This is a genomic window from Citrobacter sp. CK180 (assembly GCF_030333655.1).
Classification (GTDB): Bacteria; Pseudomonadota; Gammaproteobacteria; order Enterobacterales; family Enterobacteriaceae; genus Citrobacter_B; species Citrobacter_B koseri.
Genome location: NZ_JAOWFM010000043.1, coordinates 223,422 through 264,805, shown reverse-complemented (window position 1 = coordinate 264,805; position 41,384 = coordinate 223,422). Strand labels below are relative to the sequence as shown.

The window sequence follows — 41,384 nt, the reverse complement described above, 5'->3', positions numbered from 1 at the left end:
GGCTCATGATGTCCCTCTGGGATGCGCTCCGGATGAATATGATGATCTCATATCAGGAACTTGTTCGCACCTTCCCTAGACTCCCTCCGGGAGAGTAACAGCGATGGTTGAAAAAATGATAGACTAAAAATATATGGAACACAAAATATGTGCACCTATCAATAAAGTTCTCCAGTTCGCTGATCTACACGTTTATAGAAATCAGAAAAATTGCATGGGTCAGATATAACTGAATTTTTATCACTTCTAAAATCAAATTCAATTCTTTTTATAAGGTTAATGGCTGGTATTGTAGAATTTAAAGGAATCTTTTTATAGTTTCTAATTCTATGATATTCAAGAGAGTCTAAGTCTACTTCAATCGCTTTATTACCGAAATAATAAAAATGATCAGAAATCAACACGTTATTAGAACTAGTATCTCGTTCAAGATTTGTCATGTTAAATGAACCATCAGGATTGCTATGATGAGAATCTTCTTGTATCCATTCATTTTTTTCATTTTGATGGTAGATGTTATCGCCCAGAATTTGTACATGACTACCATTTCTAGCAGGCTTTTTGATAGAAAACCTGGTATCCTCCCAATAAGCATTGAAACTAATTTTTTCTGAAACTTTCATTAATAGGATACATTTTTTTTTAGCTGATTTTAAATTAGCTCCACCAACTCCGAGTATCCAATCACCCACTTTAGCAGACTTTCTAATTCCAGGTTTGCATGTTGCCAAGGTACAACTTCCATGAAATGGATTGGGTGCAAAACCAAAGTCTCTCGTTATTGCATAGACATAAAGGTAAGAGTTAGGCTCAATTAGCATACGACATTCCCACCTTGAACTTTATCACGATCCGTACCATCAGGTTTTTCAAATGAAGTTTTACCTTCTAGTGCGTTGATAATGGCGTCACTTCTCCAGGCCACTATAGAGGTTGCATACTTTTCGAGATTCTCTGGTAGTTTTACATCGCCTTTTAAACCATTTTCATATACACCTATGATTGGTTTTCCAAGTTGATGAGCTACTTGAATTTCCCAGTTTACCCAAGGTCTGGTATGCGTTTCTTTCCCGATAACAACTATAACTTGACTAGCCCACCTCATTTTCATTCTAAGTAAACGTGCAATCGTTCTATCACTAAGTTTTTTTTCCTCAACTCGTTGCTGGTTTTCAGGTTTCATTCTGATAGAACTATTACGTAAATGATAACCTTTTGCTGCAGCTAAACGAGAAATCCCATCAACACTAGCGTCATCTTTATGATGATGGCTAACAAAAACATTTTTCTTAATTTCTTTAACCATTTTAAAATCCTTTGTAATTTTCTAATTATAAAATAATTCTATATTATTACTTTGATAATGATACTTTTGTTTCGGTCTTTTATTGTTAAATTTAGTTCGGCATCTTTTATCTATCTCGCATGCACCACTATTTTCCATATCCATTAATGTGTAAACTCTTTCTTCTTTAGGCAGGAAATGGAATATTTCATCCATGTTCCAGTGTTCATTATATTTTTCTGCGATGTTTTTTTGGTTAATAGTGAACCAGAACAAACACTCTTCGCTATTCATTCCATCTCTATTAGAAAAAATCCAATTAATTCCTCTTTCACAACCAGGACCTGAAATAACAAAATTCAACTCTGTAAACGGAAAACTGGCTAAGTATGTCAGATCTATGAAAATTTGATATGCTAGAAAATTCCCAATCCCTGAAAATGATTTTAAATGTTCAAAAACTTCAAGCTGATTTCTTGATGATTTTACACCATTAACGATTTTATCTTGGTTATAATAAACAAATTTGATCATTCTAATTACCATGTCATTTTCCGTTGTGCCCTCTATATTTTCTAAGTATTTCCCGAAATTAAACTTCGGACCTCCTAAAATATAGGCTGCACTAAAAAATACATAGCCTGGTTTTTTTATGGATATATTGAGAGTCTTCTCCCTGATTTTTTCATTAATATCACGAATCGTCATATTTGTGAAATCAAAGGGCGCATCAATTTCATTGAATGTATCGCTTTTATTTACCACTCTAAATAGAAATGAATTGAGTATTTTATTATCATAACTCAATTTATCATTGTTTGTTATATTTGTTAATAACCACTTGGTTTCTTTGTCCCATGTTCTTTTAGTATTTACAAATTTATAGTTTCTCAATATCTTGTCTTCTGTCCAATATGGCGGAAGGTTAAGTATCTCTTTCTTGTAATATATAGAGGTTCTCTCTCGTTGATGATAAAACCATTCCCTGATAACAGCTTCATTTAAGATGGGTTTAGCGGTTTTAATTTTCATTTCTCTGACATTACAAAAAAGTTGATCGTTTTTACTGTTCACTAAATAATACCCTTTCGAAAAAGTTTTTAAAACTATCAATTCCGTTCACACTATTGTTAAAATGATAGTCTGATTTTGTTTTGTTCTCATTTACATACTTGTCAATTTCGTATCTTTTATAATTATTATTTTCCCGTTCTATATGAACTATTGTGAATTGATTGTTCTTACACCATGCGAATTCTTCATTTGATCTTATGTCAGTAATTATTATGTTTTTATTCGTCCCTTCATTTTCCTCTAAAACTTTCAACTCTTCTGATAGCATTCTAATAAATATTTTTTCTTCAATTTCCCTTAGTTTGTCTAAGCTCAGCCATATATCTCTTGGTGAATGGTTGATAAAGTCGCCTGTAGGTAAGGTTATATTGAGTGATAACGTTTTCTTTTCAGGGCTATAATCCTTTTCCATCCAAGGGTAAATATGATTGGCCAATTTTTTGAGTTGATCGCTAAATGATAATCTAACAAATTCATAGTTGGATATTAGATAATTAGCAAGGAAATCTTTTCCACTACCCGATATTCCCATGAATGCAATTTTCATAGGCGCTCCTTATTAGAATTATTGAAGTGATTGGAAGTTACGCTTAGATTGAAATCATCGCTTAACTTAGCTGTTAACACTATTGGTTGTTTAAACCTTTCCTGAAAAATATATGATAAAGCTGCTTCTGCATATCCCCAGAGTAAATTTCTTTCAGTTTCTACAAAATGTTCAATAAATATTTTTTTTAGTTTTTCAGTTTCCTTCTCTATTGTGTCTATTTTATATGCATTTTCTGTTATTATTCTTTCAAGGAATAAGACTATATCACAGAATAATGATTTTATAATTGGTAGTGATGGAGGAAATGATATTTCATCATCGTTTATCAAATCTGTCATTTGTTCTTCTTTTCTTTTGTGTATTTCATTGGCTTGTTCTATTCTATCATCATATATATGAAGATTAGTTACTGAATGATGTAAGTATCCTAGTTTAATCTCGCTATCAACTTCCCTCTGTAACATTGAAAGTACTATCTCTTGAAGTAAACTAAACTCGAAAATGTTTATATTGCTTACTCCAAATATTAGATCGCCACTTCTTTGGACTATTTTAATATTTAAATTTTTTTCAGGAGTGATAAAAAAATGAATTAAGTTATTACAAGGTATATCGACACTATGTTCTATGTTGTATAATTTTATGAGGCTTTCACTTGTATCTCTGTCAGGCATGTATAGGCTAATGACCGCTCTTCTTGTAAATATTCCTTCGTTTTTGAATTGTTGCACGACATTTTCAAGTTGCCCGTGAGCGTATAGTCTTTCTCCATAAGCTGCTCGCCAAGTGACACCATCATCTGAGTATTTAGGCGCTCTTGGTAAAAAAAAAGTTAGATATGGTTTAATTCGGTTATCGCCTGCAAATACCCATATAGCTTCAGCAAATGTGGAGAATATGTTGTTTTTTCGACCCGCTAAACTTAAATGTCTTGATCTAGGGTTTCGCAAGATCATACTAACATCATAAATAGTTATAGCATCCCCATTCCTTGTCGAAACACGAACTCCTTCATTAAGCACTTTTTCCAAGAGTTTCATTATTACATCGTTAATAGTTTCTCCGTAAATGACGTGCATAAACAAAACCTCATGCTATTAAAAATATTTTTCTAGTTGATATAGTTTATTGGACCTAATCCAGAATTTGGTCCAGCCATAGTCTGGACTAACCGGATAGCACGTATCAATCTCTTGCTGCTAAGAACAGGCTCGAACGTGATAGCCAATTGGCTTCCAATGTAGAAAGTGAGACCTCGACCCACGCTACCGCCCTCAGTTGCCTAGGCACTGCACTTGTATGAATATTTACAAATGTTACTCATGTTATGGGTTTGGTCAATCTGGCAATCAGATAATTACGAAACTTTAGACTTATTACTTAAGTGGGGGGGGCGAGTAGCTAGCTAGTAAGATCGCCTCTTATATGTACTAGAAGCACAACTGACAATGTTGGTTACTACCAAAACCATAGTCACACCTGCGTAGCAAGCTGGGGCCGCTCGTTACGCCCGGCTGCCCCGGTTAAGGCGCTGTGGCCTGTTTCAAGAAATCTCTAACCCCGGGTCCGGGAGGTGTTAGATAGACTCTATGCCGCGTTCAATACGTAGACAGCCCAGAACAGGTAGTGATTGATGCCGGAACGAGACAATTTAACAACAAACCGCCCCCAGTTAGCAGAACCGTCTCGTCCGGCAGGAAAGCATGCTAACACCTACATGAAGTTCCTGTCAGTGCCAGTCTCCGGCTCAACATCACCAAATCTGCTTTTCACCACTGCGGAGTAAGGGGTGCTACGCCCGGCTATGCAGGGGCAATTTTTTTCTCCTGTGTGCTTTCCGTTCCCCGTATTCGCTTCCGGTTAATCGTTTCCCAACACAACCCGTCCCGCAAGGGTAAATGGCACGCATTCTGCGCCCTTGCAGGACAGAACGATGCCGGGAAAGCGAACCGTCAGGCGATACGAAGACGAAAATCACACACTGGCGGAGAAAAAACCATGACGAATTCCCTGCATACCTCCCTGACAAGAGCCCCTAACGCCGCAGCGGCGACCAGCGTATCCCCGCTGGACCCGTCAGGCTCCTCAAAAACGAAATTTTCTAAAACCAGAACCGACATTTATCAGACCGTCACCGACAACATCATTGCAGCGCTGGAAGCCGGTGTTAAACCCTGGTCCTGCCCGTGGCAGCGTGTATCCGGCATGTCTGGATTGCCATCTAATTACGCCACCGGCGTAGCCTACAGTGGCATGAATATCATGTTGCTGTGGAGCAGTGCATCAAAACAGGGGTTCAGTGATTCACGCTGGTTGACCTATAAACAGGCGCAGATGGCAGGTGGACAGGTTCGCACGCGTGAACGTGGCACCACAGCCATTTTCTACACCACGCTGGAGAAGGAAAACGACGCCGGAGAAATTGACCATATCCCGATGCTGAAAACTTTCACCGTGTTTAACGTTCAGCAAATCGACGGCCTGCCCCTGACGACTGAAACTGTCAGTCCGGAAGCAACCTTTGACCCGTTGCCGCAGGCTGAGAATCTGTTACGGAAGAGTGGCGCAAACATCATTGAGAAAGGACAAAACGCCTTTTTCAACCCCTCAACTGATGAAGTCTGGCTACCGGAGCGCCATCTGTTTTCGAATGCGGCTAACTTCTACGCTACCGCCCTGCATGAGCTGGTTCACTGGAGTGGTGGCAAAAAACGCCTGAACCGTGAAATGAAAGGGAAGTTTGGCAGTGCCGATTATGCAGAGGAAGAACTGGTGGCGGAGCTGGGAAGTGCTTTTCTGATGGCGGACCTGGGGATTGATGGAGAGGTACAGCATGAAAGCTATATTGCTTCCTGGCTGAAAGCGCTGAAAAACGACAGGCGCTATATTTTCAAAGCGGCCAGCGCCGCCTCTAAAGCACATCGTTACCTGATGGATAAACTCTGAGACCGGAATCAGACAACCGCAAGGGAATGCGGTTACATGGTTTTTACCGGCAACGCTGCAAGGCGCAGACTGAGGCGGAACGCAGCACAGCGAGTACCGAACAGTCTGCGCCTCGCAGTGGAATAAAAAAATTCCGGCCTGGCGGTATCGCCGCCAGGCCGATGAGGCCATCACGATGGCCTGAGTAAAAGCTTATGTATAGCTGCCTAATGACAGGTGTTTCAGTTCATCAAAGGTATAAATGCGAAACACCCGACGGTGGCGTTCTTCCAGCGGGACGTGCTGATGGTTGATGATGACATGCCTGATGCTGTCAAACAGCAGTTCAAGCGCACGCTTCTTCTGTGGATCGGGCACAACATAAAAAACGTAAATCCACTGCTTGCGGGTACGTGCCAGCAGGTGGCTTGCCATGATCGACTGATAACGGGCCCGGGTTTTCAGGCGGCGCTCGGTTTCAATGGCAATAATGTTACCGTCAGGCAGTGTCAGTAACCCGTCCGGGCGATGTTTCACCTGATACTGGCTGATAAAAGTGGTCCGGTCGCCGTTAATCCATCCCGAAGCACCTTTTTTCTCCAGAATAAGCCTGGCGGCCTGATTATCAAGATGGTGCTCCAGCGTCCAGCCGGTGATTTTTGATGGTTCAAACCGCGCAGGAAAGATTTTATCATTCGGGGTTAATACCACCGCCAGCCCGTCGCTGGTGATCCCCCATAATGAAATCCTGATTGTCCGTGATTCAAGCATATGCTTCTGGATTAACCCCATTCGCTCCGTTTTTGCCAGCAGCGAATAAAGCGACTTATGATCCCGGAAACCAAATAACTGCATCAGCGTTTTAAAATCACTGTAGGTTTCTTCTTTCAGGAAGTTCAGCAGTTGTTTTATTTTTTCGTTGTTACGTGTCTGGCGCTCATGAAAGGACGAAATCAGCATAACCGCTCCTTAAAAATCCAGCGGGGACAGGTGTTCTTCATCATCAGGTTTCGGCTTTACCGGTTTTACTTCGATTTCGTCGAAGAAAAGAGCCGGGTGCGTTGTCATCACATCCGGCATGGCTGGTTTATCATCCTCGCTAAAATCCAGCATGATCTTCACCGGGGCTGCCGTTGCGGCAATATCAGGGGAAACTGAAAAGATTTTTAGCTGACGCTTTCTGACCTTTATCGGTGAAATCAGTGAGGCAGAAGGAAGCGTTTTTGTCGTAAAGATAAAGCTGACAAAATCGGGCAGGTTCAGGATCATATTACTGTCAATAAAGAAACGTTCGGCCTGGCGGATTGTACGCTCACTGTCGATGGTTTCCGTCAGCATATTATCCGTCTTGGCCTTGCGGAGTTCGTCATCCACCAGAATCGTGCCTGACATTCTCGCCACCCATTCCGCTGTATCCGGGTCCATAACCCGGTAAACCAGTTTGAATTTGGCATTTTCAACGACCGCACCGACAACGGCGTCACCTTTCAAATCTGCCGGGCAGTCTTTTAAATCGGCAATGGACTGGTGGTCCATAATAATATGCACGCCTTTATCACGCGCCGCACCTAAACCTTCCAGCGCTGGCCGGGATAAATGGTATTTCAGTTCGGAAAGATAAATAGCTATGGGGCGGGGGACGTTTGTTACACGGTTGCGCCTTTCTGCTAACTGGTAAAGGCGAACCAGCAGCATCCGCTGGGCGGTAATAATTTTACTGTTTCGCATGGAGCCGACAACATAACAGCAGCCGCCTTCATCAAATATGTGCTTAAGCGAAAAGCCTTCTGGTGAGTTAATGGCATTGAGTAATGCCTGCTCTTCAACCTTCCCAAAGAACGCTTTGATTTTTTCGGCAACTCCCTGAACGTAATCACCATTATAAACATCACGGATTGTTGCCGATGGATTATCACTGACAAATTGTGCGGCGATACGCGCGGCTTTTCGGTCGTCGATCCGATAAAAGTCAGATTCCTGACCTTTTTCCGCCAGACTGAAACCGGCAACAAACAATTCTTCCAGTTCATCGGGCGTGATATCTTCAATCAGATTTAACTGGTATTGCTGTTTTCGCAGGTCAATTAAGGCAAAGGGTTTGCCTGCATCCTCGCAGGCTTTGCGGTAAAGATGCGGTGCCCATTCATCATCCTTTGGGTCCATAACAAACACACCTTCACCAGCAATAATACTTTGATAAAGCAATATCCCGGTGGCAACCCCTTTACCGGCTCCGGTGGTGCCGATAATATCCGCGTGCTGTTTCTGCCAGTCTTTTAACGGGAGATACATTGGTTCGTTCTCCCTGTCCATGCCGATAAATAGCCCTTTACTCAGGTCGATATAATGCAGCGGGTCATAATGCAGTGTTTCCGGTAGCAGGGATTTTACGGTGCGGACATCAGTACGTAATTCCCGTTCAAGGGTGGTCTTTTTAACAAGGCGTTTCTTTATTTTGTCCAGTTCCGGCGTGAATACCCGGCGAAGCATAATATGAAAAATAATCCCGGTTACAGTGAAAGCAATCCGTACTGACCACGCCAGTGCTGAGTTATCACTGGTGAGTCTGATTTTATACAGCCACTGAAAGGATCCGATAACTATCGGAGCCAGTGTGCCGGAGAGAAAACACAGCAGGGAAAAAGCAATAATCAGCTTTTTCCAGAGTGGAGCTTTCTGCCGTTCATCGCTTTTCATTGATGCAAAAAACGGCATCGTCAGCCCCGCTAATAACGCCAGCATCAGTTGTTGCTGTTGCACAAAAGCGAGCAGCACCAGCATCTCGTTCACTATCGGGGACAGTGAAGCGGCAAGCTTATTTAAAATCATCGAGCCTCCTTCGTCAGCGATTCGCCCCATGACATCGCCCCGTCAGTTCGCCCCACGGTGTCGGGCGAAAAGTCGGGGCGAGCGTATGGGGTAAAGAAGGTGGCCGCTGTGCGGCCATGTGCCGGAAAGCATGCTTCCCGGTACGAAACGGTGTGCGCCAGTACATGCGGGCTGGACGCCCTTATTGTCTGTCGCATGGGGGTAATGTCGTGGCTGGACGCCGCGCCAAAACCCCCAGGGTCAACGGCGGCACACCGTCGCACGCTACGCGCGACCACCCCCTTTAAGACGGTCGCTTTCGCCTTTTTCTTCCCTTTGCTCGTTCCTCGCTGCGGGAATAAAACGGAAGCTGACCTTTAAAGAGGGTGGTCGCGCCACGCTACCGGCTTTTGGCCGGAGACTTGGCTGCGACGGTGTGCGGGGCTGTGCCCCCCGGTAAACCGCTGTCGTGGGCGACAGCTTTTCGCTCGCTGGGGCGGCGAAATTTATCCGGCTCCCCCCGGCCTGCAAAATCCGCGTGGGCGCGGCTGTTTGCAGGTGAGGCGCGGTGCCTGAAATATTTTCGCTCCTTAATCCGCGAAAATATTTCTGTCCGCTGCCTCATTTTTACGGCCCCTGTTTCTTCGCTCCTTAATCCGCGAAAAACAGAAGCCGTAAAAACCTGAAAACCGTCATGCTCTGTGCCGTCTCGCCAGTATTAACCACGAACGCGGCCATATTTACTGATAATTTGACCGATGGCCGCCGGGTCTGCCAAATCACATTCACTTAAAAATAATTGTCTGGCATCGGCCGTATGGTCAGGAAGAAAGCCGTGTTTATTCTTTTTCACGATATTAAAGAATGCACGTTCAGCGGAATGACATTCACTGCCGCCGCCATTTCCGGTTGCTTTACCGTACATACATAACACCACTTCGCAGGCATCAGCAGCCAGTACAGTTGTTGAACATGACGCAATAACGCAGAACAATAATACGGAGGATATTGCTTTTTTCATTTCAGTTACCGTTATGATTAATGAAAGGTTACGTATTTTGATAATGTTATTTACCGGAGTTATTTTCTGAATGTCTCTTTCATGCTGTTTAAATGAACTGGCTTAAAGTAAATATCATGCATCCGGCGAACATCGCCGTGTATATCAATACTGACGATGACATCAATGCTTTTAAGTACCTTGCGTAACAACACATCAAAAGGAATGTTCCGGCAGTCAGGGTTTTCATAGCAGCGGTCAATGATCCCTTCAATGCATTCTTCCGGGCTGCCCGCATGCAGGGAGGTGATTAACCCCTCATGCCCGGAGCCGACAATTTTCAGCGCGTCCCACGCTTCCTGCCCACGAATTTCCGCCAGTAATATCCGGTCAGGGTTCATACGATAATTAGCCCGGATCAGTCTGCCAGGGGTGATAATGGCGTTATCCCCGGCATCCGCCGGGTAAAAAAGATGCACATAATTGGCATGGTGATAAAAACGGATTTCGGGATTATCCTCAATCGTTACCAGCCGGAGATGCAGCGGAATATAATGCAGCAGCGTTTTCATATAGGTGGTTTTGCCGGAGCCGGTTTCACCCACAATAAAAATCGTTTTGCCGTATTCCACCGCCTTTTCCATAAAGCGGGGAATATTCCCGCTGTGATATAACCGGACCAGTGCATTATCCTGGCTTTTCGTTTTTTCCTGACCGGCCACGCGCTGATAAAATCCCGCATCAATCCATGACTGATGTGTTTTCTGCTCAAACGAGGGTTTGCGCAGCGTAATGGACACCGTATTACGTTCGCAGGCCGGGGGAATAATCGCCTGAACACGTTCGCCGGATCCTAATGTTGCAGAAAGGATGGGTGATGTATCGTCAATATTATCGTCATGCCAGGACGCCAGCGCTCTGGCAAAAGCATGACACTGACGCAACGTGATGGGGGATGCCTGTTTTTGCCATTTTCCCCGAATTTTTGTATGCAGCTCACCCGGTCGGTTAACCGCAATTTCTGTCAGGCCATCCTGAGCAAGAAAATCACCAAACAGACGGTTTTTCATAAAATCCAGTGACAGGTTTTCAGCGCTCATACCATTTCTTTTTCAGCCGTAGTTGATAAACAGAGGAAAAATCAATATCCGTGCCGGTCATGATGCCGATCACATCGCCCTGGTTCAGGTACATCGTGGGCGGGATACTGATGCTGTTTTCCAGTGTCGTTTTCGCCATTTCCGCCGTGGCGGCGCGGGTGTTTTCGGTATAGTCAGTATTGCGGTCTTTACCCGGCGCGGCATCTGATGCCGCTGCCGCCACGTCCTGCACGGTACTGAGCATCAGGGCGTTGCCGAAACGCTCCCAGAAATGGCTGTCGATCCAGCCCGCGATCCCCGCCTCACCGAGGGGGCCGGTGGCCTGCGTATCGGTGAGCGGGATTTGCAGGCTGCCGGGCTCCGGCGTGCGCAGCTCCGTCCACAGCACAAACATCCGGCTGCGCCCATGTTGCAGTGCGCCGGTGCGGTAGACGCCACGGGCGACCGTTCCTGCCGGGATCAGCTTCACATGGTTACTGGCGCTCCAGACATTCTCACCGATCAGGCAGGAGATATGACCGCCAACATCGGATACGAAGCGCCGCATCATCGAACACGGAATATAACGATCCACGGGGATATAGAGATCAGGATCGAGGCCCAGCCGCCTGACACCAGTGACACGGGCAACGCCTGGATTGCCATTGTTATTGCTGTCTCCCGGTGCTGTCGTATCCGGGCAGCGCAGACGTCCATTTTCGCCACTGACCAGTACAGACTGACAGGATGTGTACGCCGTGGAGGCAGACGGGCTGCCCGACGTTCCCGCGTTGCTGCGCGATCCGCTTCGGAACGTGCGTGTATCGTCGCCTGACCCTGTGCTGCCGCTGTTCAGCCCGTTTGCCAGTGCTGCCGCCTTGTTCAGGGCGGGCGGCCCGGGCGGCAGAGCTGGTGTGGCCGGGGCGCTCTGACTGGCAGGGCCTGCGCTTTCCTGCCTCCCTGGCCCGAACAGGCCAAACGGGTTACTGTCCATGCCCAGATTCTTACGCTCCTGCTGCACCGCCCCGGAGGAGGGCGGCGGTGCGGTGTCAGATTCTTTCTCATCCCCCCTTTTCAGGGCGCTGAGAAGACGATCGCCACCGGATGCCAGGGCGATGACCAGGACCAGACTCAGCAGGCTGACTATCAGTGTACGGTGACCGGACGTCTTACGGAAACGGGTCACTTCCGGCTGGCCGGGCGGCGTTTTCTGCTCCGGCTCCTGATATGCCATTGCCGCGCGGGCGCGTTCGCGGGCTTCTGCTTCCCGTTCTGCGGTGGTTTTTTTCGGTTCGTCCGGGAAAGATTTGTCGGTCATTTTGCCTCCAGCGTAACGGAGGGTGAAACAGTGTCACTGTTGGTCAGCGGGATACGCCCGGATCCGTCGTTTTCGACCCCCACCACCGAGGTGCCGTAACGCAGAACCAGCTGCGTCGATGCCGGAACCACCACCACGGTGTAACTGCCCCGTTTAACCGTTCCGGGCGTGACCGCCTGCTCCTGGCCGTTAACCACCCGGAAAACGGAAGGCAGGGTCTTCGTGGGGGAAAAACCGATATACGCGAAACGACCGTCATCCCAGGTAAAGTCCGGGGCGATGAAGGCTGAGCCTGCTGCCACCCGTTTTGTATAGCGCCAGTTGCGCGGCGTGGTGGCCTGCCCGAATGCCGCCGCTATCCGCTGCCGGTCCAGTGCTTCCTGCTGATGTTGCTGACGGGCGGCGCTGGCGGCGGCAGTCTTTTTTCGCAGTTCGTCGGGATAGCGGTAGCGGATAACAAAGGCCTGAGCGGGCGAGTCGCGGTCCAGCACGTTCAGCTCCAGGCTGTAATCGCGCTTCGAGGTCACCACGAACAGATTGGTTTTCCAGTCTTTTGCCGTCGGCAGAAACACCTGGTTGACGTTGTTGCCGCTGGCATCCGTGACCGGCTGGGTAATCGGGTTCGGGCTGACGCCCACCCGGTTATCGCTTTTCGTCACGGTCCAGCCTCTGGGAAAACCCGCCTGCGCATCAATAACGGTTTCATCGTCGTCAAACATCAGCATGGTGACGTAACCGGGGCGGGTACTGACGACCGTGGCGTTCTGGCTGTTGTATGTGATGTTCTGCATCCGGCTGTCATACGCGCTGCCGCGCGGTGTCGCTGCGCTCCATGCCACGCATGACGCCAGTAAGCCAGAGAGGAGCAGGGTATGTTTCAGCATCATTCCCCCCTCAGCTCTTTATCGCGCTGGTAGCTGGTGACGATAAAGCCCAGCGGGTTGACTTCGCGCTGGCTGTCGGTCAGTTGCCGGTGCGGGACGTAGCGGTAAGTGAGACGGATATTCCACACATCCGTTTTCATAGAATTATCAGCAATACGACGAATTGTGCGCTTGATACGCAGTGTTGCCAGATTATCCGGCCCGGTGGCAGGCGCATGCACATTGGAAATAATGTCGATATAAACGACATATTCCGCCTTGTTAAAAATCACGTCCGGTGCCTGGTCGCCGTTAAACCCGTCCAGATAGTCCCGGTTCATGCTGTCGCTGTTAAATAACTGCACGTCGTCATAATCACGCTGGAGGGAGAAATAATTATATCCCTCGCGGAGTCTGACATAGTGTGCTGCCAGTGAATGCGCCAGTGCCTTTTCAGACGAAATATCCCGTTCCTTCACGCGGGTCATATATTCATAGCGCCCGGTCTGTTTATCCACTGACCATAATTCAGTGTCGGTGGTTTTCAGTGGCAGCAGAATAATAATGGCCGCAATCGCCATTGCGGCCAGAATCAGTCCGGTAGCGGCCACCCGCCAGGCGGTTTTTCGGGAACGCTCTTCCTTTTCCAACTGGATGGATTCAAAAGAGCGGGAAGCATTAAGAATGTTCTGAATATCAGGCATGGTGAGTCAGCTCCTGAATGATGGTGGGGGAATTCACCGGCTCGGGTTCGCCGGATACCGGCGGAAGGTCGCCCTGATGCCGTGCGCAGCCCGTCAGCGCGCACAGCATCAGAAGGATGATGCTGAATTTCATGGAAGCCCCTTATCGTATGGATGCAGAAATGCCGCACCGGTGGCGCTGGCCACGGCGTGACGGGGAAAAGGAAATTAACGGTCGGAAGGATTAACGGTAACGCTGCCGGTTCAGGCGTTTCATGCTTTCGATGGCGGCGGCGCGTTTCTGCCAGGCGCTCACGGTTTTACCCGCGCCTGCGCCGGCGAGCCTGCCGGCCGCCGCGGCGGCGGCCATGCCGCCTTTCGCAGCCAGGCGGGCTCCGCCCTTTACCCCCGGCCCGGCGAGGTCGGCGGATTTGTTCGCCAGTCCGCTCAGGCCACTCATGGCGGCACCCTGCAGCACTGCCTGTACGGCGGCCCCGCTGAGTGCGCTCGCGAGCTTCGCGGAGAACCAGACCACCACACCCGCTGCAATCCCGGCCAGCAGGCACTGCGCCGCCAGTGTTACCATATTGGTTTCAGCGGATGTTTTTGTTGCAGCATCCAGTATCTTATGCAGGTAATTAATGGCGATACGGATGGATAAAGCAGAAAACATGATCGTTAATATTGCCGCGAAAATTGTTCTCAGCCAGTTATCAAACATCGGCTTAAGAAAACCGTACAGCAGGCAGAAAATAAAGAGCGGCGCGGTGGTCGTCATTAACAGGATGGTGATTTCGGCGAGCAGATTGACAAAGGTGGCTGCCATCAGCAGGACAATAGAGCCGCCCCATACCAGGACTTCGGCAAGGCCACCATTCAGTTTGACGTAAGTTGAGGTGTCCATATTAAATAACTTTTGCCCCAGCGCCTGTGCCTTTTCCCAGACGGTATCGAGCAGCGCCCAGACGTTATCATCGCCGCTGATACCGTCTTTGAGTCCCTGGATAGCCGCTACCGCCATATCCAGCCAGCCATCAAGGTTTAACGCAAAGGTGGTGATCAGCAACATGCGGCCCACATCCCAGGCGACATCTTCAACCGGGGTCCGGAGTTTGCCAGCCAGCGTCTGATAACCGCGAAACAGTATAAACAGGGTAAAAGAGCTGACGATGATGACGCTGATCATCGTGCCGTAAGTGGAAGACTGACCTTCCAGTACGGCATTCAGTCCATCCATGATGTTTTTGTCCATACCAACAAAAATACCACCGGACATGGTGCCTCACCTGATATATAAAGAAAGGATATAGAAAACAGGGAGGATTCCCTGTTTTGCTGGAGGAGAAATTACTGTGTCACTGCATTTCGTTTTTCAGCTTCCTGCTGAAATATCGCCTCGAATTTCTCCTTAACCCCGGGCTGGCCTTCCTGTGCAAACATAAGTGCTGCCCGGTGGGCAAATTCGCAGTTATCGCTTGCCTCACCATCCTTCAGGCATTGCGTATAAACCACATAAGTTTCGTCAGGATGCTGCTTATACCAGGCTTCGGATTTGGTTTCCTTGCAGCCGGACAGTAATATCACGCCTGAGAGTGTGCATAAGGTGAATAAGGATCTGAGCATGGATAACCTCCTTATAAATTATTAAGGTCAGCAACAGGTGCCGTTAGTTGCTGCTGTTCAAAGGCTTTCTGTCTTTGCTGTTCCAGCAATGTCGTTCGCTGTTCAGCCTGTCTGACAGACATCTCCCACTGATTCGTCAGCGCATTTAACTGTACGCTTTTCGCCGCGATGGCGTTAGCCAGATCCTGAGACTCTTTCGAGTCCTGCGCATTTGATATACGGTCAGATAAGTCTGATATGTCGCTGAGTGTGCTGTTAATCCTGTTTTCAACGTCAGTGGTATTCTCAATCGCCATTGCCTGATTGAGGATCATCTGTTTACAACTGTCGGCCAGGGCCTGAGACTTTATTCCTTCCTGTTCCTCGCTGCATACGCTGAACGATTTGTATTTATTGTAAAGGTTTTGCAGTTCAGCAGAATATGAACTGTTCTGCGTGGTCAGCAGATCATGCAGTGAAATACCGTTCTTACGGAGATTATCAATATCGGTTTTCAGGCTTCTGGCATCACTGAGAAAACCCTGAATATCCCGCACGCCGGTTGCGGTAGCCAGTTGCTTCTTATATGCATCAAGTTCACTTTTATAATGGGTAACTGTATCCTCCCATTGCTGTAGTTTCTGCATCCACTGGTTAATGGATTCGGTATTCTGCACGGCGTCAAAAACCGGTATTCCGGCGCTGAACGCCTGTGCTGAGAAAAATAACGATAATGCCAGAAGGTGATTCCTGGAACGCATTGATATTACCTCCGGTTGGCTTTCAGATTGCCCGGTCAAGAAACGTATCTTTCCATTCATCAGGTCGCATACCGTCCTGATAAATGGCATCGAATATTTTCAGGTTGTCTTCACTGGCGCTGAGAAGTCGGGTGAGTTTACCCAGTCCGGACAGATCCATTTTCGCCATTGCCACAAACGGGCGGGTTTCTCCGGCCCGCAGCGGTGTTTTCAGGATGACCATATAATGCTCGCCCGGATCCAGGTTCCTGACCGTCTCATAAACGCTGTCCGGCACTTTCATTTTCTCCACGTAATCTGTATAGCTGGCTTTCGGATTGGCGAGGAAAATCTGGGTACCGCACTGCTCAATAATCGCCGGGGCGATGGGATGTCTGACGATTTCATCCGGTGACTGTGTTGCCGGGACGAAGATCCCGTTCAGCTTACGGATAACTTTCAGCATATTGAGCGAGAAACGGGAAAATTCGACATCGGCCAGCCAGCGCCAGAACTCATCCATAAACATCACCAGGCGGCGACCGTCCAGAAGACTGGTCACACGGTACAGCAGGTAAAAGGTCACGGGACCGCGAATATCGTCATCATCCAGAAATTCGGTGCCGTCGATACCAACGTTATCGACATCGCTGATGGTGAAAGTATCAGCCTCGTTATCAAACACCCAGCCGAACTCGCCCCCCTGCGCCCACTGTTTCAGGCGAATACGCAGCCCGTTGGTGCGGGCGTCTGTGGTCGGCGGCTCCGGCAGCACTTCCAGCAGCCGGGTGATCCCGTACCGACGGTACTCCGGCGGGTAGTCCAGCATGATGGTGTCCACGGCGGCACTGATCCGCTCCTCATCGCGCGGATCGAGCGGCTTACCGTTGCGGCGGCACAGCATGCGCACCAGCCGTTTGATGAAACTGATGTTCCGGCGGGTTGGCTCCAGCGCAAACGGGTTGAAGCCGGTGGACTCGCCGGTACGGATGCGGAAATAACGCCCGCCCGCCAGGCGGATCGCCATTTCCGCCGCCCGATCCTTATCGAAATACACCGTGGTCAGCCGTTTGTTGGTGGCAGAAGGCGCAAATGTCGCCGGGTTGCGGTACTTCTGCATCAGTTGTTGCATGACAGTCATCAGCAGGGTTTTGCCTGAACCGGTTTTCCCGATAATCGCCGTATTCCCCGGCGTTTTCTCACCGGTGTCATCTCGCCTGGCCTGGCTGTCGTGCAGGTTCAGGTAATACCCGCCACCACCGGGAGATGTGAGGATGGCGATGGCTTCCCCCCATGGATTGCCGCTGCGTTTGTGGGGATGGAAGTTATGCAGGCAGGCCATATCGGCAAAATTCTGGCTGCTGACGGCCACCAGTCGGGGGCGCAGCGTATAGACACCCGGCAGTTGTGCCAGATATGCAGCGGGCAGTGACATGGAGGAAAGCGTCGTCATAATGCCGAGATCGGCGAAAGGCTGCGCCAGCATGTTGGTATCTTTCACCACCTGAGTGGCGTTGTCCGACGACACCAGCAGGGAAAAGTGGAATTTCCCGCAGGACACATGCCCGGACTGGAGCAGGTCGCGCAGTACTGTCAGCTCTTCACGTTGCGACAGCGCGTCATCGTCTGCCGAATTCAGTCGTTTTTCCGCCAGCCGGATATGATTCTGCGCCTCATCCCGTGCCATACAGGTAAAGGACTGCGTCAGAACATACTCGCTTTCGGCGTACAGCAGCGCATCCAGCATACCGGTATGGGTTTCCGGGGAATAATCCTTAATCTCCAGGCTACGGAAGAAGCGGGAGCCGCCGACCGTCCGGCATTCACCGGTGTCGGTGGTGAAAAACACGTCCGGCGTACTGAGCGTTTCATAAAATGGTGAGCGCGTTACGGCCACCTTCTGCCACCGACCGGTAAGCAGACGATGGAAGAACGCCAGTTGTGAGGAATACACGCGACCATTTTCTTCATATATCCCCAGCGGCGTTGCCATATAGCGGGATAATGAAGATTCCAGTGCTTCACGGTATTCCTGCATGATTTTGAGCGCGTCATCCAGTGCTGGCTGGCGTTTACCGTGCGACTGCGCTTTCATGGTTTTCTTCTCAATCTGAGAGAACGGTGCGTAGCAGACGGAGAAAAACAGCCGGTGCCGCCAGAACGGTTTTTCTTTTACCGGCTGGTAATACCGACGTGTTATCTCATCGGAAAAGGGAATGCCCGAACAGGCTTCAAAAGCATCATGATATTTTTCACGGAGCCGGTGAATATATAATGTTACCGGCAGACCCTCATACGAACGAATAACGTTATTCAGATGCGTGGCCATCAGGGTCAGGTGATGTTCATCTTCACATTCAAAGACCGTGCCGCCCAGCTCCCAGGTGGCAACAAAATCACGGTGACGATTTCTGATGACGTAAGGGTGAATATGGGAGGAATACGGAATATACTTATCCAGCGTGATACGCTCGTTTAATTTCATTTTCTGAATAAACTCCGATACATCAACGTTATCGTACTGGTTTGCCAGAAGGGCATTTGCACCAAAATAGTTATTGGTGAAAAGCCGCCCACGGGTTTTAAATGCCAGCCAGAGCAGCCCAAAATAATGGATATCCTTACGGGCTTTATTTTTCATTTCCGCCCAGGCCGGGATCAGCAACAGTACCAGGTAATAGCTGACATAGACCGCCAGCAGGACGATGGCCCCGCTGACAAGAACGAACGGCACCAGAGGAATGCCCATAATGGCGGCTGGCCGCGTAAGTGCTTTATTCAGCGTAGCCATCGTTGCCTCCCTTATGATGCCCAGTAGGCACCGAAGCCGGACGCGCCAACAATCAGGATCGCGCCGATGATGACGTTACGCATGTCATGCAGGCTCTTGCCATCGAACAGCACCTTGTAGCCCACCCACATGGTTGCCAGCGTGATGGTGACGGCGGCCAGTCCCAGCAGACCGGTTGAGGTGTTGCTCAGTGTTTCATTCGCCTTGTTAAATCCGCCATCTACCGCCAGCGCCGGAGTGGACAGCAGGAGTGAAGCAGCAACTATATTGCATTGACGCATGATCATTTCTCCTCGTGAATGACAACAGGAACGGTGCCGCGAATGACGGCGTTGGGATAATGGAGGGAAGTCAGGACCGGCGCAGTGGCACCGACAGGCTCGCCGCTCAGTACAACGGCGGGATAACGGACAGAGGGCTGTACGTTCCGGTCAGGGGTACGCTGCCGGTCTTCCCGCGTGGACGGGACGACATAGCCAATGCGCTGTACGTAGCTGGTCTGGTTAAAGGCGGATTCTGGTCGCAGGCCGGTTTCAAAGTTGCCGGAGTAGTAACAACTGAGCGCCCGTTTCAGGGTGCCGCCGCGCCGGTAACAGTCATCGAGAATGCGCTCAAATACCGACAGATTGACGCAAGGGTTAAGCAGGTCGCTGGCCGTGACGCCGTAATGGCGGAAATTGGTGCTGGTGATTTGCATCAGGCCGACCGAATAGCGTCTGCCCCGTGCTGCCAGCCGTCCGGTGAGGCGGATCGCCTCCGACAGGCTCGTGGGGAAATGTGAAATCACGCCCCGGCTGTCTGGCAGAATTTCAGCAATGGCGTAAGGGTGGAAACCGGATTCGACCCGCGCCACGTCAAGCGACGTGGACGGGTGAATACTGGCGGCGCACTGCACCGCCAGTGCCAGAAAGGCAGTGGTGGAAAGCATGCTGGCCTCGTAACAGAGAGACTGGCGGCTTACAGAAAAGTACGCCGCCGGAGGAGAGGAAGAGAAAATGGATTAAGCGGCAGAGGCATCCTGCGAAATGTCGCTGTCTTCTCTGGGTTCGAGCAGCACCAGCCTGCCGGAAACAGCAATACCGGGTATCAGCACGATATTCAGGCCGGGCTTGCCGTTATGCGCGAAGCCCACGCCAACTTTTGTCCAGTACGTGTTTTTTTCACCCTGTGCATTGGGCTGGCTTTCCTGAGTGACAAAGACGTGATAAACGGGTTTCCTCATGGAATTTCCTTTAATCAAAACAACAGTGAATGAAATAAACCGATCACATCCCGATTCTGCATTCCGGTTTTAACGGGTCAGCGAGAACATTCAGCGGCACCCTGAATTGTGGTTACGTGACAGCCTGATCCCGGTTGTTAAAGAGCGATACCTGGCCCGGACGAATTAACGTCCATCAAGGCAACCATGCAGTAATGGCATTTTCAGATTCATATATTTTGCCAGGGATATAAATGATAAAGTCAAAATGAAAATAAGAGAGATATCCTGACAAGGATTATCATATGCGGAAGGAAAGCGAAATATACGTAGCAGACAATAAATAGGTATTTATATTTTCATAGAACCAGAAAGACATGCAGGGAAATAATATCCCCGCACGTCTTTATCGCTATTATCAGCGTCTGCAACGCTCAAGTTGTTCCTGACATTCGGTACAAGTTGCTATGCCAGGCAGTGTCTGCCGTCGTTTTTCAGGAATGGGTTTACCACATACACGACAGCAGAATAATGATGGCGTTGGTCCCGGTTTAAAGCGATTCTGCTCAATCATCTCCTCCAGTCGCTGTTCATTAAATTCCTGATCGCGATCGATCTCATCCGGCATATGACGTCCTCCTGTCAGCGGCAACTTCCTGTTCGCAAAGTGCAATACGCTTCCAGACCGTAGTGAGTAAAAGTCCTTCGGTCTTCGGCAGTAGGGCTTCCGTCACCTGCATCATAGCCATCAGAGCATCAGGCGATTCAAGGTTTTCCACCCGGCACTGTTGCCATTGCAGCCAGATAGCCGCATCCGTCTTTTCATCCGGTTCAGGTGTCCGGCCATACGGCACGCTGACACCCAGCAACCTACGGCGAAGGCAGACTTCATTTGATGTCAGGCCAAAATAGTGGTTGAGCAACGCGATAGAGCCACCCAGGCGGATAGCCCGGTTAATCTCCTGTTGATGCCGGTATTCTTGGCGGGCCTGCGCCAGTAAATGATGCAGAACATCATGGCGGACAATGATCGAAACAAAGGGTGCCGCCGCCCGGCTGACAGTAAACAGTTCATCAAGGGATAACTGATCAAGAGCATTTATTTCGTCGATAGTAAATCCCAGAGATTCACAGTGGCGAATATTGCCTTCTTTCAGTGCATGCAATGCATTGGCTATGATGGAGTAATTAATTGATGGGATCATCCGGTTATCGCCTCATGCTATTTCTGGAGAAGTTCAGAAAATAAAAAATAGATGGACATTTTCAACTGCCCTCGCGTCCGGATAATTTCAGGTTGATCCACTCATCAATTTCGGATTCAAGCCATGCCACACTGGATGGGCCTATCTTGATTGAACGAGGAAAGGTTCCGTTTTTCATATACAGGTAAATCTGAGAGCGTTTAAGACCGGTTTTTTCTTCAACCTGTTTCAGACGTAATAACTGATGTGCTGTCATCGTTTTCTCCTGTGGTGGAAATAAACGGGGTAAGCCCGGAGACAACAAAAAAACACGGTGAAAGGTGAAGGAAAAGCTAATGAACCCGTATTAAGCGCGGGTAACCTCTTAATACGGGTTATGTATCGAGACGGATAAATATCTGATCAGTTAGATAAGGATGTAGAAGAAGGAGAACCCCGTTCCAGCGCATTTTTCAGCGTATCGCCACTCAGATGGTCTGTAATACCATCATGAAAGGCCCACTGTTCAAAAATGGACAGAAGTTTATAGGGCTGCCGGATTAGTGGGCTGATCGTCTCATTATGTTTGCAGGCCAGCCAGAAAAAACGAGATAATGGTGTTGATATTCGTGTTGAAGATAATGGTTTCATTTTGTTCTTAATCTCTATGTTAATGAATTTATCAAGTTCAGCGTGTCGAATGACAAACCAGGCATCCCGAGGTAGAACATGAGCCGGGAAATACTCTTTTTCCAGGTAATCGTGTATCCTCTGAGAGAATATTTCTTCATGTACATCTTGTGAAATATTTTTAGGGAGTTGCATGATTTTTTGTTTTATTCTTTTTTTCCACGTTACCCTGTCGAATAGTTGATATATTTCCCCCTGTAAGCTGACTGTTATGCCATGATTAAAATCAATGGCTCCTGTTACAGGTAAGGGGATTTTAAGGGAATGGGCAAGTAATCTCTGTATTAGAACATATTCATATCCAATCAATGGAGTATCAATAACTCTCTGTGTGGGCATGATATATTTGCCAGCAGTGCTAATAATAAAGTTATGCCCGTTAAGAAAGGTTTTTTTGTCAAGAAGGCATAAACGATTTATTAATGACATTTCAGATGTTCTAAGCCTTACTTTGTAGCCTGACCTTTGAATTTTCCGTAATGTAAATGGCGACTGAAAGTAAATGGAGAGACGAATGCTACCATGTAGTGCATGCCTGTAAATGTCACTTTTTTTTTAATTTCCAACCTTTTTTATTTATTATCTCGACTGCTTCACTTATAGTCAGCCAGTCAGGCGAACTATGTTTTGTATTTGATAATGGTTGTTTTTTTGACATGATAATTCTCCTCTGTTTTTATTGGTTTTTTCAAAAAAAATTCATAAAATTTCTCAGTGGAATTTATTTCAGGGTGCGGTATCTATTATGTTGTGAGGTCTGGATTATTTTGAAACGGAGGCTGCTTAGCGCTTCAGGCCCCCGTGTTCGGCCCAATGTTTAGCAGTAGACAAAAAGAAGAACGAATACCAGATTAAGAGCCTATCTCAATAGGATCTTATTCCAGACAATAAGACCACAGGCAAAATGCAGCATGGCCTTGTAACTTTCGGTCTCCTTTTCCCATCGGGTCAGGGCCCGGCGAAAGTGATTCATCCAGCTATGAGTCCCCTCAACGACCCAACAATGGGCCTTGCAGTCATATTTTTACTGGCATCAGACTCCTCTTTACGGGACTGGATATGCGGCTCGTAACGACCGCTCAGCAGATACGTTTTTCAATCACTCCGCTTCGTAACCATCGCTCCTGTCCTGCTAAAATGCGTCGTGGATGCTGCAGAAATAAAATTTAATGATGCGCTTAATCATCCGGCCCCGTAGTCACGGGGGCCACGCTTTTTACGGCGTACAGGGTTCAATAAAGTATCCGGCCCGCTGCCGAACTTTACGCGGAATCGGGCCAGATTCTGTACTTAATTATCGGCATCGATCCCGATATTAACCATCTCGCGCGTCTCCATTACTCTTTGCTTATTGGCAGCATGCAGAATACGGCTAAGCAGCAGCCCAATCGCCAGCAGGGAAATCACGGAGAGCGCCAGCCCGTTCCATCCCGCTTTGGCAAAAACGAAACCGTTGAGGTAGCCCAGCACCGCCCCGCCCGCGTAATAGCAGAAGAGATAAAATGCCGTTGCCTGTCCTTTAGCATGAGAGGCGTGCCTGCTCACCCAGGAGAGAATGGTTGAGTGTGAGGTAAAGAAGGCCACCGAGAGGACAACCACCCCGAAAATAAATACCGCCGCGGTGGTGGCAAAAATGCTGATGGCGGCGCCGACAATCATCACCATCAGCAGCATGCTAAGCATATTCATGGCGCCAAACCGCACGGCCAGCCTGGCGGTCGTCGGCGCGGAGAAGAAGGTTAGCGCAAAGCTCACGGGGATCAGCCCGATATGGGTAAATGAGAGATTGAACGGTTCGCGGTGAAGATAGAAGGCGACGAAGTTAAAAATAGAGGTAAAGGAGCCGAAGAGAATAAAGCCGATAACGTAGGCCAGAGAGATATTTCTGTTTTTAAAATGTTCAATACCGCCTTTTAACATCTGCGTCAGGTTTAGCGCGGTGCTCGGGGTAAAGTTTTTCGACGCCGGAAGGAAATAGAGAACGTAAAACGCCATAAAGATCAGCAGACCGCCAAACAGCATGAAAATAACGTTCAGCGAAACGTGTTCCATCATCAGCGTGGCGAAAACCCTGCCCGACATGCTACCCAGCGAGTTACCAAAAATAAAATAGCCGGTGACTACGCCCGCCAGAACGGGAGATACCTCTTCGCAGATATAAACGGTGACCGCCGCCGTGATGCCGCTGACGGCAAGGCCAAGCAGAGCGCGATAAAGCACCAGCTCCGGCCAGGCGCTGACGGTCGTGCACATCAGCGTCAAAATGCCGCCTAGCAGCAGTGAAACGACGATAGTTTGCTTGCGTCCAAAGCGGTCGGAAAGGCTGCCGGTAAACAGCATGGCCAGGGCCAAACAGCCGACTTCGGCAGACAGGATCAGGCCAACCTGATTAAGCGGAATATGGTAAACCTCCGCCAGCTTTGGCAGCAGCGCCTGAATAGAGTATAGAGAGGCAAGCTCCGCCAGTCCGGCCAGCGGCAGCGTGAGCAGTATGGGTAAATAATTTCTGAGTCCGATGTTATTCGCTGCTGGCTTCATTTTTATTCCTCACAATTTCTTTAGATAATTTTGGTGGTACGCGCGATATGCCCAAAAAGCGTTAGCGCATCATCAGGTTGTCTGTTCAAATAACCATAGGATTTATACATTAATTATTGCCACGCGATACTCACCAGGCGTAATAGATTGAATTATGAATCGTGCATCTTATTTATTTCCAATGATCTTACGCTCAGCCAGCGTGCAGCGAGCTGAGAATTAACTCTTGCATTATTATTTTTTTTCACTTTTCAAGCTATTGCGATCACACTTTTATTAGTAGATCGCCAGATCATCGCTCATGGATAAAAAAATTAATAATATCATTGTGTTACATAAAACACGATCCGTGTTCTTTGGCCTCATGGCTGTATGTCATGCTTTTACTTAAGCTTTTTCGCTGCGGTTGCTAATATTCTGGTGACGTGAGCAATGCCTTTTGTTATTGCAGTATATAAGCAAGGTGATCCAACCATGAAACCTAAAACGTTGTACGATAAAATAATCGATGCACATATTATTCGACAATTAGACCAACAGGGTAATGTGCTGCTGTATATCGATCGCTCTATTTTGAATGAGTATACCAGCCCGCAGGCGTTCAGCGGATTACGCGAAGCGAAACGTCAGGTCTGGCAGCCAAAAAGTATTTTACTCAACGTCGATCACGTTAACCCAACGCGCCCCGAGCGCACTAAAGAGATGACCGATCCGGGCGGTGAACTCCAGGTTCGCTATTTTGAATCGAACAGCCGGGATTTTGGCCTCGAGCTTTTTGGCGTGATGGATGAGCGTCAGGGTATCGAACACGTTGTCGCCCACGAACAGGGGATGGTGCTGCCGGGCATGGTGATTGCTGCCGGTGACAGCCACACCACCACCTACGGCGCTTTTGGCGCATTCGGCTTCGGCATTGGCACCTCTGAAATTGAGCATATGCTGGCGACGCAGACGCTGGCCTATAAAAAACTGAAAACGCTGCGCGTCCGGGTGGATGGCGAGCTGCCGTTTGCCGCGACGGCAAAAGATATTGTCATGCTGCTTATCGCCCAAATCGGCGCGGATGGCGCGACGGGCTACGCAATTGAGTTTTGCGGCGAAGCGATCGCTGCGCTGAGCGTCGAAGGGCGCATGACCGTCTGCAATATGGCGGTTGAAGCAGGGGCGCGCGGCGCGTTCATGGCGCCCGACGACAAGGTATTTGCCTATATCAAATCCGCGCCGCGCGTCCCTAAGGGCGGAATGTGGCAGCAGGCTCTCGCCCACTGGCGCACTCTGCACAGCGATGAGGGCGCGGTCTTTGATAAAGAAGTGGTGCTTGACTGCGCAAACCTGACGCCGCGCGTCACCTGGGGAACCAGCCCCGATCAAGGCGGCAGCATCACCGATATCGTTCCCAACCCTGCCGATGAGCAGGACCCATCCAGGCGGCGCGACATGCAACACGCGCTGGCCTACATGGGGCTTGAACCCGGCATGCCGCTCAGCGGCATCCCTATCTCCCACGCCTTTATCGGCTCCTGCACCAACGGGCGTATTGAAGATCTACGCGCCGTCGCACAGGTGCTGCGCGATAGAAAAATCGCGCCGGGGGTCAGGGGAATCATCGTACCAGGCTCAACCCAGGTACGCGCCCGCGCCGAACGAGAAGGGCTGGCGAAAATCTTTATTGCCGCGGGATTTGAATGGCGCCAGTCCGGATGCTCGATGTGCCTTGCGATGAACGAGGACGTACTGATGCCGGGCGATCGCTGTGCGTCGAGCACCAACCGCAACTTTGCCGGTCGCCAGGGCGCGGGAGCAAGAACCCATCTGATGAGCCCGGCAATGGTGGCCGCCGCCGCGGTAGCCGGTCACCTGGTCGATGTACGCCAGTTTTTGCAGCAGGAACAATAGACAAAATGGAACCTTTCAACAGCGTTACCGGCATTGCCGCACCGATGATGGCGGCCAACATTGATACCGACGTCATCATGCCCAAACAGTTCCTTAAGGGCATCGATCGCAGCGGACTGGATAAGGGTGCTTTTTACGACCAGCGTTGGTTAGCCAGCGGCGAGCCCAACCCCGATTTTATTCTCAACCGCCCCGAGTGGCGCGGCGCGACGTTTCTGATCGTTGGCCCTAACTTTGGCTGCGGCTCCAGCCGCGAACACGCGGTTTGGGGGCTACGCCAGCTCGGTATTCGGGCGCTTATCGGCACCAGCTTCGCCGGTATTTTTAACGACAACTGCCAGCGCAACGGCGTGCTAACCCTGACGCTTTCAGCAGTGGATATCGACCTGCTGTCCCAGGTGGCAGGTAATCCGACGAGTAATCACATCACCGTTGATTTACAGCAACAACGCATTCAGGCAGGGGAAACAGCCTTCTCCTTTGCCGTGGATGAACTGAAAAAGCAGATGCTGCTGCAAGGGCACGATGCGATTAGCTACACATTGCAATATCAGCAGGAAATACGTGATTTTGAGGAGCGCCACTTTACCACGCACCCGTGGCTTGTGGCGTAGAACGTAAGAACGACTCTGAGGAGTGAGCAGAACATTATGAAACTGGTCAGTTTTATGCATCAGGGCGGCAAAAATAGCCGCGATAAAAGTTACGGCATATGGACCGAAAACGGCGTTATCGATCTGGGGACGCGGATAGGCGCACGTTATCCGACTATCAAATCACTGCTGGCTGGTGACGCTTTGGTCGAAGCTGCCGCTTACGGACAGCAGCAGCCGGACTACGCACTGGAGGATATTAGCTATCTTCCGGTTATCGAAGATCCGAACAAAATCATCTGCGTGGGCATGAACTACGCCGACAAGCGCCTTGAGTTTGACGAAAAGAATAACGAACCCACGCTGTTTATTCGCTTTGCCGATTCGCAGACCGGTCACAACGGCACACTGCTCAAACCGGAAGCCAGCGCTGAATTTGATTATGAGGGCGAGCTTGCCGTCATTATTGGTAAAAGCTGCTTTCACGCTAGCGCCGAACGGGCCCTGGAGTACGTGGGAGGCTACAGCTGCTACATGGATGGCTCCGTGCGCGACTGGCAGCATACCTGGTATACCGCCGGTAAAAACTGGCCGCAGACCGGCTCGTTTGGACCCTACTTAACCACTCAGGATGAGATTGTCGATCCACAGGCGCTGGCTATCCACACCTGGCTGAACGGGCGGATGGTACAGGACGATAACACCAGCAATATGGTACATAAGATCGCCGAGCTTATTAGCTATATCAGCACTTTTACTCGCCTGATGCCTGGAGATGTGATCACTACCGGATCGCCGGGTGGTGTGGGTAAAAAGCGCGTTCCCCCGTTATTCTTACGCCAGGGTGACCGCATTGAGGTGGAGATTGAGGGGCTTGGCCGCCTGAGCAACACGGTCAGCGAGGCGCGTCAGGTGGTTGAGATACCAGCCTGAGCGGAGAAAACATAAGGAGTTTGATGATGATAGTTACCACTGAAGGCATTAAAGATAAAGGTGAGTCTGCCTTTATTCCTGGCTTCCGGCTACTGGACGTTGAACTGGGCAATGGCATCCGCCTGCGCGCTGCGGTTGGCGGTCAGGGTGAGCCGCTGCTGATGCTGCACGGGCACCCGCAAAACCATGTAACCTGGCGCAAGATTGCCCCCACGCTTGCTCAACGCTTTACCGTCATCATGCCCGATATTCGGGGATACGGTGACAGCAGCAAGCCGCCGAGCGACCCCGAGCACCGCACCTATTCCAAGCGCGAGATGGCAAAGGATATCGTTTTGCTGATGGCGCGGTTGGGCTTTAACGACGGGTTTGCCTTTATCGGGCACGACCGCGGCGCTCGCGTCGGGCATCGCCTGGCGCTGGACTATCCGCAGCAGGTTAAGCGCAGCGTCTTTATTGATATCGCGCCAACGGCCACGATGTATGAACGTACGGATAAGGCTTTTGCCACGCGCTATTTTTGGTGGTTCTTCCTGATTCAGCCCGCGCCGCTACCGGAGAAGCTGATAGCCTCCGACCCGACCTTCTTCCTGCAAAAGCACATTAGCGGACAGTTGAAAACGCCAGGAGCGACGGAGCCGGAGGTATTTGCCGAATATCTGCGCTGCTATCAGAACCCGGAAACGCTGCACGCGGTTTGCGAAGATTACCGGGCGGCGGCCACGATAGACTTGGCTGACGATGAAGCCGATAAGCATCTGCGTATCGGAAGCCCGCTTTTGGCCCTGTGGGGTGCAAAAGGCACCGTAGGCCAACTTTATGATGTAATATCAACGTGGCAGGAAAAGGCGTTGAACGTGAGCGGCGTGCCAATGCCTTGCGGACACAGCCCTCAGGAGGAGTGCCCGGAGGAGATGCTCAGGGTCATCATGCCCTTCCTTTCCTGAAGGTTCTGCGCCGCCAACGAGGCTCGAGAACGGGCCTCATTTTTTATTCTCCGGATGGCATGCACATGAGCACTCATGACAAGCAGCGGGCGCAGTGGCCGCTTATCGAAGATCTGAACGTTTTTCTGACCGTGGTGCGCAAGGAGAGCTTTGCCAACGCGGCGGCTGAGCTTGGGCTATCGCCCTCCTATGTTAGCAAGCGTATCGGCCTGCTTGAAAAAAGTCTTGGCATGCGCCTGTTTTATCGCAGCGCCCGCACTATCCGGCTCACCGCCGACGGGCATAAGGCGCTGAGCGGAGCGATCTCCGTCCTGGACAGCATGGACGAGTTCGTGTCGGGGCTTGCCGCCTGGCGCGACGCCATCGAGGGAAATATCCACATTAGCTGCTCGTTTGGGTTCGGTTCAACGTACATGGCAAACGCGCTCTCCGCGCTGGCGGAACGCTACCCGGCGCTAAACGTTAAGCTCACCCTGACCGACCAGGTGGTTGACCTTATCGAAGAGGGCGTGGATCTCGAGATCCACGTCGGCGACGATATTAAAGATCTCTACATTACCCGCAGGCTCTCGCTCAATCGACGGGTGCTGTGCGCCGCGCCGCAGTATCTTGCCAGGCACGGCACACCAGCTCAGATAAGCGATCTCAAGCAGCACAAGTGTCTGGTCATCCAGGAGCGTAGCGCGCAGTTCGGTGTCTGGCCGCTCACCAACGGGCTCGACAGCACGCAACTGCATATCGGCAGCCAGCTTTCCTCCAACAGTGGCAGAGTGGTGCTGAACTGGGCGCTTAACGGCCACGGGATTATTCTTCGCTCCCTGTGGGAGGTTCAGCGCTATCTGACGAGCGGTGAACTGGTGCAAATTCTTCCGTCGTGGCATCAGAGCGCCAACATCTGGGCTGTTTACTCCAACCGCACTTCAGGTTCGGCAAAGCTGAAGGTATGCATCGATTTCCTGATGGACTATTTTCAGCAAACTCCTCCCGTCAGCGACGCGCTGTGGGGAAAAATAACGTCTGAGGATGGGAAGAGCCAGCTTTGTTAACGAAGGGCCTGCTGGCGCGCTATCGGGACTGGTAAGAGGTCCTTACCACGCCGGGTTTCAGCCTGGAGCCGTTAGCTCCGTCGGCAAGTCTCCCACATCCTCCCAAGTTACTCCATCGTGGTATTTGTATCTTTCCTCATACAGTAGGGGCTGAACGATAGACCCATAAAATAAAGCCGTACCAGCATGGGCTGATACGGCTTTATTTTAGCTAAAATGTCTCGTGGGTATTTTTTCGTACTCGAATAAAAGGTGGTACATATGCTTCCTGGCATGTATCCAGATAATCCGACCACCACTGCATCATGGCCTTGCGGGCTTCAAGATGCTCTGCTTTGTGTATATAAGCCAGGCGAACGGTGTTTCGTTCCTGGTGACTCATCTGGCGTTCAACGGCGTCCTGAAGCCAAAGTCCGGATTCCATCAGAGCGCTACATGCCATTGCCCGGAATCCATGTCCGCAGACATCTACTTTCGTATCATAGCCCATCAGTTGTAGTGCCTTGTTGACCGTATTTTCACACATTGGCTTGTAAGGGCTATGGTCACCGGGGAATACTATTTCCAGATGACCTGAGATTTCCTTTATTTGTTTCAGTATACAGATGGCCTGTCGGGACAACGGCACGATATGCGGTGTGCGCATTTTGGCACCACGTCCGGAATAACGCACTCCTGTAATGGTCTCGCGTGTGGCGGGTATGGTCCAGATCCGGTTTCTGAAATCAATCTCGTTCCAGCGTGCAAAACGCAGTTCACTGGAGCGAATGAACAGATGCAGCGTCAGCATGACCGCCAGTCTGGTCAACTCACGGCCCTGATGATATCCCTCAATGCGTTCAATCAGCTCAGGCAGCCGTTCAAGCGGCAGGGCGGGATAATGCCGTCTGACGGGCGGAGCCGTTACACCATCAAGATTTGCCGCCGGGTTGGTGTCGATCAACCCCTGATGGACCGCATGGCGCATGATGCTGCAAAGGTGTTGCCGCGTGCGGGACGCGACTTCCAACAAGCCTTTTTCTTCAATGCCTTTCAGCAGGTCAATGAAATTCCGGGGTTTAAGTTCTGACACTGACAGATGTCCGATAATCGGAAAGATATGATTGTTCATGCTGGCAAGCAGACGGTCAGCAGTGTTCTGTGACCATTTCCTGTTACTTTTATGCCATGACAACGCCACGGTTTTAAACACTTTTTCCGGTGTGCCTGCAATGCGTTCAGCGGCCCGCTGCTTTGCCGGGTTGATGTTCAGCGCCAGCATCTTACGGATACCTTCACGTTGTTGTCGTGCATCAGAGAGGGAAACAGCAGGATAAGCACCCAACGCAATACGGGATTCCTTACCACTGATACGATACTTGAGATACCAGTGACGTGAGCCGCCGGGTTTGATAAGAAGATACAGACCGTGAGAATCGGAAACTTTGAAGGGTTTTGCGGATGGTTTTAAGTTGCGGATTTTTGAGTCGTTAAGAGACATTTGGGGGTCACTCCGTCATCGAACCAACTTGACCCCAAATCTGACCACCAAATTCTCCCGATGCGGAGGGTAAACTGAAAATACATCGGGAAGACTTTTCACGCTAACTTATTGAATCTGAATCACACAGGGATTTGCAAAGCGGCATGAAAACAAGAATCTGGCTCCTCTGACTGGACTCGAACCAGTGACATACGGATTAACAGTCCGCCGTTCTACCGACTGAACTACAGAGGAATCGTGTGAACGGGGCGCATATTAACGACGCCCACGAGCATTGTCAAAGGGTGAAATGCGATTGCGCGTTCGTTTGCTGACAAAATCAACAAAGCGATGATCTTTCATTCGGCCGCTATTTTGCGCCATTCTGGTGCAAACGTACCTCTTATGGGGCAGATCGGAAACAGTTGTTAACGTTAAAAACGTTGTCTTGTAATCACATTCTCTTATTTGACAGCAGGTTAGCATAAAAATCAGCGTCGGCCAGAAACTGGCAAGCCTTTTGCAAAATCCTTCATAACATGACAGCCAGTATCATGACTGGTATTCCTGACAGGAGGCAAAATGAACTTCAGACGACTGAAATACTTTGTGAAAATCGTCGACATCGGTAGCCTGACGCAGGCCGCGGAAGTATTACACATTGCGCAACCCGCACTCAGCCAGCAGGTCGCTACGCTGGAAGGGGAACTGGATCAGCAATTGTTGATTCGGACAAAGCGCGGCGTGACGCCGACTGAAGCAGGAAAAATCCTGTATACCCATGCGCGAACGATTTTGCGTCAGTGTGAACAGGCACAGCTGGCGGTTAATAACGTCGGGCAAACGCTGAGGGGGCAGGTGTCTATTGGTCTGGCGCCGGGAACGGCCGCTTCGTCGGTGACGATGCCGCTGCTACAGGCCGTGCGGGCGGAATTGCCAGAGGTGTTGGTCTACCTGCATGAAAACAGCGGGGTGGTGCTGAATGATAAATTACTCAGCGGCCAACTTGATATGGCGGTTCTTTACGAGCGTTCTCCGGTGGCCGGTATTACCAGCCAGCCGCTGCTGAAAGAAGATCTTTTTCTGGTGGGAACCCGGGATTGCCCTGGGCCGAGCGTGGATTTAACGGCGGTTGCGGAGATGAACCTTTTCCTTCCTCGCGACTATAGCGCCGTTCGTTCGCGTGTGGATGAGGCCTTTTCCTTACGCCGATTGACCGCAAAAGTGATTGGCGAAATCGAATCCATCGCGACATTAACAGCGGCTATCGCCAGTGGGATGGGGGTGACGGTGTTACCGGAGTCGGCAGCCCGATCGTTAAGCGGCGCGGCAAATGGCTGGATGGCGCGTATCACCACGCCGTCGATGAGTTTACCGCTGTCGCTGAATATGTCGGCGAGGGGGAGCCTGACGCCGCAGGCACAGGCAGTGAAAGAGATCCTGATGTCGCTGGTGAGCCGCCCTATGCTGGAAAACCGTGAGCTTCTGCTGGTGAGCTAAGCGTTATTCCATCGCGGTATAAGATGCAGGTTTTTATTATTTGTTATGCCGGGCTTCAGACTTTAACAATAGCGTCATGTCTGATGTCTTCGGAGCGAAGCGTGAATTTCCAGCAACTTAAAATCATCCGCGAGGCGGCCCGTCAGGATTACAACCTGACTGAAGTCGCCAATATGCTTTATACCTCTCAGTCGGGAGTGAGTCGGCATATTCGCGAGCTTGAAGATGAGCTCGGTATTGAAATTTTTATCCGGCGCGGCAAGCGCCTGCTCGGGATGACAGAACCGGGTAAGGCGCTGCTGGTCATTGCCGAGCGCATCCTGAATGAGGCCAGCAATGTTCGCAGACTGGCCGACCTGTTCACCAATGATACATCTGGCGTACTGACCATTGCCACGACGCACACCCAGGCGCGATATAGTTTACCGGAAGTGATCAAAGCCTTTCGCGAGATTTTCCCGGAAGTCCGACTGGAGCTTATTCAGGGCACGCCGCAGGAGATAGAGGTGCTGTTGCAAAACGGTGGCGCGGATATCGGCATTGCCAGTGAGCGTCTGAGTAATGATCCGTTGCTGGTGGCCTTTCCCTGGTTTCGCTGGCACCACAGTTTATTAGTACCTCGCGATCATCCCCTGGTGCAGACCTCGCCACTGACGCTGGAAGCGATCGCGTACTGGCCGCTAATCACTTATCGTCAGGGCATTACAGGGCGTTCCCGTATTGATGAAGCCTTCTCCCGCAAAGGGTTGTTGCCGGATATTGTCCTGAGCGCTCAGGATTCTGATGTGATCAAAACGTACGTTGCTCTGGGGCTGGGGATTGGATTAGTCGCCGAGCAATCCAGCGGCGAGCAGGAAGAGGGGGCGCTGACGCGTCTTGATACCCGACATTTATTTGATGCCAATACCGTCTGGCTGGGGCTGAAGCGCGGACAGTTACAGCGCAACTACGTCTGGCGGTTTATTGAGTTGTGTAATGCGGGGCTGTCTGTCGAAGATATTAAGCGGCAGGTGATGGAGTCGGATGAGGCGGTCATTGATTATCAGATATAAAGCAAAAAGCCCGCTAAAAAGCGGGCTTCTTTAAATTTGGCTCCTCTGACTGGGATCGTTTTTGCCAGTAACTGGCTAATAAATAAGCTAAACCTTAATCAGCTACCTGTCAAGACCACCAGAATGACCACTACTTTTTAACAACCTCTTTGTGCCAGTGGTAAACGCTTGATCTTACACCTGTGGTGATATCGGATATTTATGTTCGATGTAACTCATGTTAATGTTTACTGCGCCGTGCAACATCTAAAACGAAAACATCAATTAAACTACGGAGATCGGCCGGTAATACTGCTTCAATACTGATTTTAAGCTCCTGAGCGGTTTTAATTCCGTGAGTTTTGCGGCCAGCAACGGTTTCGCTTTCTCCAAACCATATGACAAGAAAGATACCCTGCTGCTCGGCATCAGGATGAATGGCATAACGGTCATAGAGTTGGGCTGAAGCGGCAGAATATAACTCTCTATGCCACTGGCCTTTGACTTCCGTAACGAGCAGTCGTCTTCTTCCGCCAATCAATTTAGATGCCGTGAAATCACTCCTGTTTTTCCCTTTCAACTGATGCTCAGGAGTTATAGAGATGCCCTGAGGCTGAAGTCTTAAATTCAGGCGTTCCGCAATAATCTCTGTGGACTTTACCTCATCAAGGCGTTCATTTTTCTCATAGAAGCGATCTACTGAGTTAAACTCCCCGCCATCAATCGCTTTCTGGAAATCATTAAGCTCCTGAAGAACTAATTGACGCAGGCTTTCAACAGTAACCACTGAATCACAATCCAGATTTTGAACTATTTCATCTGGTGTTGGTGGTTCAAAATCCCTGAGTGCTTTTTTCCTGAGCTGACCAGCATATATACTTTGCAGTCCTTTATGCTGGCTCGTGAAACGTGGATCGGCAAGAAGGCGACCCAGTACGGGTATTGCATTGTCAGGAATATCTGATTCAATTGACCAAATTAAATCAGTCAAAAAGCGGTAGGCTTTTTCCTCTTCTGGACTATCACTGTCCCAATGATCCGGTAGGTCAACGCGCGACCATTGTTCAATGAAAGCATCTAAAATGGCTTCAATTTTGATTGAGGTCAGTTCCGGCCAGGCACGGTGCTCACTTCGGCTCATGCGCCCAGAATGTTCATAAAAATGCAGTAAATTATCTTTGTCAGATTTTAGCCATGCCCAATAAGTATCCGTAATATTCTCCAGAAAGTAGAACTCACGTACCATCCAGAATATTCGCTTGCGTTCAATATCCTCATTTTCTGTCGGATTAGGCCAGCCTGACATCATATCTGAGCAACGCTCTGCAATAATCTCTTTTAAATCCTCGCGATCGCCGTATTGAGCAGCAATTTCAAAAAGTGTATCTACTGAGTTAAGGGATAAATCAGTAAAACGACGAAGCCATTCAATAGAAAGTTTAGCGCGTGAATGACGAAAGACCTCTTCTCCACTTAACATCCAGATTTCAGGGTGAGGGCATGGTTGAGTGAGTTGGGGTTCAACGTATTGCTGGAGATATTTTTCAGCACTTTCACTATCAGGAAAAATGAGGCGGTCTATTTCAGTCTGTAGAGCGTCACGTTCTTCCCTCGAAACTGAGTCATATCCCATGTGAATGTTGGTTCTTAATGCTGTAAGCAATTCGGTATTGACGCATTCAAGATTGCCTTCTGCACGTAAAATCTCCAGACAGGCTGCATATAAAACTGTCTCAGAATACCTGTGCTTAGATTCACATTGTAGAGCCGCTAGTTCGGGTAGGGTGGGAACCACGGGAGTAATAAAATCCAGACAATTTCTTAACGCAGTCCGAACCAGTTTCTCGTTACCAAATTCTAATTCAATTCTTTCTGGATGCATGAGCACAAGTTCTGCAAAGCGCACCAGACAACTCCAGTGACGACCACGTTCTACAACATCTCTGTTTTCATTAACAAATTTTATGTTTTTAGCGTGAATCTCTCGTTGTTTTTTGTCATGGCGTTTCCTGCTTCGGCTATGTCTGAATCTCCATAACTGGTGCTCCTGTTCGGATAATTTCATTGCATTGTTGTATCGGGCCCATTCGCGCATAAATGCGGGTTTGGAAAGGGCGTGCTGACGCATTTGTGTCCGCAAATCATCAGGGCCATATTCTTCCTTGTTTTTGTAACGTTGATGGTTGACAAGAAAACTCGCCCACAGGTCAACGTTATCTGTTTCAAACGCCAGATTGAGGATGAATTTATAGTCATTCCTCCATAAATGTAGGCCTGAATGTGAGTGCAGGTGTCCGTCGAATTTTTCTACTCTTATGTTGAATATTTCTTTACGATCCGTTAATGGCCCGAATACATAAGCAATGATCTCCTGACGAAGTGTGTCATTTTCCCGAAGCACCTGTACCGATCTGCTTTGATCGGGTTGGCATTGGCGATGAAAATTGAGATTACCTATCCATTGCCAGATCCTGACAGGGTCAAACTGTGCTTGAGTCAGTTCAAAATAGCGATCGACCATTGAACCGACGATCTTGCTTATCCCATTGCGACAATCACATTCATAGGATTTTTTCCCACAGTGGCAATGAAGGTTATGGGTTAGCTCATCCAGAAGAGATTCGAGTGTATGTTGTGAAAAACAGGAAATGAGCTTTTTAATAAAATAACGAGAGCCGACCACTCTTTCAAATTGTTCTTTGTGAGCAGGGTAGAGGTTCGCACAGACGCGTAAGAATCCAGAGAGATATGTGTGGTTAAATTTTTCTGGCCCGGTGACTTCGATGGCTTTAGCTGCAATATTGAGTGAAATATTACTGGCCTCAAAAATCAAAACGGCTAAAGCGCCAATGAAATCGTATTCTTTGACATTGAGTAAGCATCTACTTGCTAAGGTACGAATGTGTTCAGACTCGTTAGGGTTTAAGGTAAGCAGACTTAATTCAGGCGTCAACTGACAGTTTACCGGTGAGTCTGTCAGAAGTTCTAAAATTAAATCACGTAAATGACCATCATTACCCATCGTTAAAAGAGGCTTTATTTCTTCAATAACGTCTTGCGTGAAAAAACCAGCCGCGCTGAACCGACGCCAGAAATCGCTCCGACGAAAGTAGGGGTCTGCGGCTTCAATCTCTTTGAGTCGATGAAGAAGTTGTCGTTTCGATGAGCGTTCAAGTTGTGATGGATCGCCGTTTGCGAGAACCGCATAGGCGTCAAGCTCAATAATGGATTCCTGTACTGACTTGTTGCCTAATGCTGCCATCCATCCGAGCAGACCTCTCAACTCATCCCTGGCAGTACCGTTCGGTGCAATAACAGGTAAGCACTTTGTTAAAGTGAGAACATCCCCTGGGTCGGTTATTCGTTTAATAAGATAATCCGCTGCGCAGTATTCAGCGACGATCTTATGAACCGGGCGGTGCTGGTCTTCCTTATCGCCGGGTTTGAAAAGCTGAGTTGACAATATGTCGTAACAGTCAGTACTGCCGCTAAATAATGCTGGCAGCATGGGATACATCCGGCTTGCCGTCGCGTCGATGGTGCTGACTCCCTCTGCGCCCGACAACAGAAGTTTGACATAAACCTCGGCAGAAAATGAAATCTTCTGTGCAACTGAAAGAGATATAGAGGCTTTCGGGATATCTGGGTTGACTTCCTTAGCCAGTCGTTCGACCGCTAAAGCAAAGATTGAACGTTTGTCAGCAAATCGCCTGCCACTTTCTAAATAGGCATCGGTGAACATTTTCAGAAACTGAGGGTTTGGTAACAACATTTCTAAACTAAACTGTGTTACTTCGGTCTGGAATGTAAAGAAGTCTTCTTCTGGCGCATGGTGCTTAAAGATGGCGTGTTGTTCGTTTTGATCAAATTCTCTCAGCCTCACAATCATAGGGGAGAAACCAAGAAATTTCTCAAAAATACCGGTAGAGGCCAGCCCCCATTCGCTTGACCTGCTCGACATGATTACGCGAGTTGGTTTTGATGTTCTGGCTAGCGCAAGGAGTTTATGAATACCTGATTGATCGATCCTGGCGACCTCATCAACGGCATCAATTACCAGTGGGCTATTTTCTTTATCTGCTCCCACGTAAGCAAATACGCTGGCATTTAAGACAGAAGTGTTCAGTTTCTGAGCGATGCTTTTCATCAGCTCCGTTTTCCCGCCGCCGGGTTCTGCTAACACAACAATGTGCGTTGATGCCGCCAGCAACTCTGTCTCTGTGTACGTCCTGTCACCGTGCGTAAAATTACGTTCAAGATAGAAGGTTGAATTCATAGTTACAAAATACTTCGTGTTGAATAGCCCAAATATTCCAGCAGAAAGGAAAGCTGCACCTGAATTTTCTTGCTTATATCAGAGATAGTACGGCATTTTTTCTTTATTGGGGGGATGTTTTATCAACTGCTGGATGTGTTATACAACTTATTGACATTCATCACATTTCGCAATAGCGATATGCAGGTTAACAGATATTAAACTTTTCCTGTTATGGCGGTCTTGTCCGCGGAGTTTTTATTTTCTGCGATCTGCTTCCAGAACCCCTCATTTGCTGCTATTGGCTAATTGCGACACTATTTAACCAGTTCACCCAGCCACCCTTTGTTGTTCCCATTACCAGCGGTGGATACCTGGGTTTTGCCGTATGCAAGAACAAAAAACGGGCGCTATTCGCTGTGAGCAGCCCAGAACCATTGATATGGAAGCCTTGAACAACGTATACCTAATGCTATCGTGAATGAAGTGATGGTCAGATAGCAAGCCATCCTGAACCGATGCTTTTGATGTGATTGATAGGCTCTAAAAAGCAAAAATCCTGCTTAAGTTTCCTTAAGCAGGATTTTCTAAATCTGGCTCCTCTGACTGGACTCGAACCAGTGACATACGGATTAACAGTCCGCCGTTCTACCGACTGAACTACAGAGGAATCGTGTGAACGAGGCGAATAATACTGACCGCTCTGTAACGTGTCAACAGTAAAATTCGCACGTCATTTCAATTGGTTAATTAATCTTCAAAACCGCGATTTAATGGACGTGTGATGTCGGTATATTGTCCTCTTCTGGGTTATCACGCAGTCGCAGTAAGGGGTCCTGGCGATAAAACTGACAAAAACGTTGCCACAATGCCGGGAAACGCGGGGCGAACAGTTCCGGGGCGCTGAAGAAGTATTCTGACAGAACCGCAAAGCATTCAGCAGGGTCGGTTGCTGCGTAAGCATCAATGCTGGATGCGGTTTCACCCACAAGATCAATTTCATCCTGAATATTGTTCATAGCCGCGTGGAGATCGTGCTCCCAACTGGCCACTTCGCGCAGAGGAATCAACGGGATGCCGCTGGCCCGGTCGCCATTGCGCATATCAAGTTTATGCGCCACTTCATGGATAATCAGATTGAAGCCGGACGCATCGAAGGAGTCCTGGATATCAAGCCAGTTCAGAATTATTGGGCCTTGCTGCCAGCTTTGCCCGGACTGGACAACGCGCTGGTTATGCACCAGACCAATATCATCTTCCCATTCATCATCCACAACAAAAGGCACAGGGTAGATCAGCACTTCATGGAAGCCATCAAGCCATTCGATGCCCAACTCCAGAACCGGGAGACAAAAAAGCAGCGCAATGCGCGCGCTTTTCAACGCATCCAGCTCAAATCCCTGAAGAGCGACCAACCTTTTTTGCTGTAAAAAACGCTCGGCCAGCGCAATTAATCTGGCTTGCTCTTGCGCGGTCAGGTTGACCAGAAGGGGAATTGCCAGGGCGTCATCCCACGGCAAGGCCGCATTCTGGTCTGTTTCGTGTACTTTCCAGGGCCACTTAATCATCGTTTTGCTCGCAAACTCGTCACTTGAACAAAATTGCAGGAACAGGGTCTGTTAAAATGCCAAATTACCTGGCATCATGGCAACCACCAGAACGGAGAGATGCCGGAGCGGCTGAACGGACCGGTCTCGAAAACCGGAGTAGGGGCAACTCTACCGGGGGTTCAAATCCCCCTCTCTCCGCCACTATTCAAGCACTTACCATAACGCCTGTCAGTGACACAAATCCCGTTGAGAAAAAATGAGAAAATCCAGTGAGAAAAAATAACGCCAGTTTGCCCACCGGCGCTACGTTTAAAATCACATTTTTCTGTTTAATGTTGGGCTAATTTTTACCTTACGATCATACACAAGTACCTGAGATTCAGTTTTATGCCCACTGAATTTTTGTTTGTCTCGTCCTGTTCCTTCATAGTCAGAAATTCCTTTCGCTTTCAGATCGTGGAAAGTGCAGTCTAACGGTCTTTCAAGTTTGTCCGCTGCCGCTGTTCTTGCTTTCCTCCAGGCCTCGTTAAAACCTTTATACGAATATCTCTCTCCGTACATTGTTTTAATAACGGCGCCATCCTCCCCCCAGTTGCGGCATATATCTACGGCAGCACGGAGACGATCTGTCCATGCTTTGATCTGCTTAACACCAGTTTTGCCCTGTTGTATAAAAATTCCCTTCTCCATTATCTGATTCCAGTCCATTTTCAGAACATCGGAAACCCTGGCCGCACACAGATAAGCGATCTCCATCGCTGCCTTAACCGGATCGCTGGCGTGCTCGTAGATCGCCACATATTCTTCATCAGTGATATAACGATCACGCTGTGGTTTGGGGAATTTGTCTACACCGACGCATGGATTTCCGGGAACAAAACCTCGTTGATATCCCCAACGATAAACGCGTGACATTGAACTATGCTCATGATTTGCCTGAACCCGGCTTTTTTTGCCTCTGGCATCCATATAACGCCGGACATGCTCTGGTTTAATAGCTTTAGCTTCTGCCTCGCCAAATACGGCCAGTAAATATTTTTCGTGTGCCAGGTAATCTTTCTGCGTTCTGGGGGCCAGATCTGCATAATCGGCGCTGTTGAGGAATTTTTTCCATAACTGGGAGAATGTCAGGATATTTTTCCTTCCTTCAATCACCTTTTCAAATGCTACCCAGACTTCTGCTTTAGTTGCGTCAGCAGGAGCTAGTTTTTCTGTTGTTCCACCGGGCTTCCAGTAGTAACCAGAAGGGCGAAAAAATACGCCCTTTGGCATCCACTCGTTACCGGGTGCGCGTTTGCGACCCATAATCTCACTCTATTGCGTTAAAGTTCATACCCGGAGTGGGCTGGGATCCTGCTGGTGGTGTTAATCGCTGAATGGGATGATTAATGTGATACCAGGTCGTTTTTACTGAACCGTCCCGGCGCTCAATAAAGTAAATGCCATTCAGCGTTAACACTTCTTTTTGCAGAGACTTCTGGGGTGATCCAGTAGCTTCTGCCAATTCTTCATCAGTCAGGAAGCGATCGCTCATGAGTCTTTCTCCACTTCAACTCAACCGGCTGCACCCGGTTACTTAATGTGGCTATGTGCCGGGCCTAATACAGTACCCAGTGTTCTACTAATCTGTTCGCGTAATTGCTGGCAACCGCTATACTTCATGGCCGTGCTATGTAACTGGTTCACCAGCTCGCGGTAAACGTGAGGCGGCAACTTGTAAGCGTCACTTACAGGTTCATCGTTCTGAGCATCACGCAGAGCGTAAAAGACTTTGTTACGCAATTCGTTGAACTCGTCAGAGCGAATATCTTCAGCGCGGTACGGCGGCGCCATTAAGCTA

General features: G+C 49.2%; 38 protein-coding genes, 3 tRNA genes and 2 pseudogenes (1 of these 43 only partly in view). 9 read left to right on the top strand and 34 right to left on the bottom strand.

Annotation, left to right across the window (positions count from 1 at the left end; genetic code table 11):
* Positions 1-158: 158 nt before the first annotated feature.
* The 5 genes from OGV50_RS08970 to OGV50_RS08950 are packed head-to-tail and all read right to left on the bottom strand — an operon-like array spanning position 159 to position 3,949.
* Positions 159-821: an Nmad2 family putative nucleotide modification protein gene (locus OGV50_RS08970; RefSeq protein WP_071888388.1), complete on the bottom strand. Its 663-nt coding sequence runs from the start codon at positions 819-821 to the stop codon at positions 159-161.
* Complete coding sequence (locus OGV50_RS08965) at positions 815-1,306, bottom strand: TIR domain-containing protein (protein ID WP_022065023.1); 492 nt, start codon at positions 1,304-1,306, stop codon at positions 815-817. Before OGV50_RS08965 ends, OGV50_RS08970 begins: the two co-directional genes overlap by 7 nt.
* 21 nt (positions 1,307-1,327) lie before the next feature.
* On the bottom strand, positions 1,328-2,359 hold the full coding sequence (locus tag OGV50_RS08960; protein WP_032454841.1) for a nucleotide kinase domain-containing protein: 1,032 nt from the start codon (positions 2,357-2,359) through the stop codon (positions 1,328-1,330).
* Positions 2,349-2,906, bottom strand: a complete 558-nt coding sequence (locus OGV50_RS08955) for a P-loop NTPase family protein (RefSeq protein WP_032454842.1) — start codon at positions 2,904-2,906, stop codon at positions 2,349-2,351. The genes OGV50_RS08960 and OGV50_RS08955 overlap by 11 nt, the downstream gene beginning before the upstream one ends.
* Positions 2,903-3,949 carry a thymidylate synthase gene (locus OGV50_RS08950; protein WP_200022172.1) on the bottom strand — a complete coding sequence of 349 codons (1,047 nt, stop codon included), beginning with the start codon at positions 3,947-3,949 and terminating at the stop codon, positions 2,903-2,905. Before OGV50_RS08950 ends, OGV50_RS08955 begins: the two co-directional genes overlap by 4 nt.
* A gap of 958 nt (positions 3,950-4,907) precedes the next feature.
* Between OGV50_RS08950 and OGV50_RS08945 the strand changes: the two genes are divergently transcribed.
* Entirely contained in the window at positions 4,908-5,855 is a 948-nt protein-coding gene (locus OGV50_RS08945; RefSeq protein WP_123009624.1) for an ArdC family protein, read from the top strand.
* 192 nt (positions 5,856-6,047) lie between these two features.
* On the opposite strand, the gene mobC is transcribed toward OGV50_RS08945, so the two are convergent.
* The 21 genes and pseudogenes from mobC to OGV50_RS08840 form a co-directional block, all read right to left on the bottom strand.
* Positions 6,048-6,794, bottom strand: a complete 747-nt coding sequence (gene mobC / locus OGV50_RS08940) for a MobC family replication-relaxation protein (RefSeq protein ID WP_081178134.1) — start codon at positions 6,792-6,794, stop codon at positions 6,048-6,050.
* A 9-nt stretch (positions 6,795-6,803) separates the two neighbouring features.
* On the bottom strand, positions 6,804-8,663 hold the full coding sequence (locus tag OGV50_RS08935; protein WP_081178132.1) for a type IV secretory system conjugative DNA transfer family protein: 1,860 nt from the start codon (positions 8,661-8,663) through the stop codon (positions 6,804-6,806).
* Positions 8,664-9,360: 697 nt separating this feature from the next.
* Entirely contained in the window at positions 9,361-9,663 is a 303-nt protein-coding gene (locus OGV50_RS08930) for a TrbM/KikA/MpfK family conjugal transfer protein (RefSeq protein WP_080899431.1), read from the bottom strand.
* A 59-nt stretch (positions 9,664-9,722) separates the two neighbouring features.
* Positions 9,723-10,742, bottom strand: coding sequence for a P-type DNA transfer ATPase VirB11 (gene virB11 / locus OGV50_RS08925; protein WP_032454847.1), 1,020 nt, complete (start codon positions 10,740-10,742; stop codon positions 9,723-9,725).
* A complete protein-coding gene (gene virB10 / locus OGV50_RS08920) occupies positions 10,732-12,039 on the bottom strand; it encodes a VirB10/TraB/TrbI family type IV secretion system protein (RefSeq protein ID WP_032454848.1) in 1,308 nt (435 codons plus the stop codon). Before virB10 ends, virB11 begins: the two co-directional genes overlap by 11 nt.
* On the bottom strand, positions 12,036-12,926 hold the full coding sequence (gene virB9 / locus OGV50_RS08915) for a P-type conjugative transfer protein VirB9 (protein ID WP_170993359.1): 891 nt from the start codon (positions 12,924-12,926) through the stop codon (positions 12,036-12,038). The genes virB10 and virB9 overlap by 4 nt, the downstream gene beginning before the upstream one ends.
* Complete coding sequence (locus OGV50_RS08910) at positions 12,923-13,606, bottom strand: VirB8 family type IV secretion system protein (RefSeq protein ID WP_032454850.1); 684 nt, start codon at positions 13,604-13,606, stop codon at positions 12,923-12,925. Before OGV50_RS08910 ends, virB9 begins: the two co-directional genes overlap by 4 nt.
* Positions 13,599-13,739 carry a hypothetical protein gene (locus OGV50_RS08905; protein WP_032454851.1) on the bottom strand — a complete coding sequence of 47 codons (141 nt, stop codon included), beginning with the start codon at positions 13,737-13,739 and terminating at the stop codon, positions 13,599-13,601. The genes OGV50_RS08910 and OGV50_RS08905 overlap by 8 nt, the downstream gene beginning before the upstream one ends.
* Positions 13,740-13,829: 90 nt before the next feature.
* Entirely contained in the window at positions 13,830-14,861 is a 1,032-nt protein-coding gene (locus tag OGV50_RS08900) for a TrbL/VirB6 family protein (RefSeq protein WP_061069979.1), read from the bottom strand.
* A 71-nt stretch (positions 14,862-14,932) separates the two neighbouring features.
* Complete coding sequence (locus tag OGV50_RS08895) at positions 14,933-15,208, bottom strand: EexN family lipoprotein (RefSeq protein ID WP_032454819.1); 276 nt, start codon at positions 15,206-15,208, stop codon at positions 14,933-14,935.
* Between the two features lie 11 nt (positions 15,209-15,219).
* Positions 15,220-15,948 (bottom strand): TrbJ/VirB5 family protein, encoded by a 729-nt coding sequence (locus OGV50_RS08890; RefSeq protein ID WP_032454820.1) that lies wholly within the window; start codon positions 15,946-15,948, stop codon positions 15,220-15,222.
* A gap of 22 nt (positions 15,949-15,970) precedes the next feature.
* On the bottom strand, positions 15,971-18,718 hold the full coding sequence (locus tag OGV50_RS08885; protein WP_286488494.1) for a VirB4 family type IV secretion/conjugal transfer ATPase: 2,748 nt from the start codon (positions 18,716-18,718) through the stop codon (positions 15,971-15,973).
* A gap of 11 nt (positions 18,719-18,729) precedes the next feature.
* Complete coding sequence (locus tag OGV50_RS08880) at positions 18,730-18,999, bottom strand: TrbC/VirB2 family protein (RefSeq protein ID WP_370740848.1); 270 nt, start codon at positions 18,997-18,999, stop codon at positions 18,730-18,732.
* 2 nt (positions 19,000-19,001) lie between these two features.
* Positions 19,002-19,646: a lytic transglycosylase domain-containing protein gene (locus tag OGV50_RS08875; protein ID WP_032454823.1), complete on the bottom strand. Its 645-nt coding sequence runs from the start codon at positions 19,644-19,646 to the stop codon at positions 19,002-19,004.
* Positions 19,647-19,718: 72 nt separating this feature from the next.
* Entirely contained in the window at positions 19,719-19,940 is a 222-nt protein-coding gene (locus OGV50_RS08870) for a hypothetical protein (RefSeq protein WP_081178126.1), read from the bottom strand.
* Between the two features lie 397 nt (positions 19,941-20,337).
* Complete coding sequence (locus OGV50_RS08865) at positions 20,338-20,547, bottom strand: TraR/DksA family transcriptional regulator (protein ID WP_032454825.1); 210 nt, start codon at positions 20,545-20,547, stop codon at positions 20,338-20,340.
* Positions 20,537-21,124, bottom strand: a complete 588-nt coding sequence (locus OGV50_RS08860) for a DUF2857 domain-containing protein (RefSeq protein ID WP_032454826.1) — start codon at positions 21,122-21,124, stop codon at positions 20,537-20,539. Before OGV50_RS08860 ends, OGV50_RS08865 begins: the two co-directional genes overlap by 11 nt.
* Positions 21,125-21,185: 61 nt before the next feature.
* Positions 21,186-21,380: an AlpA family transcriptional regulator gene (locus tag OGV50_RS08855; RefSeq protein ID WP_032454827.1), complete on the bottom strand. Its 195-nt coding sequence runs from the start codon at positions 21,378-21,380 to the stop codon at positions 21,186-21,188.
* A 146-nt stretch (positions 21,381-21,526) separates the two neighbouring features.
* Positions 21,527-22,451, bottom strand: a pseudogene (locus OGV50_RS08850) (hypothetical protein).
* Between the two features lie 201 nt (positions 22,452-22,652).
* Positions 22,653-22,885, bottom strand: a pseudogene (locus OGV50_RS08845) (IS5/IS1182 family transposase); the annotation flags it as partial.
* Positions 22,886-23,083: 198 nt separating this feature from the next.
* Positions 23,084-24,331, bottom strand: a complete 1,248-nt coding sequence (locus OGV50_RS08840; RefSeq protein ID WP_032454829.1) for an MFS transporter — start codon at positions 24,329-24,331, stop codon at positions 23,084-23,086.
* Between the two features lie 474 nt (positions 24,332-24,805).
* Between OGV50_RS08840 and leuC the strand changes: the two genes are divergently transcribed.
* The 5 genes from leuC to OGV50_RS08815 all read left to right on the top strand — a co-directional run bounded on the left by leuC (position 24,806) and on the right by OGV50_RS08815 (position 29,746).
* Positions 24,806-26,227: a 3-isopropylmalate dehydratase large subunit gene (gene leuC / locus OGV50_RS08835; protein ID WP_032454830.1), complete on the top strand. Its 1,422-nt coding sequence runs from the start codon at positions 24,806-24,808 to the stop codon at positions 26,225-26,227.
* 5 nt (positions 26,228-26,232) lie between these two features.
* Positions 26,233-26,841 (top strand): 3-isopropylmalate dehydratase small subunit, encoded by a 609-nt coding sequence (gene leuD / locus OGV50_RS08830; protein WP_032454831.1) that lies wholly within the window; start codon positions 26,233-26,235, stop codon positions 26,839-26,841.
* Positions 26,842-26,877: 36 nt separating this feature from the next.
* A complete protein-coding gene (locus OGV50_RS08825; RefSeq protein WP_286488493.1) occupies positions 26,878-27,753 on the top strand; it encodes a fumarylacetoacetate hydrolase family protein in 876 nt (291 codons plus the stop codon).
* Between the two features lie 23 nt (positions 27,754-27,776).
* Positions 27,777-28,700, top strand: a complete 924-nt coding sequence (locus OGV50_RS08820; RefSeq protein ID WP_032454833.1) for an alpha/beta fold hydrolase — start codon at positions 27,777-27,779, stop codon at positions 28,698-28,700.
* 65 nt (positions 28,701-28,765) lie between these two features.
* Positions 28,766-29,746 (top strand): LysR substrate-binding domain-containing protein, encoded by a 981-nt coding sequence (locus OGV50_RS08815; protein WP_050442677.1) that lies wholly within the window; start codon positions 28,766-28,768, stop codon positions 29,744-29,746.
* Positions 29,747-29,957: 211 nt separating this feature from the next.
* On the opposite strand, the gene OGV50_RS08810 is transcribed toward OGV50_RS08815, so the two are convergent.
* Together OGV50_RS08810 and OGV50_RS08805 are read right to left on the bottom strand one after the other, a co-directional pair.
* The gene (locus tag OGV50_RS08810; protein ID WP_032454834.1) at positions 29,958-31,226 is read right to left on the bottom strand and encodes a tyrosine-type recombinase/integrase; all 1,269 of its coding nucleotides are present in this window, start codon (positions 31,224-31,226) and stop codon (positions 29,958-29,960) included.
* Positions 31,227-31,387: 161 nt separating this feature from the next.
* Positions 31,388-31,463: transfer RNA gene (locus OGV50_RS08805), tRNA-Asn, on the bottom strand.
* Positions 31,464-31,790: 327 nt separating this feature from the next.
* Between OGV50_RS08805 and nac the strand changes: the two genes are divergently transcribed.
* Positions 31,791-32,708, top strand: coding sequence for a nitrogen assimilation transcriptional regulator NAC (nac, locus tag OGV50_RS08800; protein ID WP_047462844.1), 918 nt, complete (start codon positions 31,791-31,793; stop codon positions 32,706-32,708).
* Positions 32,709-32,809: 101 nt separating this feature from the next.
* Entirely contained in the window at positions 32,810-33,760 is a 951-nt protein-coding gene (gene cbl, locus OGV50_RS08795; protein ID WP_200090759.1) for an HTH-type transcriptional regulator Cbl, read from the top strand.
* A gap of 220 nt (positions 33,761-33,980) precedes the next feature.
* Here cbl and eruA read toward each other — a convergent pair whose 3' ends face one another.
* The 3 genes from eruA to mtfA form a co-directional block, all read right to left on the bottom strand.
* The gene (gene eruA / locus OGV50_RS08790) at positions 33,981-38,015 is read right to left on the bottom strand and encodes an NACHT domain-containing antiphage protein EruA (protein ID WP_200029922.1); all 4,035 of its coding nucleotides are present in this window, start codon (positions 38,013-38,015) and stop codon (positions 33,981-33,983) included.
* A 573-nt stretch (positions 38,016-38,588) separates the two neighbouring features.
* Positions 38,589-38,664: transfer RNA gene (locus OGV50_RS08785), tRNA-Asn, on the bottom strand.
* A gap of 100 nt (positions 38,665-38,764) precedes the next feature.
* Positions 38,765-39,562, bottom strand: coding sequence for a DgsA anti-repressor MtfA (gene mtfA, locus OGV50_RS08780; RefSeq protein WP_012131863.1), 798 nt, complete (start codon positions 39,560-39,562; stop codon positions 38,765-38,767).
* Positions 39,563-39,655: 93 nt separating this feature from the next.
* Here mtfA and OGV50_RS08775 point away from each other — a divergent pair.
* Positions 39,656-39,745 (top strand) — tRNA-Ser (locus OGV50_RS08775).
* A gap of 114 nt (positions 39,746-39,859) precedes the next feature.
* On the opposite strand, the gene OGV50_RS08770 is transcribed toward OGV50_RS08775, so the two are convergent.
* The 3 genes in view from OGV50_RS08770 to OGV50_RS08760 are tightly spaced (at most 38 nt apart) and all read right to left on the bottom strand, a layout consistent with a single transcriptional unit that may run on beyond the window.
* A complete protein-coding gene (locus OGV50_RS08770) occupies positions 39,860-40,849 on the bottom strand; it encodes a tyrosine-type recombinase/integrase (RefSeq protein WP_200075667.1) in 990 nt (329 codons plus the stop codon).
* Positions 40,850-40,853: 4 nt separating this feature from the next.
* A complete protein-coding gene (locus tag OGV50_RS08765) occupies positions 40,854-41,078 on the bottom strand; it encodes a DUF4224 domain-containing protein (RefSeq protein WP_115609160.1) in 225 nt (74 codons plus the stop codon).
* 38 nt (positions 41,079-41,116) lie between these two features.
* Positions 41,117-41,384, bottom strand: partial view of a hypothetical protein gene (locus tag OGV50_RS08760; RefSeq protein ID WP_286488498.1) — the 3' portion only. 44 nt of this gene lie beyond the right edge of the window; the window shows 268 of its 312 coding nt (coding positions 45-312); its start codon lies off the right edge, out of view; it ends in the stop codon at positions 41,117-41,119.

What these genes read in the sequence shown, in the direction of transcription:
- OGV50_RS08970 (WP_071888388.1), bottom strand. Translation starts at nt 821, where the DNA reads ATGCTAATTGAGCCTAACTCTTACCTTTATGTCTATGCAATAACGAGA.
- OGV50_RS08965 (WP_022065023.1), bottom strand. Translation starts at nt 1,306, where the DNA reads ATGGTTAAAGAAATTAAGAAAAATGTTTTTGTTAGCCATCATCATAAA.
- OGV50_RS08955 (WP_032454842.1), bottom strand. Translation starts at nt 2,906, where the DNA reads ATGAAAATTGCATTCATGGGAATATCGGGTAGTGGAAAAGATTTCCTT.
- OGV50_RS08950 (WP_200022172.1), bottom strand. Translation starts at nt 3,949, where the DNA reads ATGAAACTCTTGGAAAAAGTGCTTAATGAAGGAGTTCGTGTTTCGACA.
- OGV50_RS08945 (WP_123009624.1), top strand. Translation starts at nt 4,908, where the DNA reads ATGACGAATTCCCTGCATACCTCCCTGACAAGAGCCCCTAACGCCGCA.
- mobC (WP_081178134.1), bottom strand. Translation starts at nt 6,794, where the DNA reads ATGCTGATTTCGTCCTTTCATGAGCGCCAGACACGTAACAACGAAAAA.
- OGV50_RS08935 (WP_081178132.1), bottom strand. Translation starts at nt 8,663, where the DNA reads ATGATTTTAAATAAGCTTGCCGCTTCACTGTCCCCGATAGTGAACGAG.
- OGV50_RS08930 (WP_080899431.1), bottom strand. Translation starts at nt 9,663, where the DNA reads ATGAAAAAAGCAATATCCTCCGTATTATTGTTCTGCGTTATTGCGTCA.
- virB11 (WP_032454847.1), bottom strand. Translation starts at nt 10,742, where the DNA reads ATGAGCGCTGAAAACCTGTCACTGGATTTTATGAAAAACCGTCTGTTT.
- virB10 (WP_032454848.1), bottom strand. Translation starts at nt 12,039, where the DNA reads ATGACCGACAAATCTTTCCCGGACGAACCGAAAAAAACCACCGCAGAA.
- virB9 (WP_170993359.1), bottom strand. Translation starts at nt 12,926, where the DNA reads ATGATGCTGAAACATACCCTGCTCCTCTCTGGCTTACTGGCGTCATGC.
- OGV50_RS08910 (WP_032454850.1), bottom strand. Translation starts at nt 13,606, where the DNA reads ATGCCTGATATTCAGAACATTCTTAATGCTTCCCGCTCTTTTGAATCC.
- OGV50_RS08905 (WP_032454851.1), bottom strand. Translation starts at nt 13,739, where the DNA reads ATGAAATTCAGCATCATCCTTCTGATGCTGTGCGCGCTGACGGGCTGC.
- OGV50_RS08900 (WP_061069979.1), bottom strand. Translation starts at nt 14,861, where the DNA reads ATGTCCGGTGGTATTTTTGTTGGTATGGACAAAAACATCATGGATGGA.
- OGV50_RS08895 (WP_032454819.1), bottom strand. Translation starts at nt 15,208, where the DNA reads ATGCTCAGATCCTTATTCACCTTATGCACACTCTCAGGCGTGATATTA.
- OGV50_RS08890 (WP_032454820.1), bottom strand. Translation starts at nt 15,948, where the DNA reads ATGCGTTCCAGGAATCACCTTCTGGCATTATCGTTATTTTTCTCAGCA.
- OGV50_RS08885 (WP_286488494.1), bottom strand. Translation starts at nt 18,718, where the DNA reads ATGGCTACGCTGAATAAAGCACTTACGCGGCCAGCCGCCATTATGGGC.
- OGV50_RS08880 (WP_370740848.1), bottom strand. Translation starts at nt 18,999, where the DNA reads ATGCGTCAATGCAATATAGTTGCTGCTTCACTCCTGCTGTCCACTCCG.
- OGV50_RS08875 (WP_032454823.1), bottom strand. Translation starts at nt 19,646, where the DNA reads ATGCTTTCCACCACTGCCTTTCTGGCACTGGCGGTGCAGTGCGCCGCC.
- OGV50_RS08870 (WP_081178126.1), bottom strand. Translation starts at nt 19,940, where the DNA reads ATGAGGAAACCCGTTTATCACGTCTTTGTCACTCAGGAAAGCCAGCCC.
- OGV50_RS08865 (WP_032454825.1), bottom strand. Translation starts at nt 20,547, where the DNA reads ATGCCGGATGAGATCGATCGCGATCAGGAATTTAATGAACAGCGACTG.
- OGV50_RS08860 (WP_032454826.1), bottom strand. Translation starts at nt 21,124, where the DNA reads ATGATCCCATCAATTAATTACTCCATCATAGCCAATGCATTGCATGCA.
- OGV50_RS08855 (WP_032454827.1), bottom strand. Translation starts at nt 21,380, where the DNA reads ATGACAGCACATCAGTTATTACGTCTGAAACAGGTTGAAGAAAAAACC.
- OGV50_RS08840 (WP_032454829.1), bottom strand. Translation starts at nt 24,331, where the DNA reads ATGAAGCCAGCAGCGAATAACATCGGACTCAGAAATTATTTACCCATA.
- leuC (WP_032454830.1), top strand. Translation starts at nt 24,806, where the DNA reads ATGAAACCTAAAACGTTGTACGATAAAATAATCGATGCACATATTATT.
- leuD (WP_032454831.1), top strand. Translation starts at nt 26,233, where the DNA reads ATGGAACCTTTCAACAGCGTTACCGGCATTGCCGCACCGATGATGGCG.
- OGV50_RS08825 (WP_286488493.1), top strand. Translation starts at nt 26,878, where the DNA reads ATGAAACTGGTCAGTTTTATGCATCAGGGCGGCAAAAATAGCCGCGAT.
- OGV50_RS08820 (WP_032454833.1), top strand. Translation starts at nt 27,777, where the DNA reads ATGATGATAGTTACCACTGAAGGCATTAAAGATAAAGGTGAGTCTGCC.
- OGV50_RS08815 (WP_050442677.1), top strand. Translation starts at nt 28,766, where the DNA reads ATGAGCACTCATGACAAGCAGCGGGCGCAGTGGCCGCTTATCGAAGAT.
- OGV50_RS08810 (WP_032454834.1), bottom strand. Translation starts at nt 31,226, where the DNA reads ATGTCTCTTAACGACTCAAAAATCCGCAACTTAAAACCATCCGCAAAA.
- nac (WP_047462844.1), top strand. Translation starts at nt 31,791, where the DNA reads ATGAACTTCAGACGACTGAAATACTTTGTGAAAATCGTCGACATCGGT.
- eruA (WP_200029922.1), bottom strand. Translation starts at nt 38,015, where the DNA reads ATGAATTCAACCTTCTATCTTGAACGTAATTTTACGCACGGTGACAGG.
- mtfA (WP_012131863.1), bottom strand. Translation starts at nt 39,562, where the DNA reads ATGATTAAGTGGCCCTGGAAAGTACACGAAACAGACCAGAATGCGGCC.
- OGV50_RS08770 (WP_200075667.1), bottom strand. Translation starts at nt 40,849, where the DNA reads ATGGGTCGCAAACGCGCACCCGGTAACGAGTGGATGCCAAAGGGCGTA.
- OGV50_RS08765 (WP_115609160.1), bottom strand. Translation starts at nt 41,078, where the DNA reads ATGAGCGATCGCTTCCTGACTGATGAAGAATTGGCAGAAGCTACTGGA.